Source organism: Nonomuraea sp. 3N208 (assembly GCF_052245935.1).
Classification (GTDB): Bacteria; Actinomycetota; Actinomycetes; order Streptosporangiales; family Streptosporangiaceae; genus Nonomuraea.
Genome location: NZ_JBQQBR010000018.1, coordinates 1 through 56,667, shown reverse-complemented (window position 1 = coordinate 56,667; position 56,667 = coordinate 1). Strand labels below are relative to the sequence as shown.

52 protein-coding genes and 2 pseudogenes are annotated in these 56,667 nt (G+C 70.4%); 31 read left to right on the top strand and 23 right to left on the bottom strand.

Translation table 11 applies throughout. The features are described 5' to 3' along the window. Nucleotides 1-393: 393 nt before the first annotated feature. Nucleotides 394-1,020, bottom strand: coding sequence for a TetR/AcrR family transcriptional regulator (locus tag ACTWPT_RS26860; RefSeq protein WP_443180226.1), 627 nt, complete (start codon nt 1,018-1,020; stop codon nt 394-396). A 113-nt stretch (nt 1,021-1,133) separates the two neighbouring features. Between ACTWPT_RS26860 and ACTWPT_RS26855 the strand changes: the two genes are divergently transcribed. Continuing rightward, nucleotides 1,134-2,132 (top strand): NADPH:quinone oxidoreductase family protein, encoded by a 999-nt coding sequence (locus tag ACTWPT_RS26855; RefSeq protein ID WP_443180225.1) that lies wholly within the window; start codon nt 1,134-1,136, stop codon nt 2,130-2,132. Between the two features lie 140 nt (nt 2,133-2,272). Here the strand turns inward: ACTWPT_RS26855 and ptsP are convergent, their stop codons facing one another. The 8 genes from ptsP to ACTWPT_RS26815 are packed head-to-tail and all read right to left on the bottom strand — an operon-like array spanning nt 2,273 to nt 8,827. Continuing rightward, nucleotides 2,273-3,943: a phosphoenolpyruvate--protein phosphotransferase gene (ptsP, locus tag ACTWPT_RS26850; RefSeq protein WP_443180224.1), complete on the bottom strand. Its 1,671-nt coding sequence runs from the start codon at nt 3,941-3,943 to the stop codon at nt 2,273-2,275. Beyond that, a complete protein-coding gene (locus tag ACTWPT_RS26845; RefSeq protein WP_443180223.1) occupies nt 3,936-4,217 on the bottom strand; it encodes an HPr family phosphocarrier protein in 282 nt (93 codons plus the stop codon). The genes ptsP and ACTWPT_RS26845 overlap by 8 nt, the downstream gene beginning before the upstream one ends. Before the next feature lie 12 nt (nt 4,218-4,229). Continuing rightward, a complete protein-coding gene (locus tag ACTWPT_RS26840; RefSeq protein ID WP_443180222.1) occupies nt 4,230-5,234 on the bottom strand; it encodes a zinc-dependent dehydrogenase in 1,005 nt (334 codons plus the stop codon). Further along, on the bottom strand, nt 5,231-5,656 hold the full coding sequence (locus tag ACTWPT_RS26835) for a PTS sugar transporter subunit IIA (protein ID WP_443180221.1): 426 nt from the start codon (nt 5,654-5,656) through the stop codon (nt 5,231-5,233). Before ACTWPT_RS26835 ends, ACTWPT_RS26840 begins: the two co-directional genes overlap by 4 nt. Next, the gene (locus ACTWPT_RS26830; protein WP_443180220.1) at nt 5,649-5,957 is read right to left on the bottom strand and encodes a PTS lactose transporter subunit IIB; all 309 of its coding nucleotides are present in this window, start codon (nt 5,955-5,957) and stop codon (nt 5,649-5,651) included. The genes ACTWPT_RS26835 and ACTWPT_RS26830 overlap by 8 nt, the downstream gene beginning before the upstream one ends. 3 nt (nt 5,958-5,960) lie before the next feature. Beyond that, a complete protein-coding gene (mtlA, locus tag ACTWPT_RS26825; protein WP_443180219.1) occupies nt 5,961-7,061 on the bottom strand; it encodes a mannitol-specific PTS transporter subunit IIC in 1,101 nt (366 codons plus the stop codon). 51 nt (nt 7,062-7,112) lie between these two features. Next, nucleotides 7,113-8,069 carry a 1-phosphofructokinase gene (pfkB, locus tag ACTWPT_RS26820; protein WP_443180218.1) on the bottom strand — a complete coding sequence of 319 codons (957 nt, stop codon included), beginning with the start codon at nt 8,067-8,069 and terminating at the stop codon, nt 7,113-7,115. Then, the gene (locus ACTWPT_RS26815) at nt 8,066-8,827 is read right to left on the bottom strand and encodes a DeoR/GlpR family DNA-binding transcription regulator (protein ID WP_443180217.1); all 762 of its coding nucleotides are present in this window, start codon (nt 8,825-8,827) and stop codon (nt 8,066-8,068) included. Before ACTWPT_RS26815 ends, pfkB begins: the two co-directional genes overlap by 4 nt. A gap of 108 nt (nt 8,828-8,935) precedes the next feature. On the opposite strand from ACTWPT_RS26815, the gene ACTWPT_RS26810 reads away from it, so the two are divergent. Further along, a complete protein-coding gene (locus ACTWPT_RS26810; RefSeq protein WP_443180216.1) occupies nt 8,936-9,784 on the top strand; it encodes a hypothetical protein in 849 nt (282 codons plus the stop codon). A gap of 77 nt (nt 9,785-9,861) precedes the next feature. On the opposite strand, the gene ACTWPT_RS26805 is transcribed toward ACTWPT_RS26810, so the two are convergent. Then, a complete protein-coding gene (locus tag ACTWPT_RS26805) occupies nt 9,862-10,998 on the bottom strand; it encodes a mandelate racemase/muconate lactonizing enzyme family protein (RefSeq protein WP_443180215.1) in 1,137 nt (378 codons plus the stop codon). A 170-nt stretch (nt 10,999-11,168) separates the two neighbouring features. On the opposite strand from ACTWPT_RS26805, the gene ACTWPT_RS26800 reads away from it, so the two are divergent. From ACTWPT_RS26800 to ACTWPT_RS26735, 14 genes are all read left to right on the top strand, one after another. After that, complete coding sequence (locus ACTWPT_RS26800) at nt 11,169-12,140, top strand: LacI family DNA-binding transcriptional regulator (RefSeq protein WP_443180214.1); 972 nt, start codon at nt 11,169-11,171, stop codon at nt 12,138-12,140. Between the two features lie 98 nt (nt 12,141-12,238). After that, nucleotides 12,239-13,603: an ABC transporter substrate-binding protein gene (locus tag ACTWPT_RS26795; RefSeq protein ID WP_443180213.1), complete on the top strand. Its 1,365-nt coding sequence runs from the start codon at nt 12,239-12,241 to the stop codon at nt 13,601-13,603. A gap of 77 nt (nt 13,604-13,680) precedes the next feature. Next, the gene (locus ACTWPT_RS26790) at nt 13,681-14,526 is read left to right on the top strand and encodes a carbohydrate ABC transporter permease (protein WP_443180212.1); all 846 of its coding nucleotides are present in this window, start codon (nt 13,681-13,683) and stop codon (nt 14,524-14,526) included. Continuing rightward, on the top strand, nt 14,523-15,374 hold the full coding sequence (locus ACTWPT_RS26785) for a carbohydrate ABC transporter permease (protein ID WP_443180211.1): 852 nt from the start codon (nt 14,523-14,525) through the stop codon (nt 15,372-15,374). The genes ACTWPT_RS26790 and ACTWPT_RS26785 overlap by 4 nt, the downstream gene beginning before the upstream one ends. A gap of 21 nt (nt 15,375-15,395) precedes the next feature. After that, the gene (locus tag ACTWPT_RS26780) at nt 15,396-17,636 is read left to right on the top strand and encodes a hypothetical protein (protein ID WP_443180210.1); all 2,241 of its coding nucleotides are present in this window, start codon (nt 15,396-15,398) and stop codon (nt 17,634-17,636) included. After that, nucleotides 17,633-19,825, top strand: coding sequence for an FAD-dependent oxidoreductase (locus tag ACTWPT_RS26775; RefSeq protein WP_443180209.1), 2,193 nt, complete (start codon nt 17,633-17,635; stop codon nt 19,823-19,825). The genes ACTWPT_RS26780 and ACTWPT_RS26775 overlap by 4 nt, the downstream gene beginning before the upstream one ends. A 4-nt stretch (nt 19,826-19,829) precedes the next feature. Next, nucleotides 19,830-20,660, top strand: coding sequence for an NAD-dependent epimerase/dehydratase family protein (locus tag ACTWPT_RS26770; protein WP_443180208.1), 831 nt, complete (start codon nt 19,830-19,832; stop codon nt 20,658-20,660). Nucleotides 20,661-20,740: 80 nt separating this feature from the next. Next, on the top strand, nt 20,741-21,298 hold the full coding sequence (locus tag ACTWPT_RS26765) for a PadR family transcriptional regulator (RefSeq protein WP_443180207.1): 558 nt from the start codon (nt 20,741-20,743) through the stop codon (nt 21,296-21,298). 192 nt (nt 21,299-21,490) lie between these two features. Continuing rightward, entirely contained in the window at nt 21,491-22,195 is a 705-nt protein-coding gene (locus tag ACTWPT_RS26760) for a CPBP family glutamic-type intramembrane protease (protein WP_443180206.1), read from the top strand. A 381-nt stretch (nt 22,196-22,576) separates the two neighbouring features. Beyond that, nucleotides 22,577-22,747 (top strand): hypothetical protein, encoded by a 171-nt coding sequence (locus ACTWPT_RS26755; RefSeq protein WP_443180205.1) that lies wholly within the window; start codon nt 22,577-22,579, stop codon nt 22,745-22,747. Nucleotides 22,748-22,984: 237 nt separating this feature from the next. Then, a complete protein-coding gene (locus ACTWPT_RS26750) occupies nt 22,985-23,680 on the top strand; it encodes a hypothetical protein (protein ID WP_443180204.1) in 696 nt (231 codons plus the stop codon). A 432-nt stretch (nt 23,681-24,112) separates the two neighbouring features. Further along, entirely contained in the window at nt 24,113-24,286 is a 174-nt protein-coding gene (locus tag ACTWPT_RS26745) for a hypothetical protein (protein ID WP_443180203.1), read from the top strand. An 83-nt stretch (nt 24,287-24,369) separates the two neighbouring features. Next, complete coding sequence (locus tag ACTWPT_RS26740) at nt 24,370-25,518, top strand: RICIN domain-containing protein (protein ID WP_443180202.1); 1,149 nt, start codon at nt 24,370-24,372, stop codon at nt 25,516-25,518. A 70-nt stretch (nt 25,519-25,588) separates the two neighbouring features. Then, entirely contained in the window at nt 25,589-26,458 is an 870-nt protein-coding gene (locus ACTWPT_RS26735) for a hypothetical protein (protein WP_443180201.1), read from the top strand. Nucleotides 26,459-26,479: 21 nt separating this feature from the next. Here the strand turns inward: ACTWPT_RS26735 and ACTWPT_RS26730 are convergent, their stop codons facing one another. The 5 genes from ACTWPT_RS26730 to def are packed head-to-tail and all read right to left on the bottom strand — an operon-like array spanning nt 26,480 to nt 30,013. Continuing rightward, nucleotides 26,480-26,839, bottom strand: coding sequence for an MmcQ/YjbR family DNA-binding protein (locus tag ACTWPT_RS26730; RefSeq protein WP_443180200.1), 360 nt, complete (start codon nt 26,837-26,839; stop codon nt 26,480-26,482). A gap of 9 nt (nt 26,840-26,848) precedes the next feature. Beyond that, nucleotides 26,849-27,265 (bottom strand): CBS domain-containing protein, encoded by a 417-nt coding sequence (locus ACTWPT_RS26725; protein ID WP_443180199.1) that lies wholly within the window; start codon nt 27,263-27,265, stop codon nt 26,849-26,851. Between the two features lie 55 nt (nt 27,266-27,320). Continuing rightward, the gene (locus ACTWPT_RS26720; RefSeq protein ID WP_443180198.1) at nt 27,321-28,832 is read right to left on the bottom strand and encodes a pyridoxal phosphate-dependent decarboxylase family protein; all 1,512 of its coding nucleotides are present in this window, start codon (nt 28,830-28,832) and stop codon (nt 27,321-27,323) included. Further along, nucleotides 28,825-29,445: a helix-turn-helix domain-containing protein gene (locus ACTWPT_RS26715; RefSeq protein WP_443180197.1), complete on the bottom strand. Its 621-nt coding sequence runs from the start codon at nt 29,443-29,445 to the stop codon at nt 28,825-28,827. Before ACTWPT_RS26715 ends, ACTWPT_RS26720 begins: the two co-directional genes overlap by 8 nt. A gap of 7 nt (nt 29,446-29,452) precedes the next feature. Beyond that, nucleotides 29,453-30,013 carry a peptide deformylase gene (gene def, locus ACTWPT_RS26710; RefSeq protein ID WP_443180196.1) on the bottom strand — a complete coding sequence of 187 codons (561 nt, stop codon included), beginning with the start codon at nt 30,011-30,013 and terminating at the stop codon, nt 29,453-29,455. A gap of 116 nt (nt 30,014-30,129) precedes the next feature. Between def and ACTWPT_RS26705 the strand changes: the two genes are divergently transcribed. Further along, a complete protein-coding gene (locus ACTWPT_RS26705; protein WP_443180195.1) occupies nt 30,130-30,924 on the top strand; it encodes a class I SAM-dependent methyltransferase in 795 nt (264 codons plus the stop codon). A 95-nt stretch (nt 30,925-31,019) separates the two neighbouring features. Here ACTWPT_RS26705 and ACTWPT_RS26700 read toward each other — a convergent pair whose 3' ends face one another. After that, nucleotides 31,020-31,535, bottom strand: coding sequence for a hypothetical protein (locus ACTWPT_RS26700; protein WP_443180194.1), 516 nt, complete (start codon nt 31,533-31,535; stop codon nt 31,020-31,022). 39 nt (nt 31,536-31,574) lie between these two features. After that, nucleotides 31,575-32,504, bottom strand: coding sequence for a hypothetical protein (locus ACTWPT_RS26695; protein ID WP_443180193.1), 930 nt, complete (start codon nt 32,502-32,504; stop codon nt 31,575-31,577). Nucleotides 32,505-32,634: 130 nt separating this feature from the next. Here ACTWPT_RS26695 and ACTWPT_RS26690 point away from each other — a divergent pair, with 130 nt between their 5' ends. Then, nucleotides 32,635-33,582 carry a GNAT family N-acetyltransferase gene (locus ACTWPT_RS26690; protein ID WP_443180192.1) on the top strand — a complete coding sequence of 316 codons (948 nt, stop codon included), beginning with the start codon at nt 32,635-32,637 and terminating at the stop codon, nt 33,580-33,582. Between the two features lie 52 nt (nt 33,583-33,634). After that, nucleotides 33,635-34,396 (top strand): arylamine N-acetyltransferase family protein, encoded by a 762-nt coding sequence (locus ACTWPT_RS26685; RefSeq protein ID WP_443180191.1) that lies wholly within the window; start codon nt 33,635-33,637, stop codon nt 34,394-34,396. 314 nt (nt 34,397-34,710) lie between these two features. Here ACTWPT_RS26685 and ACTWPT_RS26680 read toward each other — a convergent pair whose 3' ends face one another. Beyond that, a complete protein-coding gene (locus ACTWPT_RS26680; RefSeq protein ID WP_443180190.1) occupies nt 34,711-36,207 on the bottom strand; it encodes a cellulase family glycosylhydrolase in 1,497 nt (498 codons plus the stop codon). A 211-nt stretch (nt 36,208-36,418) separates the two neighbouring features. Here ACTWPT_RS26680 and ACTWPT_RS26675 point away from each other — a divergent pair, with 211 nt between their 5' ends. Then, complete coding sequence (locus ACTWPT_RS26675; RefSeq protein ID WP_443180189.1) at nt 36,419-37,687, top strand: ROK family transcriptional regulator; 1,269 nt, start codon at nt 36,419-36,421, stop codon at nt 37,685-37,687. Nucleotides 37,688-38,041: 354 nt separating this feature from the next. Here ACTWPT_RS26675 and ACTWPT_RS26670 read toward each other — a convergent pair whose 3' ends face one another. Next, complete coding sequence (locus ACTWPT_RS26670; protein ID WP_443180188.1) at nt 38,042-38,626, bottom strand: hypothetical protein; 585 nt, start codon at nt 38,624-38,626, stop codon at nt 38,042-38,044. Between the two features lie 404 nt (nt 38,627-39,030). On the opposite strand from ACTWPT_RS26670, the gene ACTWPT_RS26665 reads away from it, so the two are divergent. Both ACTWPT_RS26665 and ACTWPT_RS26660 read left to right on the top strand, forming a co-directional pair. After that, nucleotides 39,031-40,278 (top strand): esterase/lipase family protein, encoded by a 1,248-nt coding sequence (locus ACTWPT_RS26665; protein ID WP_443180187.1) that lies wholly within the window; start codon nt 39,031-39,033, stop codon nt 40,276-40,278. Between the two features lie 254 nt (nt 40,279-40,532). Next, nucleotides 40,533-40,819 (top strand): annotated as a pseudogene (locus ACTWPT_RS26660) (NADP-dependent oxidoreductase); the annotation flags it as partial. Between the two features lie 304 nt (nt 40,820-41,123). On the opposite strand, the gene ACTWPT_RS26655 reads toward ACTWPT_RS26660, so the two are convergent. The 3 genes from ACTWPT_RS26655 to ACTWPT_RS26645 all read right to left on the bottom strand — a co-directional run bounded on the left by ACTWPT_RS26655 (nt 41,124) and on the right by ACTWPT_RS26645 (nt 45,228). Continuing rightward, on the bottom strand, nt 41,124-43,781 hold the full coding sequence (locus tag ACTWPT_RS26655; RefSeq protein WP_443180186.1) for an ATP-binding protein: 2,658 nt from the start codon (nt 43,779-43,781) through the stop codon (nt 41,124-41,126). A 71-nt stretch (nt 43,782-43,852) separates the two neighbouring features. Then, nucleotides 43,853-44,593 (bottom strand): nucleotidyltransferase domain-containing protein, encoded by a 741-nt coding sequence (locus ACTWPT_RS26650; RefSeq protein WP_443180185.1) that lies wholly within the window; start codon nt 44,591-44,593, stop codon nt 43,853-43,855. Beyond that, nucleotides 44,590-45,228 (bottom strand): nucleotidyltransferase domain-containing protein, encoded by a 639-nt coding sequence (locus ACTWPT_RS26645; protein ID WP_443180184.1) that lies wholly within the window; start codon nt 45,226-45,228, stop codon nt 44,590-44,592. The genes ACTWPT_RS26650 and ACTWPT_RS26645 overlap by 4 nt, the downstream gene beginning before the upstream one ends. 45 nt (nt 45,229-45,273) lie before the next feature. Here ACTWPT_RS26645 and ACTWPT_RS26640 point away from each other — a divergent pair. The 9 genes and pseudogenes from ACTWPT_RS26640 to ACTWPT_RS26600 all read left to right on the top strand — a co-directional run. Continuing rightward, nucleotides 45,274-45,951 (top strand): annotated as a pseudogene (locus ACTWPT_RS26640) (AMP-binding protein); the annotation flags it as partial. 62 nt (nt 45,952-46,013) lie between these two features. Further along, nucleotides 46,014-47,147 carry an AMP-binding protein gene (locus tag ACTWPT_RS26635; RefSeq protein ID WP_443180183.1) on the top strand — a complete coding sequence of 378 codons (1,134 nt, stop codon included), beginning with the start codon at nt 46,014-46,016 and terminating at the stop codon, nt 47,145-47,147. Between the two features lie 64 nt (nt 47,148-47,211). After that, nucleotides 47,212-50,061 (top strand): NACHT domain-containing protein, encoded by a 2,850-nt coding sequence (locus ACTWPT_RS26630; RefSeq protein WP_443180182.1) that lies wholly within the window; start codon nt 47,212-47,214, stop codon nt 50,059-50,061. A gap of 133 nt (nt 50,062-50,194) precedes the next feature. Then, nucleotides 50,195-51,349, top strand: a complete 1,155-nt coding sequence (locus tag ACTWPT_RS26625) for a sensor histidine kinase (RefSeq protein ID WP_443180181.1) — start codon at nt 50,195-50,197, stop codon at nt 51,347-51,349. Continuing rightward, nucleotides 51,346-51,999, top strand: a complete 654-nt coding sequence (locus ACTWPT_RS26620) for a response regulator (RefSeq protein WP_443180180.1) — start codon at nt 51,346-51,348, stop codon at nt 51,997-51,999. The genes ACTWPT_RS26625 and ACTWPT_RS26620 overlap by 4 nt, the downstream gene beginning before the upstream one ends. A gap of 386 nt (nt 52,000-52,385) precedes the next feature. Next, nucleotides 52,386-53,273, top strand: a complete 888-nt coding sequence (locus ACTWPT_RS26615; RefSeq protein WP_443180179.1) for a hypothetical protein — start codon at nt 52,386-52,388, stop codon at nt 53,271-53,273. A gap of 33 nt (nt 53,274-53,306) precedes the next feature. After that, on the top strand, nt 53,307-54,215 hold the full coding sequence (locus tag ACTWPT_RS26610; protein ID WP_443180178.1) for a hypothetical protein: 909 nt from the start codon (nt 53,307-53,309) through the stop codon (nt 54,213-54,215). Between the two features lie 21 nt (nt 54,216-54,236). Beyond that, nucleotides 54,237-55,184 carry a hypothetical protein gene (locus ACTWPT_RS26605; RefSeq protein ID WP_443180177.1) on the top strand — a complete coding sequence of 316 codons (948 nt, stop codon included), beginning with the start codon at nt 54,237-54,239 and terminating at the stop codon, nt 55,182-55,184. Between the two features lie 310 nt (nt 55,185-55,494). Beyond that, complete coding sequence (locus ACTWPT_RS26600) at nt 55,495-56,346, top strand: alpha/beta fold hydrolase (RefSeq protein WP_443180176.1); 852 nt, start codon at nt 55,495-55,497, stop codon at nt 56,344-56,346. 22 nt (nt 56,347-56,368) lie between these two features. Here the strand turns inward: ACTWPT_RS26600 and ACTWPT_RS26595 are convergent, their stop codons facing one another. After that, on the bottom strand, nt 56,369-56,515 hold the full coding sequence (locus ACTWPT_RS26595; protein WP_443180175.1) for a hypothetical protein: 147 nt from the start codon (nt 56,513-56,515) through the stop codon (nt 56,369-56,371). Between the last annotated feature and the right edge of the window lie 152 nt (nt 56,516-56,667).

The window sequence follows — 56,667 nt, the reverse complement described above, 5'->3', positions numbered from 1 at the left end:
GGTGGGCGTGGGCCGCCTGGCGGGACCGGCCCACCGAGTCTGCGGACTTGATCGGCGGCTCTCCCGTCACACGCTTGGGCGAAGCCCCGGCGGTCGGGGTGGCCCGGGCGATTCACTTCCGGAATTGGTGAATTCAAGAACCAGCAGGTAAACGTAAAAACACCGCGGACCTTTTCGCATGTCGGCACCCAGGTCCGCTTCGCCCGCGGCGATAGAAGATAGACGGCCTTTCCGGCCGGACAAGCCAGGCTGCCATGGTGCCGACCCTCCTTTCTTCATTCCAACGCTGAGCCCTCACCCGCACCCGGCACAGCATCGAACACCACCTGCGCTGGCACCTATGGCGCCGACGCCACCAAGTCCACGCCCGCTGGTTCCACCACCGAACACGACTCAACCGCCGATGTGTGACGGCGCGGACGTGAGCGTGTCCCATGCGGCCATCGCGCAGGTGATGACCGCTTCCAGCTCGGCGCGGGTGGCGCCGTCGCGGGCTTGTATGGACAGGCCTTGCACCACGGTGGTGTAGTAGCGGGCGATGGCGTCGAGGCTGGCGGGCGGCGCGGTGAGGTCGCCGTCGGTGACGCCGCGGGCGAGTCGGTCTTTGACGGTGGTGAGCATGTCGTGCCGGAGGCCGGCCAGGAACTCCCGGACCGCGTGGTTTTCCACGGCGCCGGTCGGCGCGGCGAGGATGAGCATGCTGTAGTGCGGGGTGTCGGGGCGGGTGATCTCATCGGCGGTGGCGCGCAGCATGGCGTGGATCGCGGCGCGTGTGGTCGGTTGCTCGTGCAACGCGCGCCTGGGCGGCTCGCCTGAGGTCGTGCCGTAGAGCGCCATGACCTTGCGGAACAGGTCCTCCTTGCTGCCGAAGCAGGCGTAGATACTGGCCGAGGCGATTCCCATGGCCTGGGCCAGGTCGTTGAGCGAGGTGCCCTCATAGCCCCGTTCCCAGAACAGGTCCAGCGCCTGGCGCAGGGCGGTGTCCGGGTCGAAGGTGCGCGGCCTGCCGCGAGTAGCCATCGGGATGCGTCTCCGTACTTGTTTGTCGTTCGATCAAGTTTACCTTGACCTGCATCGCACGGCCGTGCCACGATTTGTTGGCCGTTCGACAAACAAACAGGAAGACGACTGCCATGAGCATTCCCTCCACCATGCGTGCCCTACAGCAGACGTCCCTGAACGGCCCGCAGGACTTGTGCCTGATCACCGACGCGCCGGTGCCGAGCCCAGGTCCGGGCGAGGTCCTGATCCGGGTCACCGCCGCCGGCGTCAACTTCGTCGACATCTCCCAGTCCCGCGGCACGTTCGCAGGTGGCCCGCAGCCGCCGTATCTGGCGGGCATCGAGGGCGCCGGTGAAGTCACCGCCGTCGGCGAGGGGGTGACCGCCCTGGAGCCCGGCGCCCACGTCATCGGCGTCGGCGTCAGAGGCGGCGCCTTCGCCGAGTACATGGTGCTGCCCGCAGCCGCCGCGCTGCCGGTGCCGGCGGGCTGGGCCGACGAGCAGGCGCTGGGCCTGGTCGTGAACTGGCCGACGGCGCTGGCGGCCCTCAAGCCGCTGGGCCGCATCGCCGCTGGGCAGACCGTGCTGATCCACGCCGCGGCCGGCGGGACCGGCCAGGCCGCAGTGAAGATGGCCAAGCACTACGGCGCGACGGTGATCGCCACGGCCTCGCCAGGCAAGCACGAGGTGGTACGGGCGCAAGGCGCCGACCACGTCATCGACTCCCGCGGCGCCGACCTCGCCGCCGAGGTCCTGCGACTGACCGGCGGCGCGGGCGTCGACCTGGTGCTGGAGTCGGTCGGCGGCGCCACCCTCGACGCCAGCCTGGCCGCGACCAAGCGGGTCACCGGCCGGGTCGTCGTCTATGGCGTGGCCGGCGGCGAAGCCGCGATCAGCAACTGGGAACTGGTCTACAAGCACCAGATCCACGTCATCGGCCTGAACATCGGCATCCTGATTCAGGCCGCACCGCAGATCTTCGGCGAGGTCATGGGTGAGATGTTCGGGCTACTCTCGGCCGGGGTACTCGGCCCCGGCCGGCCCACCATCTACGAGCTGGCCGAGGGGCCGAAAGCACTCGCGGAACTGGAAGCGCGAGCCACCGTGGGGAAGCTGGCACTGCTGCCCTGAGCAGGCTGTGACGCCAGGTAGCGGGTCCCCCGGCTTTTCTGAAGGGCCACGTAGAGGCTGCCTGCCCGTACAGCGGCATGGTGGGCTGCCCACCGCTACGGCAGGCACCCTCGCACAGATCACGATCTCGGACTGCCGTACTAGGCGAGGGCCGCGCGGGCGCGTTCCCGGCACTCGTGCAGGGTAAGCGCCGCCAGGGCTTCCCGGACTGCCGGAACGCACACCGGGGCCATGGACAGGCTTGTCACGCCGAGACCCACCAACAGGGGAGCCAGCAGGGGGTCGCCGGCAGCCTCCCCGCACACGCCGACCGGCTTGCCCGCCTCCCGGCCCGCCTCCGCGCACATCGCGATCAGCTCCAGCAGGGCGGGCTGGCGGGGGTCGAGGAGGTCGGCCAGGGCGGAGTGCTGGCGGTCGGCGGCGAAGGTGTACTGGGCCAGGTCGTTGGTGCCGATGCTGAGGAAGTCCACCTCCTGCAGCAGCCGCCTGGCCTTCAGCGCCGCCGCCGGCACCTCCACCATCACCCCGACCCTGGCGATGCCCTTGGCGCGGGCGCGCCGGGCGAAACCCGACGCCTCGCCCATCGTGGTGACCATGGGCGCCATCACCCACGCCTGCGTGCCGGTGGCCCTTGCTGCCTCGGCGATCGCGTCCAGCTGGGTGTCGAGCACGCCGGGCAGCAGACGGTCGACGCGAAGGCCACGGACGCCCAGGGCCGGGTTCGGCTCCTCCGGCAGGCCCAGGAAGGGCAGCGGCTTGTCGGTGCCGGCGTCCAGCGTGCGGACGACGACCGTCTCGGCCTGCGTGAACACCTCGGTGTACGCCGCGACCTGCTCCTCGAACGAGGGCGCCTGCTTGCGGTCCAGGAACAGGAACTCCGTGCGGAACAGTCCCACGCCCTCCGCACCCGGGCGCAGGTCCGCGGCCGAGCCGATGTTGAGTAACAGCTTCACGGGGTGGCCGTCGGCGGTCCTGCCGGGGCCCTGGCTCGCCGCCAGCCTGGCCTTCTCGGCGCGGTCGCGCTCCCTGACCTCGGCCATCTCCTCGGCGGAGAGGCCGACGGCGATCTCGCCGGTCGTGCCGTCGACGCCGACGACGGTGCCGTCGGGGACGCCGGCGATCTCCGGGCAGGCCACCACGGCGGGCAGGCCCCGGCCGCGGGCCAGGATCGCGGTGTGGCTCGTCGGCCCGCCCCGCTCGGTGACCAGCGCCAGCACGTCGTCGCCCAAACCGGCGGTGTCGGCGGGGGAGAGGTCCGCGGCCACCAGCACGTACGGGTGGCCGGGGGCGGGAAGCCCCGGCATGGGCAGGCCGAGCGCGAACGCCACCGCGCGATGCTTGAGGTCGTCCAGGTCGGCGGCCCGCTCGGCCAGATAGCCGCCCAGCGCGGCGAGCGCGTCCCGGTGATGGGTGAAGGCCGCGTCCAAGGCGTGGGACGCGTCGAGGCCGCCGCGTGCCTTTCCCTCGGCCTCCTCCCGCAGCATCGGGTCGTCGGCGATCATGGCGAGCGCCTCGAGGATCTCGGCGGCCTCGCCCTGCGCGCCGGTGGCCCGCTGGGCGAGGTCGGCGGCCACCGCCCCCAGGGCCTTGACGACGGCGGCCGCCTCGGCGCCGGTGTCGGCGACCGGCCGGGGGGCGGGCAGTTGCGGCGGACCGGCCATCCGGATCACCGGGCCGGCTGCCCTGCCCTGACTGACACCGAGCCCGGTGAGCCGCCCACCGGCCCCCGACCAAGGACCGCCGCCGCGGCCCCGTGGGTCGCCGCCGAGGTGCGCGCCACCGGACATCGTGTTGCCGCCGGTGTCAGGCATCGAGGGCCTCTTCCGCGTCCAGGTCGCGCGAGAGCAGCGACACCAGCGCGTCCAGCGCCTCTTCGGCCCCCGGCCCGTCCGCTTCCAGTGTCACCTCCGTCCCCTGGACGGCCCCCAGCGACAGTATCCCCAGCATGCTCTTGGCCGGCACGGCCTTCTCGCCGAGCCGCACCGTCACGGGCACCCCGAGCCGTATCGCCTCCTGGACGAACAGCTTGGCGGGCCGGGCGTGCAGGCCGCTGGCCGAGGCCACGGCGACCGTTCGATGTGCCATGAGAGCGCCTCCTTACGGTTCGATGGTGACCTTGATGGCCGCGCCCCGGCTGACGAGGTCGATCCCGTCGAGCACCCGGGGCAGCGGCAGCCGGTGAGTGATCAGGTCGGACACCACGACGGCCCCCTCGGCCACCAGCCGCAGCGCCGAGGCGTTGTGGGCGGGGCTGGAGCCGTTCGCGCCGACGATCGTCAGCTCCCGGTAATGCACCAGATTGGAGTCCAGCGCGATGATCGGGTCGTTCTTGGGCAGGCCGCCGAAGAAGCTGATCCGGCCCTGCCTGGCGGCCATCCGCACCGCCTGCTCCTGCGCCGCCCCCGACGCCGCCGCCGTGATCACCACGTCGGCGCCCCGCCCGCCGGTCAGCTTGAGCACCTGCTCGACGGGGTCGGCGTCGATCGCAGCGTCCGGGCGTACCAGCTCGGCGGCCATCGCCAGGCGCTGCGCGTTGACGTCCACGAGGAACACGCGGGCGGCGCCGCGCGCCCGCGCCAGGCGGACGTGCAGGCAGCCGATCGGGCCCGCGCCCATCACGACCACGTCGTCGCCCGCGCCGACTCCCGCCAGCTCCTGCCCGTTCAGTACGCAGGCCAGCGGCTCGGCGACGGACGCCTCCGCGTACCCGACGCCGGACGGGATGGCGTTCACGCCGTCAACGGCCAGCACCTTCGCCGGGACGATCATGTACTCGGCGAAGCCGCCGTCGTAGTGATAGCCCATCGACTCCTGGTTCGGGCAGACCGTCTGCCGGCCGCGCAGGCACTCGGCGCACGCGCCACACGGGATCGCGGCGATCACCTGGACCCGTGCGCCGGTGTCCACGACCTCGCCGGCGATCTCGTGGCCCATCACCCGCGGCGGCCTGATGTGATGGTGCCCGAACTTGTAGATCTTGGCGTCGGTGCCGCAGGTCGAGCAGTTGCGTACCCGGATCTTCAGCTCGCCGGGCCCGGCCGCGGGCTCGGGCGCGTCCTCGATCCTGATGTCGCCCGGGGCGTGGAATCTGGCGACCTTCATGTGAGCTCCTTCATCACCTGCGCGACGTCGGTGGCCTCGCGCAGTGCCTTGGCGCGGTCGGGGTCGAGGAGGATCTCGGCCAGCGCCGCCAGCAGCGGCACGTGCCCGCCCTCCCGGGCGGCGATGCCGACGCACAGCGTGACCTCCTCGCCGTCCCAGTCCACGCCGCCGGGGAAACGCACCACGCAGATAGCGTCGCGCGCGATGTCCTCCTTGGACGCGGCCGTCCCGTGCGGGATGGCCACGGCCTCGCCGACGTACGTGGAGATCGACCGCTCTCGTTCGAGCATCGCCTCGATGTACGGCTCCGCGACCGCCCCCACCTCGACCAGCACCTGACCGCAGAGGCGAATGGCCGCGTCGCGGTCGGGGGCGCTCTCGTGCAGCCGCACCGCGCGCGGGTCGAGCAGGTCGTCACGCATCGACGGTGCCGCCGTTCTTGATGGTGTTCACCAGCCTGGTCACCGCCGGGTCCCCGAGGAAGATCTGGAACGGCACCAGCACCTTCCCAGGAGCGGCGGCCCTGGCGCGGGCGGCGAGCCCCGCGTGGCACACCACCACGTCGGCGTCGTCCGGGATGGAATTGACCGGCGTGTGCTCCACGCTGACGCCGCTGTCCTTGAGCTGCTTGCGTAGCTGGGAGGCGAGCATCACGCTGCTGCCCATCCCCGCGTCGCAGGCAACGATGATCTTGTGGATGTCCTTGCTGTCGATGCCGGCCATGGCTCACGCCTCCTTGGTGACGGGTTCGGTGCTGGAAACTTCCTCTTCGGGGGCCTTCTCGCCCCTGCCGAAGCCGAGCAGGAGGGCGGCGACGGCGAACGACACGGCCGTGGCCACGAGGATCCCGAGGCTGGAGCCCAGCCAGCCGCCCCTCGGCGTGACGGCCAGGTAGGCGAAGATGCTGCCGGGCGACGGGGTGGCGACCAGGCCCGCCCCGGTGACCATGAACGTGAACACCCCGGCCGCGCCGCCCGCGATGACGGCCGCGATGAGGCGCGGCTTCATGAGCACGTACGGGAAGTAGATCTCGTGGATGCCGCCGAAGAAGTGGATGATCATTGCGGCGGGCGTGCTCGGGCGCAGTTCGCGCGGCCCGAACAGCAGGTACGCCAGCAGGAGCCCCAGCCCGGGGCCCGGGTTCGACTCCAGCATGAAGAGGATCGACTTGCCCGCCTGGGCCGCCTCGGCGACGCCGAGCGGGCTGAGCACGCCGTGGTTGATGGCGTTGTTCAGGAACAGCACCTTGGCCGGCTCGATGAGCAGCGACGCCACGGGCAGCAGGTTGTTGATGATCAGCCACTCGACGGCGTTGCCCGCGGCCGTGGTGACCGCCTGCACGATCGGCCCGATGCCGAGGAAACCGACGATCGCCATCGCGCCGCCCACGATGCCGGCGGAGAAGTTGTCCACCAGCATCTCGAACCCGGCCTTGGTCCGCGCCTCCGTGAACTTGTCCACATATTTCAGGATCAAGGCGGTCAGCGGACCGATGATCATGGCGCCGAGGAACATCGGGGCCTCGGTGCCTACCACGACGCCCATCACCGCCACGGCGCCGACGACCGCGCCGCGCTGCCCGTGCACCATCCTGCCGCCGGTGTAGGCGATGAGCACCGGCAGCAGGGTCGAGATGATCGGGCCGACCATCTTCGCGAGGGTCTCGTTCGGCAGCCAGCCGGTCGGGATGAACAGCGCCGTGATCAGGCCCCAGGCGATGAACGCGCCGATGTTCGGCATGATCATTCCGGCCAGGTGGCCGCCGATGCGCTGGATGGTGGCCTTGACGCCGGTTCCGGTGACCGGGGGCGTGTAAGTGTCGGCCATGGGACTTGCTCCTTTGGGGGGATGAGCAGTGGATCAGCCGCTGTCGCCGGGCTACGGGAGAGGAGCGGGCGTGGAAGAGGTCAGGGGGCGGGCTGGGTCGGGCAGGCGGACGGTGACGGCGTCGAGATCGATGTCGGCGGGTCCCGGCATGCGGCTTCCGGGCAGGCGCACCGCGGCGGCGCCCCAGGCCAGCGCGCGCGTCAGCGCGTCGGGCCCGTGCCCGCCACCCGCTAAGAACCCGGCCAGCATGGCGTCGCCCGCGCCGACGGAGCTGCGCGGCTCGGACACCGGCGCCTCGCCGTACCAGATGCCGGCCTCCTCGACCAGCACCGCGCCGTCGGCGCCCAGGCTGGCAAGGACCGTGCGCGCGCCCGCCGCCCGCAGCTTACCCGCGGCCTCCACCACGTCGCCCAGGCAGCGGATCGGCATGCCGGTGGCCGCGGCGAGCTCCTCCAGGTTGGGCTTGACCAGGGCGGGCGCCGCACCGAGCGTGCAGGCCAGCGCTGGACCGCTGGTGTCGACGGCCACGAGGATGCCGGCTTCGGCGAACCTGCGGCACAGCCGGGCGTAGACGTCGGCGGGCACCTCGGGTGGCAGGCTGCCGGAGGCGACCACCCAGTCGGCCTCGTGGGCGGCGGCCAGCACCGCCTCGGCGATCGTGTCGAGCTCCCCTGATGACAGGGCGGTGCCGGGCTCGTTGATCTTGGTGATGGTGCCGTCGGGCTCCGCCAGGGTGACGTTCGACCGGGTCGGGCCCGCCACCGGGACGGTGACCATGTCGAGCCCCTCGGCGGCGAGGAGGCGGACGAGCTGCCTGCCCTCGTCCCCGCCGAACGGCACCACCGCCCTGCTCGCCACGGCGTTGGCGAGCAGGGCACGTGAGACGTTCACGCCCTTGCCGCCCGGGTCGAGGTGGGCCGCCGCGGCGCGGATGACCGCGCCCCTGTCGAGCGCGCCGATCGCGATGGTGCGGTCCAGACTCGGGTTGAGAGTCAGGGTGAGGATCACGCCCTGATCACCTCCGGCCCCGCCGCCGCCACGTCGGCGGCGAGCGCGGCGTCGAGCCCGGTGTCGCTGATCACCACGTCGATCTCGCTCAGTTCGGCGAACGTAGCCAGGTATGTGTTGGAGAACTTCGTGTGGTCGGCCAGCAGCACGCTGCGCTGCGCGGCGTTGACCATGGCCCGCTTGATCGCCGCCTCCGCCGGGTCCGGCGTGGTCAGTCCCCTGGCGGGGGAGCAGCCGTTGGTGCCCATGAACGCCACGTCCACGTTGAGGTGGGCCAGCGGGCGCAGCGCCCAGTCGTCGACCGTGGCGAGCGTCTTGCCGCGCAGCCGGCCGCCCAGCATGATCACGTGCAGATTGGGCCGGGCGGCCAGGACCGTGGCCAGCGGAGGCGAGTTCACCACGACCGTCAGCTCGCAGTCGGCGGGCAGCACCTGGACCAGCCGGCCCGTGGTGGTGCCCGCGTCGATGATCACCGATCCGTCCTCTGGCAGCTCGGCCAGGGCCGCCTTGGCGATGCGCTCCTTCTCGGCCGTCATCACCTCGTCGCGGGCGGCGAGCGCGGGCTCGAAGCCCAGCCGCTCCACCGGGATCGCGCCGCCGTGCACCCGGCGCAGCACGCCCGCCCGCTCCAGCGAGGTCAAGTCACGGCGGATCGTCTCGGTGGTCACCTCGAGCTCGGCGGACAGCGTCACCACGTCGACGCGGCCCGTGGCACGCGCTCTCCGCAGGATCTCCTGCTGCCGCTCCTCGGCGTACATGATGTTGATTCACCGCCGTTTCAAGTTGGTTTCATCTGTGTTTATACCCGCTTCTGTTGGCAGGTCAAGAGATGGGCAGGAGAATCTGGTAGTTATAGGCGCGTGCGAATGAAGCCCTTGGCCGTAGTGCCCCTCGTCGTCGCCGCGCTCGCCGCACCCGCTCAAGCCACCGCGACCGCGCCGCCCCGCGTGCCGGCCGGCACCACGGCGGCGTGGGTGGTGTTCGACCGGCAGGCGGGCAAGGTCGTGGCCGTGCGCAACGCGCACCGCAGATACCGCTCGGCGTCCGTCGTCAAGATCCTCATCGCGATCGACTACCTGGAGCGGCGAAAGAGCGTGCCCACGGCCGACGCGAAGCTGCTGAAGATCATGCTGCGCTCCAGCGACGACGACGCGGCCTCGGCGTTCTGGGACCGGGGCGGCAAGGGACAGATCATCGTCCGCATGGCACGCAAGCTCGGCCTCGCCGACAGCGCGCCGCCGCCCGCGTCCAAGCCCGGCTTCTGGGGTTACAGCTCGCTGAGCGCGTACGACATCGTCCGGACCTACCGCTACCTCCTGGACACCGCCGACGCCCGGGTCAGGGACACGATCCTGGGCCACCTGCGCAGAGCCACGCCGTGCGGCACCGACGGCTTCGACCAGACCTTCGGCATCCCGGACGCGCTGCCCCGGCCGTGGGCGGTCAAGCAGGGCTGGTCGGGCTTCGGCACCACGCCGCCGATCCGGTGTGACGCCCGGGCGGTGAGCGCGCCCATCTCGTGGATCGCCCAGCGCGCCATCGGCTCGGGCGTGCCCGACTACGGCCGTCCCGTGCTGTATACGACCGGTCTGGTGGGCAAGGGGGAGCGGTACGTGATGGCGCTGCTGACGGCCCACCCGGCGGGCAGCACGTGGAGCGCCTCCGTCAAGCGCATCAGCACCCTGACCAGGGACCTCTATCGCAGCGTCTCCTAGCCCTGATCGGATTCACGCCGCCCCTGGTGGAGTCCCACGGACATGTGTCCGCGTATTCCGGGAGCCGTTCAGCCTGCTCACCAGTTGGTGAAGGCGCCGTCGCGGGTGCGCAGGTGGGGGCGTTCAGCGGCGATGGCCTGATACTTCCGTGCTTCGGCCCGGTCGATGTCGACGCCAAGGCCGGGAAGGTCGGGAACGTCGAAGCGACCTCCCCGGACCACAGGCCGGGCGGTGAACACGTCCGGCAGCTCGGGGAGGGACTGGTGTTCCTGCACTCCGATGTACGGCGAGGCCAGGTTCAGGTGCAGCGATGAGGCCGCCGTCACCGGGCCGAGCGGGTTGTGGGTGGCCAGTTTGACGTAGTGCGTCTCGCACATGGCGGCGATCTTCCTGGCCTCGGTGAGCCCGGCCGCCACGGCGATGTCCACCCTGGCGTAGTCGACGAGGTCCTGCTCGATGAGCCGCTGGAACTCCCATTTCGACCCGAACTGCTCGCCCGCCGCCAGCGGCACCGCCGTGCGGGATCTCAACGACCGATACACCTCCAGGCCCTCGCAGCGTAGCGGGTCCTCCACGAAGTACGGCTTGGCCGGCTCGATCTCGCGGCACAATGTCACGGCCTCGGGCAGGTCGAGCCGCGTGTGCACGTCGAGGATCAGCTCCACGTCATCGCCCACGGCCTGCCGTACGGCGTGGAACAGGTCGATCCCCCAGCGCATCGAAGCCCGCTGGTCCAGGGTGCCGTCCCTGTCATGGGGTACGGCGAAGCGCAGGTGCCGCCAGCCGTCCTCGGTGAGCGCCCGGGCCCGGTCCAGGAACGCATCGAGATCGTGGTAGTCGTCCCCCAGGTGCGCATAGGCGGGGACATGATCGCGCACCCGCCCCCCGAACAGGTCGTAGACCGGCACTCCGAGCGTCTTGCCGCGGATGTCCCACAGTGCCACGTCGATGGCGGCGATCGCGGACGACAGGATCCGATCGCCGGGGAAGAATCCCCGGCGGAACATCACCTGCCACAGATGCTCGATCCTGGCGGGATCCTCGCCCAGCAGCAGCTCGCCAAGGTGCTCGATCGCCCCCGAGACCGCCTTCTGCCGCGAGCGGATGCCCACTTCGCCGATGCCGTGCACGCCCTCGTCAGTGTCGACGACGACCAGCATCATGCTGTCGCCGTGCTCGGGCAGGGTGAGCACTTCCCAACCAGTGATCTTCACAGGCGATCTCCAATGAGAACGTTACCGGGATTCTCAGGAACTCAATCATGCATCATCTCCCCAATGGTGGCCAGAGGGGGATTTAACGCGCTGGTGACCGCTACGAAACCCTCTTGACGCTTCCGGGAACGTTTGCAACGATCCTCCCTATCGATGACCTGGAGGGCAGCGTGGCAGTGACGATCCGGCAGGTGGCGCAGGCGTCCGGGGTGTCGGTCTCGACCGTCTCCCGCGCGTTCACGGCCCCCGATCAGGTGCAGCCGCAGACTCTGCAGCGCATCCGGGACGCGGCCGCGAAGCTGGGCTACGCGCCCAACCCGGCGGCCCGCTCGCTGCGCGGCGGGAAGACCGAGTCTCTCGGGCTGATCATCCCGGACATCGCCAACCCGTTCTTCCCGCCGATCTTCAAGGCGATGCAGGCCCGTGCCCGCCGGCTCGGCTATACCGTGCTGGCCGCCGACACCGACGAGCGGGAGTCCGACGAGCTGGAGACCATCACCGCGGTCTCCAAGCGGGTCGACGGCATGATCTTGTGGGCCTCCACCCTTTCGGAGGACAGGCTCGCGGAGCTGGCGGAGACCATGCCGGTGGTCCTAGTGAACCGGCATGTGCCCGGCATTCCGGAGATCCACATCTCCCTGACCGCCGGCATCTCCCAGGCGGCCGAGCACCTGAAGGCCTACGGCCACACGGGGTGCGTCTTCATCAACGGTTCGCGGCCCGAGCTCAGCCGCGGCAAGTCGATAAGGGAGGCGTTCGAGGCGCACGATCTGTCCCTCGTCGAGCTCGGCCCCTACGAGCCGCGCTTCGAAACCGGCGTGCACGCCGCCACCTTGGTCGCCGCCTCCGGCGCCACCGCGGTGCTCGCCCACAACGACCTGGTCGCGCTCGGCGTGCTGCACCAGCTCGCCAAGCTCGGCATCGCCGTCCCGCGCGACGTCAGCGTGATCGGCATAGACGACACGCTGCTCGCCGAGACCTCGACCCCGTCGCTGACCACCATCCGCATCTCGGCAGAAGATCTCGCCACCCAGGCCGCCGACCTGCTGCTCGACACCATCGCGGGGCGGGGCGGGGGGCGCGTCGTGGAGATCGGCTCCCGGCTCATCCCCAGATCCTCGACCGGGCCTGTCCACCGCTGACCGAAAGGTCCGACCCCCGGTACGGCACGCCGTACCGTCATCCGTCATGCCGTCTTTAACACCACTTTTTCTGCCATGACCTGAACGCGGGAGTTCAGATGAAGAAGATCACCGCCTGCCTCGGCATCGCCGCGCTGGCCACCGCCGTCGCCGCGTGCGGATCGTCCGGTTCCGAGCAGGAGCCCGGCACCGTCACCCTCCGGGTCCAGGGCATGCCCCCAGCGACCGACAAGCCGGGGCTGGCCGCGTTCGAGAAGATGGTCGCCGACTTCGAGAAGCAGAACCCCGGCATCGCCGTCGAAGGCTCTGCGGCCGCTTACGACCCGCTGACGTTCTCCGCCAAGCTCGCCGGCGGCAAGGTCGAAGACGTGATCAAGGTGCCGCTCACCGAGCCACAGGGACTGATCGCCCGCAAGCAGGTCAAGCCGCTGACCGCGGAGCTGGCCAAGTGGCCGCACTACAAGGAGTTCAACCCGCAGGTGCTGCGGCCGCTGAGCGACTCGGCCGGCGAGGTGTACGGCGTGCCCCAGTCTCCCTTCGCGATGGGGCTCGTCTACAACCGTGAGCTGTTCGAGAAGGCGGGCCTCGATCCCGACAAGCCGCCGGTGACCTGGGAGGAGGTGCGGGCCCACGCCCAGCGGATCGCGGAGAAGACCGGCAAGGCCGGGTTCGTGCACGAGTCCAAGAACAACCAGGGCGGCTGGCAGCTCACGAAGCTGACCTACGCCTTCGGCGGGGACATGGAGAAGCAGAACGGCGGCAGGTGGGTGGCGGCCTTCAACGCCGATCCGGCCAAGCAGGCGCTGACCCTGCTCAAGGAGATGCGCTGGACCGATGACTCCATGGGAGACAACCAGCTCAGCGACCAGAACGACGTGATCAAGCGGTTCGCCGCCGGCGAGATCGGGATGTACATGGGCACACCTGGTACCTACCGGCTGGCCAAGATGACCTACGGCATGCGCAACACCGACGCGTTCGGCATCGGGCCGCTACCCCAGGCGGGCGGGAACGCCACGCTGACCGGCGGCGACGTCTACATGGTGCCCAAGTCGGCCTCCGCCGAGAAGACGGCCGCGGCCGTGAAGTGGCTGCTGTTCGCCTACGCCCAGCCGCAGTACGACACCGGCGCCGCCGCCGAGCGGGCCAAGGCGCTGGCGGCCGACCCGAACGCGGCCGTGGGCGTGCCGACGCTGCCGATGTTCAACGAGGCCCGGCAGGCCGAGATCGACGAGGCCGTCAAGCCGTACGTGAACGTCAAGCTCGAGCACTTCCGGCCGTGGATCGAGGGCACCCCCAAGCTGCAGCTCCGCGCCGAACCCGCGGTGCAGGCCCAGGCCGTCTACGCCGTACTCGACAGCGTGGTGCAGGCCGTACTGACCGACCGGGACGCCGACGTCAGCGCCTTGCTCACCAAGGCCGAAGCCGACGTGAACACTAAGCTCGCCGCGAGCCGGCAGTGACCGTCGCCCCTCACCTCGTTCGCCGCGAGCCGGCGGTGACCGTCGGGACACGCGCCAGAAGGCGGGGGAATTCCGCCATGGCGTTCCTCTTCCTCGTCCCGGCCTTCGTCGCCTTCGGCGTGTTCTCCTACTGGCCGATGATCCGGGGGTTGCTGATCTCCTTCCAGGAGACGAACCTGGTCGACCCGGCCACGTGGGTGGGGCTGGACAACTTCACCGCGCTCGTCCGTGATCCGCTGCTCTCCACGGCGATCGCGAACACCCTGCTGTTCGTCGGGCTCGGCCTGCTCATCGGGTTCCCGGCGCCGCTGATCCTGGCCACCGTCATGTCGACAGTGCGCAGGGGCGCAGGGGTCTACCGGTTCCTCGTCTACCTGCCGGTGGTGATCCCGCCGGTGGTGGCGATCCTGCTGTGGAAGTGGTTCTACGACCCGGGACACGGCCTGTTCAACGAACTGCTGGGCCTGGTGGGCGTGGGCCCGTTCCCGTGGCTGGAGTCGCCCAGGACCGCGATGCTCAGCCTGGTCATCCAGTCCACCTGGGCCTGGATGGGCAGCACGGTCCTCATCTACCTCGCCGCCCTGGTCACCATCCCCGCCGAACTCTACGAGGCGGCGCAGATGGACGGCGCGTCGATCGGGCGCAGGCTGTGGCACATCACCCTGCCCCAGCTCCGCCCCACCATCGGCCTGCTGCTGCTCCTCCAGCTGGTCAGCACCACCCAGGTGTTCACCGAGCCCTACGTGTTCACCGGCGGCGGCCCGGAGAACAGCACCCTCACGATCCTCCTGCTGATCTTCAGGTACGCCTTCCGGGACGGCGCCTACGGCCAGGCCGCCGCACTCGCCTTCCTCCTGGCGATCTTCCTCGGCCTGATGTCCGCGATCTACCTGCGAGCCACCCGCGGCTGGAGCTCCTCATGAGCCTGATCTCCCACGTTGAGGAGCGCCGCCCGGCGGTCAGAGCGGCCGTGCGCACCATCCAGTGGCTCACCCTGGCCGTGCTCCTGGTGATCGGCATCGGCCCGCTCTACATGACCGTCAAGGGCGCGGTCTCCCCGGCCACCGACCTGATCGCCAAGCCCCTCGAGCTCTGGCCCGGCGACCCCCGGCCGGAGAACTTCGGCACGGCCTGGAACGACCTGGGAATCGGCCACTACCTGCTCAACACGGTCCAGGTCGTCGGCGGCTCGTGGGCCGTCCAGCTCATCGTCGCGATCACCGCCGGCTACTCCCTGTCGGTCCTCAAACCCGCGCTCGGCAAGCTCATCTACGGCGCGATCCTGGCCACGATGTTCGTCCCCTACACCGTCTCGATGACCAGTCTCTTCCTGACCATCATCGACCTGGGCCTCGTCGACTCCTACTGGTCGATCTGGCTGCCCGCGGGAGCCAGCGCCTTCAACGTGCTGCTGGCCAAACGCTTCTTCGACGCGCTGCCGCCGGAGCTCTTCGCCGCCGCCAAGGTCGACGGCGCCAACTCCTGGCAGCTCCTGACCAGGATCGTGCTGCCGATGAGCCGCCCGATCCTGGCCGTCATCAGCCTGATCGCCATCATGCACAGCTGGAAGGACTTCATCTGGCCGCTCGTGGCCATCACCGACCCGGACAAGCAGCCCATCAGCGTGGCCCTGGCCACGCTGGCCGACCAGGCGCCGCAGGACGTCCTGATCGCCAGCATGGCGATGGCGCTGGCCCCACCGGTCCTGCTGTTCCTGGTCTTCCAGAAGTACGTCGTCGCCGGACTCGGCTTCACCGGAGTCAAAGGCTAATCACGAAAGGCGGAACCCCCCATGCCTGAAGTCTCCCGCCGTACCCTCATCCAGGCCGCCGCGCTGACGGGCGCGGCCTCCGCGCTCACCGCCACCCCCGCCCAGGCGGACGGCCTGTCGATCTCGGCCGACGGCATCACGCTCGTCGCCCAGGCCGACGGCTCGATCCTGGTCCGCGACGCCTCGGGAGCCGATCGCCTCAAGATCGGCCACTTCATGATCAAGGACAGCGTGCTCGGGCAGCAGCGCACGTTCGGCGGCACGCCGAGCCTGACGACCGTGGACGGGCGGCCCGCTCTCCAGGTGATCTACAAGATGTCGGCGGGCGCCTCGGCGGTGACCGTGCGCGGCACGTTCACCGTGGCCGCCCGCCGGGCGAGCCTGCGATGGGAGGTGAGCGGCAGCACCACGCTGACTCCCACCGGCTACATGTTCTCCCGCACGCTGATCGGCAACACCGCGCCGGAGAAATACGTGCCCGCCACCGCCTGGACCAAGGACGCACGTGGCGGCGTGCCGTACGAGGTCAACGCCGGCTCGCTCTATCAGGAGACCTGGGCGGACACCCGCGCCTACTTCCGGCTGTGGAGCTCCAGGCCGGCCTTCACCAACGCCACCTGGATCCACGCGCCCGCGGGCGAGGACGGGGCGACCCACGTCGAGCTGGTCCTCGGCGACATGCGGCCGGGCGCGGCCAACGCCGTGGCGACCGCCGCGCCGCTCGGCGTGGACGTGTGGAGCGACCAGCCCTTCGGCCTCTACGAGCCGGGCGCGGCCCTGGCCGTCAACGCCCAGGTGGTCAACGGCGGCGCCGCGCCCAAGCCGGTGACGCTCACCTGGTGGGCGCGCGACTTCAACGGCGCCCTGCTCGGCGGCGGCCGCCTCGACAGGACCGTGGAGCCCAGCGGCGCCTGGACCGAGGCGCTCACCGTGCCAGGGCCCGCGCAGGGCATCGTGTTCGTCGAGGTCAAGGCCACCTCGGGCGGTGAGGAGGTGTTCGCGCGTACCAACCTGGCCACGCTGAAGCCGCACACCTACCGGAGCGAGGGCATCTTCGGCATCTCCAACTACACCTGGCTGCTCGTCCCGGACAAGGAGCAGGTCGGCCGGCTGATGCAGAAGATCGGCGTCAAGTGGGTGCGCATCGCCTACGACGGCGCGCCGGGCATCCCGCCCGCCGAACTCGACGCGCTGGGCATCGGGCACAACGTCCAGCTCGGCGGAGTGATCTATAACGGTACGGCGGAGCAGATCGCCGCCTGGGCGGACGACCGCGCCAGGATCGCCCGCGAGTCCGGCGCGACCTACTTCGAGGTGGCCAACGAGCTGAACCAGCCCTGGATGTCGGGCCAGAAGGCCGCCGAATACGTGCGCGACGGCCTGAAGCCGATCCACGACCGGCTCAAGGACTCCGGCATCAAGCTGATGAACTGCGGCCTCGGCGGCATGGACTACCGCTGGACCGCGAACTTCCACGCGGCAGGCGGCTGGGACCTGATCGACGTCTTCGCCTTCCACCCGGGACGCGGCAACTTCACCGCCGACTACGCGCCGCCACCGGCGGAGTGGGAGCAGGGCTCCAACGGCACGTACTGGAACTTCCTCGGCTCTTTGCGCAAGGCCAGGCAGACGCTCGACGAGTACGGCGGGGACAAGGAACTGTGGGTGACCGAGGCCTACGCCTGCACCCGGCCCAACGCCTGGTGGAACGACACGATCCGCCAGGCGGCGGAGAACACGCTCCTGCAGCTCGCCCTCTGCCTGTCGGAAGGGGTGGACGGGGTCAACTGGTACCAGCCGCACGACAGCACCATCCATCACCCGCAGGAGGCGGACCCGAACAACGTCGAATACCACCACGGGCTGCTGAACCGCGACACCAGCGCCAAGCCCACCCTGCTCGCCTTCGCCACGGCCACCCGCCACCTGGAGGGCGCCACCTTCAAACGCTGGGTCTCCTTCCCCGACCCCGACGTGAAGGGCCTGCTGTTCGACACGCCGCGCGGCAAGCTGGCCGTCCTGTGGAGCCGCAAGGACGGCTACATACTCAACGCCGATCACGGCGAGGGGCAGTGGTACCCGCATCCCGAAGCCTGGGAGGACCACTGGCCCACCAAGACCTCCGTGACGCTGAAGACCTGCGGGCCGACCGTCCGGGAGATCGACTGCATCGGCCAGGAACGCACGATCACCGCCGCCGGGCGCCGCGCCAAGATCACCCTGGACGGAGCCCCGCGCCTCTACTACGGGTTGGAGATATGAGATCGGAAACAGTTTCCCGTGAGGTGACCGTGGTCGGCGGCGGTCTGGCCGGCGTCAACGCCGCCGTCGCCGCGGCCCGGCTGGGCCGTACGGTCGCCCTGATCACCAACAGGCCCGTGCTCGGCGGTAACTCCAGCAGCGAGGTACGGGTCTGGGTAGTCGGCGCGACCGGGCACGGCAAGAACCACAACGCCCGCGAGGGCGGCATCATGGGCGAGCTCTTCCTGGAGAACCAGTACCGCAACCCGCAGGGGAACCCCTACTTCTGGGACACGACCGTCCTCGACCTCGTGCGGCAGGAGCCGAACATCGCGCTCTACCTCAACACCGACGTGCGGGAGGTGTCGTGCTCAGACGGGCGGATCAGCTCCGTGACCGGCTGGATGATGGGCTCCGAACGACTGATCACCTTCGAGTCGCCGATCTTCCTCGACTGCACCGGCGACGGGCTGGTCGGCCACCTGGCCGGTGCGCACTACCGGATAGGCCGTGAGGGGCGCGCGGAATACGGCGAGCCGTGGGCGCCCGAGACGCCCGACGACATCACGCTCGGCAGCACGCTGCTCTTCTACACCAAGGATGCCGGCGAGCCGGTCCGTTACGTCCCGCCGAGCTTCGCCAAGGACATCACCGGGACGTCGATCCCCGAGCGGCGCATCATCAGGGCCGGCGACAACGGCTGCGCGTACTGGTGGATCGAGTTCGGCGGCGAGCTGGACACCGTGCACGACAACGACCGCATCCGCGACGAGCTGTGGTCGGTCATCTACGGCATCTGGGACTACATCAAGAACTCCGGGAAGTTCGACGCCGACACGATGACCCTGGAGTGGGTGGGGTCGCTGCCCGGCAAGCGGGAGTACCGCCGCATCCTCGGCGACTACATGCTCACCCAGCATGACGTGCTGGGCCAGACACCCTTCGAGGACCGGATCGCCTTCGGCGGGTGGTCGATCGACCTCCACCCGCCACAGGGCATGTACGCCAAGGAAGACGGCGCCAAGCAGCGTTACGCCGACGGGATCTATCACATCCCCTACCGGTCCATCTACTCGCAGAACGTGCCCAACCTGCTCATGGCCGGGCGGAACATCTCGGCGTCGCACGTGGCGTTGGGCTCGACCAGGGTGATGGCCACCTGCGCCACGATCGGCCAGGCGGCCGGCACGGCCGCCGCGCTCTGTGTGGCCGGCGGTGTCTCGCCCCGGGAGCTTGACGTGCGCGACCTGCAGACGACCCTCCTGCGGGAGGACGGCTCGATCATCGGCCTGCCGTACGAGGATCCCTCGGATCTCGCCCGTACGGCCACCGCCTCCGCGTCGAGCACGTTGTCCCGCTTCGAGGTGGAGACCTCCGCCGAGCCCTGGCCGCTGAAGGCGGACGCCGGGTTGATCCTGCCCGTCGATCCGGCCCTGGACGCGGTGGAGCTCATGCTTGATGCGGCCGCCGGGACCGAACTGGTCGTGGATCTCTACGATCCGGTGCTGGGCCAGAACTACGTGCCGCGGGAACTGATCTCCTCGTACGCCGTTCCGGTGGAGCCGGGGAAGAATCAGTGGGTACGCGTGGATCTGTCCTTTCAGCCGGGCCGCGCCCAGAACGCGTTCCTGCTGATCCGCGCGAACCCCGACGTCGCCCTCCATGTCGCCGACCGGCCCACTCCCGGCGTGCTCAGCCTGACCCGGGTACCGCTGCGCCCCCGGGACGAGGCGCCCCAACTGCTGCGGGAGTGGTCCGACGCGGGTCTGCTGCGCCGGACGTTCTGCTTCCGAAGCGGCCCGACAGAGGCCTTCGCGCCGTCCAGGGCGCTTGATGGCGTCCAGCGTCCGCACGCGGGACCCCACATGTGGGTGTCGGACACTCTCCCCGCCGCCATCGAGCTGTCCTGGCCGTCGCCGGTGACGATCGGCCGCGTCGACGTGCTGGCCGACGACGACGTGAACGAGGACCTGATCAACCTGCACCACCACCGCACGCCGTTCGAGGTCATGCCGACGCTGGTCCGCGACTACCGGCTGGAGGTGCGGCAGGAGGGCGGCTGGCGGACGGTGTCCGAGGTGCGCGACAACCGGCGGCGCCGCAACGTCCACGACCTCGAGCCGGTCACCACCGACGCGCTGAGGATCGTGGTGGACAACAGCAACGGCACGCCGTTCGCCCATGTCGTGGCGGTGCGCGTATATGAGTAGACGCATGAAACGTGTCCTGGTCACCGGGGCCGCCGGCCGTATCGGCCGGGCCGTCCTCGACCTGCTGGATCAACGGGGGATCGCGGCCAACGTCCTCGTGCTGGAGGACCCCGTGGACCTGAAGGCCGAGCTGGTCGTCGAGGGCACCGCGACGGACTCGCATGCCGTACGGGCAGCCCTTGAACAAGCTGACGCGGTCATCCATCTCGCGGCGATCCCCACGCCCGAACGCCATCCGCCCGAGGAGGTCTTCGCCACCAACACGCAGGCCACCTACACCGTGCTGGAACAGGCCGGCCAGGCAGGGATCAAGCGGGTGTGCACGGCCAGCAGCACGGCGATCTCGGGTCTGCCGTTCGCCGCGCGCACCCTCCACCCGCCGTACGTTCCGGTCGACGAGGAGCAGCCGTCCCGGCCAGAGGATCCTTACGCGCTGTCCAAGCAGGTCGACGAGCTGACCGCCCAGATGATGGCGCGGCGCTACGGCATGTCGGTGGTCGCCCTTCGCCTGCCGTACGTCGGCGGCTTCGACGAGCGCCTGCGCGACTTCGCGGGCAGGTGCGAGCTGGATCCCGGCCTGCACGCGGCCGGTCTGTGGGCATACCTCGAAACCCGGGATGCCGCCCGGGCCTGCCTGCACGCCCTCGAGCCGGACGGCTTCCACGTCGTCACCGTGGCCGCCCCGGAAACCCTGGTCTCCCACCCCACCGAGGATCTGCTCCGCCGGTTCCACCCCACGACCGAGATCCGCTGCCCCCTGCCCGGCCGCACGGTCCCCCTGAACCTGGCCAAAGCCACCATCCTTCTCGGCTTCAGCGCCGAATTTCGCGTGTGACGCAGGCGAGGCTCTCCTCGTGCTTGCCCCATCACCGCTCTCTCTGTTAGATATATCTATCAGATAGAAGGGGGCGGTCGATGGCGCGACGAGATCAGACGGAAATGGCGGTCCTAGGTGCGCTGAGCATGCAGCCGATGACGGCGTACGCCCTGCGCGAGGCCATCAGGGAAGTGCTCGGCCATTTCTGGAGCGAGAGCTTCGGCCAGATCTACCCCACGCTCAACGCCCTGGAGCAGGACGGGCACGTCCGGCGCCAGGAGGGCCCGCGCGCCGGATCGTCGATCTTCCAGATCACCGATTCCGGCCTGACTCGCCTGCGTGACCTGCTGAACGAGCCCATCAAGGCGGCGCCGCCGCGCAACGGGCTCCTGCTGCGCCTGTTCTTCGGCCGGCACCTCGGCGTGCGCCGCTGCCGCGAGCTGCTCCAGGAGGCCAAGGCCGACGCCGAGCGGCGGCTGGCCGAATACGACGCCCTGACGCGCACGGTCGCCGATGAGGACCGCGACTCCCCGCACCTGCCCTACACGCTCATGACGATCTCGGCCGGCCGGCACGGCGCCGAGGCGGCCGTCGCCTGGGCCGAGGAGGCCCTGGCGGTGCTCGACACTCTTCCCGAGAACGGAGACCCCCAGTGACCGCCGTCATCCAGGCCCGATCGGTTACAGGCCCCTCGCGCCTGCGCGCTCGCGTCAACTTCGCGATCTTCGCCATCGTCGTCGTGGGCGGCGGCTGGCTGTTCGCCGCCTGGGACCGGGCCACCGGCCAGTTGTCCGGCACCGCCGACACGACCTCCACGAGCGGCAGCACGGCAGGGACAGGGCCTGTGGTTGCTGGCCCCCGCGCTGACCGCCCTCGCGCTCCACTTCCTCAGCAAGGACGGGGCCGGGCAGCTGGGCCTGACGTTACGGTTCGCCGGGCACGTGCGCTGGTTCGCCTTCGCGCTCGCGCTGTTCCCCGTGGCGGCCGCCCTCTGCGTGGCGATCGCGACCGCGACCGGGGCCGCGACGTTCTCCCTCGCCCCCTCGCCCGGCAAGCCGGCTCTGGCCGAGGCGATCGTCGCCGCGCTCGGCTTCCTCCTGATCAAGAACATGCTGGAGGAATTCATCTTCCGCGGGTACGCCACCAGCACCGCCATGGCCCTCGGCCTGCCCGGACTCGCACCGCACGCGCTCGTCGGCCTGTTGTGGGGGCTATGGCACCTGCCGCTCTACCTGGTGTGGATGCGGCCCGCGGACTTCGACGCGACCACGAGTCTGCCCTGGCCATGGTTCCTGCCGGCGTTCCTCGTCGGCATCGTGGCGCTGGCCGTCCTGTACGGCGAGCTGCGGCTGCGTACCGGCTCCATCTGGCCAGGCGTGGCCCTGCACACGGTGAGCAACGCGCTCTCGACGCCCCTCCTGCTCCACGGCCACCTGCGCCTCGAGGGCCACGCCGACGCCTGGTTCGGGATCGCGCCCCACGCGATCACCTCGATGGTGATCTTCGGCGGTCTCGGCCTCCATCTCTACCGCCGTCGCATCGCCGAGCGATAGTGCTAAGAAACTTCACTAATTCGTGTGCCAGAACATCGTGGCCGTCCGCCACGTGCACCGGAAGTATCGCTCGGCGATCGACTACCTGGAGCGGCGCAGGAGCGTGCCCGCGGGCCGCAAGCTGAGGCTGGCCTGCACGGCGTCGCTGCCCGGGGCAGGGACACGATCCTCGGTCACCTGCGCAGGGCCACGCCGTGCGGCACCGACGGCTAGACCTTCGGCATCCCGGACGCGCTGCCCCGGCCGCGGGCGGTCAAGCAGGGCTGGTCGGGGCCCGGCACCACGCCGCCGATCAGGTGTGACGCCAAGGCGGTCAGCGCGCCCGTCTCGTGGATCGCCCAGCGGGCCGTCGGCTCGAGCGTGCCCGACTACGGCCGTCCCGTGCTGTACACGACCGGGCTGGTCGGCAAGGGGGAGCGGTACGTCATGGCGGTGCTCACGACGCACCCGGCGGGCAGCACGTGGAGCGCCTCGGTCAAGCGCATCACCACCCGGACCAGTCCTAGCCGGCTCTGTTCCGTGGGAGTTCGGGCTGGTGCTCACGCCCAGTAGCTGGGTTGAACACGTCATTCTCACCAGGGTCAAGCATCCGTAGAGTTAACTAAACACACGAGGTAGACTGACCAAGTTGGCCATCACGTAAGGGGACCGTGTGACACCGCCGCGCCATCCCAACAAGGAGATCCGAGCTGTCCTGGAAGACATGGACACGGCTGGCTGGCGGATCGAGAAGGCTGGCACCAGCGGTCACGCGTGGGGACGGGCCTACTGTCCTGGGGGAGTCAATGGATGCAGGCCACCTACCTCCATCTGGTCAACACCCGAGGTGCCCGAGAATCACGCGCGCAGACTACGCCGGGCACTCGAAAAATGCCCGCACAAGGCCGAATCGCAGACCACGACCTCACAGGGAGGATGATCACGATGGCAATGTACGAGTTCGTGGTCCACTTCATCGGACCGACAGGTGGTGATGCCCTGATCAACCGGCTCTATGAGGCCGGGTGGGACGACGCAACGATCGCATTCGACGCCTGGGAGGCCGGTGGCGAGGGGTTCGCCGAGTTCGATCGCGAATCCAGCAGCGCCATCCAGGCAATGGTGCACGCGGTCATACAGGGCGAGAAGTGCGGGCTGAAGGCGACCCGGATCTCCGACGACAGGGTGACGCTCGGGCAGATCGCTGAGCGGATCGGGCAGACGCTCGCCTCCGTGGACCATTACCGCAAGGGCGTACGCGGACCCGGCGGTTTCCCGGAACCTGTCGTCCCACGAGAGCGCGCTGCTTTGTGGTCATGGGCGGAGGTGGCGGAGTGGCTGCACGAGGCGGGGATTGCTGAGATCAGTGCTGAGGACGCTGAAGCAGCGCGAGCCGCACAGATCGTCACGCTCCAGTTGCGGCTGCGCGAAGAGGTGGCTGCGCTGAAGAGTCTGGAAGACCGGCAAGCGCTGTGTAACCTGACATCTTTTCCCATCGCGTCATAGCTCAAGATGCCCGTCGCGGTGACACGCCTGGAGGATTGTGACGAGCAGCGCCGCCGGGCCGAGTCCAGCCTGTCACCAGGAGCAACGCGGCCTTCAATAGGGCCCAGGCCGCCGCCGAGCCCGAGGAGGATACTGACCTGCGCGCTCGCCCTGGAGGCGGCCGCGCGCCGCCGGGCCGCCGAACCCTGTGCCAGGAGATGTTGATTCAGCGATCGACTCGATCCCTGACGGGCTCAAGCGGTGCCATGAGTTGAGCGGGCGAAGGTCGGCGGCGAGCGGTCCGGCACGAGAACACCAGCCTGCTCACCCGGTTGATCGCCGACCTGGAAGCCCGGCTCACCGAACCGGCAGCAAGGCTGACCGGGACCGCCTTCGCGCCATGGCAGCCGTCCCCGGATGCACCAAGCCCAACGACCGGCCAGGAGCCTCATCATGACCACGCTCGAATGCCCCCTCGCCCAGGCTCTCACGGAGATCGTCATCCGAGAGCTTGACGTCCGCGAAGACGATGCCATCGCGCCGGAGACCGCGATGGGGGTGCTCCAGCCAGTGCCACTGGATCTCGGCGTCGGCGGCGTTCAATGCAACCGTGCCTTACGTGCCTGAAAGGAGAATCCTAAAGAAACTTTACTAAGAGTTGAAGGGCTGTGATACTCGCCGACCAAGAACCCTCCGAGAAAGAGGATCACATGACCCGACGAGTCATCATCGTCGTCTTAGGACTGCTTGCCGCACTGGCGCCCGCAGTCCCCGCCGCCGCGGCCGATCCGCCCGTGACACTGGTCGGCCAGGCGTCCCTGCGCTGCCTCACCGTCCAGAGCATCAGCACCGAACCCGGCGCCAAGGTGATCGTGTGGGACTGCAACCGCAAGATCAACCAGGAGTGGACCTACACCGACGCTCAGGAGCTGCGCGTCTACAGCGGCAGTGACGTCAAGTGCCTCGACGTCCAGGGCCGCAGCACCGCGCCCGGGGCCACCGTGCAGACCTGGAACTGCACAGGAGCCACCAACCAGAAATGGACCCTCAACGCCAACGGGACCATCATCGGCCACCAATCGGGCCTGTGCCTGGACGTCACCGGCGGCGGCGTCAGCCCCAACGGCACCGAGGTGAAGATCCAGACCTGCACGACCGGGGCGAACCAGAAGTGGGCCCGGCCCCTGGCCGATCTCCCCGCCGGCGTGTACTTCCAGGACCCCGGGACCCTGACCGGCTGGAACAGCTTCCCGCAGAAGCCGCAGAAACAGGGCGTGCTGCGCACGGTCACCAGCCCCGTCTACAAGGGGACCACCGCCATCGAGGCCAGGCAGACTTACATCAACGAGGGCGGCGGATACCACTCCGAAACCGTCCAGCACCGGACCCAGGCCGTGGGCCAGGACCGTTACTACGGCCAGGCCATCTACCTGCCGCCGACCTGGCAGTTCCACAACCAGAACGTCACTTTCCAGCAGTGGTCGCCCGAGGACCCCGAGGGCCCGTGGGAGCTGATGTTCGTCCAGAACGACGAGATCAGAATCGGCGGCTCCGGCGGCTTCTCCGCCACCCTCGGCAAGATCACGAATCTGCGGGGGACGTGGATCAGGATCGTTACCCGCCTCAAGTTCCACGCCACCGACGGCGCCTTCGAGGTCTGGATCAACGGGCAGAAGACGTGGAGCCGTACCGGGGTCACGGTGTTGCCCAAGACGTCGCAGACCATCCGATGGTCGTCGGGCATCTACTGCACCGGCTGGCGTGAGGGCACGCCGAGCGGGCAGAGCGTCCTGTCGATCTACCACGATCACGCCAGGGTCGCCTCCTCCTACGCGCTCGCGGAGCCGGCCAACTGGTGACGCCGCCCATGATTCGGGCGGCCGGAAAAATGCCGGGCGTCGGCGGGAATCGCCGTGATAGGGGTGGGGGATGACGGAGCGAGCGAGCGCACTTGACCGGGTGCTCAGGCAGGCGGGCGGACCCGAGATCCTGGACGTCCTGTCCGAACGCCTGTCCGGCGCCGACCTGACCACGCTGCTGCTGGAGGTGATGCGCCGCCGCGCCCGGGTGCTCGCTCCGGCCGACGTGCTGCGCCGCTACGGCCAGGACCGCTTCGTCGCCCCCGCCCCGATTCCGTTCGACAGGCTGCGGCGCGCGGAGGACGCCGTGTTGTCGGCGCTGCCCGCCGACGTCGAGGTGGTCACGCTCGCCCCGGTGGCGCCGCTCGGCGCCTGCTCGGCGGTCGGCCCGGTGGACCAGAACAAGGTCGTCTCCACCATCAGGAACAGCGAGGTCGCCGCCGACCCCACCAACGCGCTCGCCCTGGAGGCGGCCGTGCGCCGCCGGGCCTCCCCGGGGCCTGAGCCGGTACGGCTGGCCGCGCTGCAACGCGTCACCCGCGCCCAGCGCTTCGAAGGCGCCGCCTCCTTCGCGCACTTCACCCTGTTCGCGCTGGTGACGGCGGGTCGGGATACCGGCGACCTGGCGTTCGAGCGGCGCCACGCGGCCGAGCACCTGGCCATCCTGTCCGAGGCCGTACGCGCCTGCGGGATCCCGGATCCCGAGGCGCGGGTCACGGTCCTGGACGAACGCTTCGAGCGCGTGGCCGCTCCGCTCGAGGCGAAACCCGACCCGGACAGGGAGACAGGCCGGGGCTACTACACCGGCCTCTGTTACAAGATCTACGGCGACGGGCTGGAGGTCGGCGACGGCGGATTCGTCGACTGGACGGCCCGCCTGCTCGGCAACCGCAAGGAACGCCTGCTGATCAGCGCGCTCGGCGTCGACCGGCTCGCCTGAGCCCAGTGCCCGGGCCTGAGCTCAGGGGCGGGCGCGCTCGGCGGCAAGCAGCTGCTCCAGGCGCACCTTCTTCGGTACGCACATCCGCCATGCCTCCAGCACCAGCTCGCGCATCTCCGCGTCGTCGAGCGCGGCCATGCGCGCCACCACCCAGTTGAAGCGCAGATCCGACTCTCCCGGCATGAGGAACTTGTCCGGCTCGGCCGCCACCAGCGCCTCGCGTTCCTCCTTGGGGAACCCGAAGCCCATGAGCGTCTCGTCCCGCGAGAACGCCACGTAGACGATCTTGCCTACGCGGAACTTCACCCGGTCCCTGATGAGGTGCTCCGACGAGCGTGGAAGCGTGCGCGCGAACTGCCGTACATCGTCGACTGTGACCACGCGGCCACGTTACCGGTTGCCCTCGGCGGCCGAAATGCCGGCGAGGGCCGAGTTCGGGTCGCGCTCGAGCGCGAGGTCGCCGAGACTGACGATGCCGACGGCGCGGCCGTCCTCGACCACCGGCAGGCGGCGCACGGCGTGCGAGCGCATCAGCTGCACGGCCTGGTCGATACTGGTGTCGGGGCCGACGGCCTCGACGGCCGGGCTGCAGGCCTCGCGGACCGGCGTCTGCGGGCCCTTCTCGTCGGCCACCACGCGCACCGCGATGTCGCGGTCGGTGATGATGCCCGCCATGCGGCCGTTGTCGTTGACGATCACGGCGCCGGCGTCGTTCTCGCGCATCAGCGCCGCGGCGACGGACACCGGCTGGTCGCCCTCGACCGTCGCCGGGTGGGTGGTCATCACGTCAGCCACGGTCTTCGCCATGGAATCCTCCTGTAGGTCGGGTCCGGCCGACCCCCTACCCGGGCGACTGACCGACTCACGTCTGGAGAGTCTTGGCCGCCAGACGGATCTCGTCGAGCAGCACCGCCAGGTCCCGCTCGGTGGTGTCCGGGTGCAGGAAGCAGGCCCGCAGCGCCTCGCGACCGCCCAGCCGGGTGCCGGTCAGGAACGCATTCCCACGTGCCTGCACCTCGCCGGGGATCGCCCGGTTGAGCGCGTCCAGCCCGTCACCGGAGCGCGGACGGTAGCGGAAGGCGGTGATCGACGTGGTGACCGGGACGAGCAGTTCGAAGTCGGCGGCCTCCTCGACCATGGCGGCGAGCCTGCGGGCCAGGCCCGCCGTGTGATTCACCAGGCCGGCGATGCCCGAGCGGCCGAGGAAGGACATGGTGGCCCAGGTCTTCAGCGCGCGGAACGGGCGGGTCTGCTCGGGCCCGTACTCGGCGAACCAGCCCAGCTCGCCGGCGTTGTCGTCGATCAGGTACGACGGCACCAGGCTGAACGCGGCCCGCGCCGCCCCCGGGTCGCGCAGCAACGCGCAACCGCAGCCCACCGGCACGCCCAGCCACTTGTGCGGGTCAAGCGCGAGGGAGTCGGCCCGCTCCAGGCCCGCATAGTGCGGTGCGGCGCCGTCGGCCAGGATGCCGAGCGCGCCGTACGCGCCGTCCACGTGGAACCAGAGCCCGTACTCGGCGGCCACGTCGGCGATCTCGCCGAGCGGGTCGACGGCCCCGGAGTTGACGGTGCCCGCGCTGCCCGCCACGCAGAACGGCCGCAGCCCCGCCTCGAGGTCCTCGGCCACCATGGCGCGCAGGGCGGACACGTCCATCCGGTACGAGCCGTCCACCGGCACCGTGCGCACGTGCCGCGCCCCGAGGCCGAGCAGCTGGGCGGCCTTGTGCAGGCAGCTGTGGCCTTCCTCGGTGACGTACATGACCATGGGCGGCCGCCCGGACAGCCCCTCCTCGCGGGCGTCCCAGCCATCGGCGAGCGCGGCCCGCTGGCGGGCGGCGGCCAGGCAGATCACCGTGGCCATCGACGCCCCGCTGGTCAGCAGGCCGCCGCCGGGCGGATGCGGGAACCCGACCAGCTCGGCCAGCCACCGCACCACCGCTCGCTCCAGGTGTGGCCCGGCGTGATCGCCGCCTGCGCAGCTGGGGTTGAACGCGGCGGCCAGCGGCTCGACGAGCACGCCCGCCGGGTTGGGCGGGGAGTTCACCCAGCCGAAGAAGCGGGGGTGTCCGTTGCCCATCGGGTGCGGCAGCACGTGCGTGCGGGCGTCCTCGAGCAGCTCCTCCAGCGCGCGCCCGGTTTCGGGCAACTCCTGATCGCTCAGCCAGGCACGGTCCGCGGCCGGCACCGGCTGCCAGACCGGCCGGTCGGCGACGCCCGCGAGGTGCCCGGCCACGATCGCGGCCGCCTTGGCTCCGGCCACACGTAGGTCCTCGCCGCCGGCGCCGGGTGTCATGTGCAGGTTCTCGCCGCTGGCGCCGGATGCCACACGCAAGTCCTGGCCGTCGGTGCCGTTCGCCGGGCGCAGGTCATTCATCGAGCGATTCCTTCCGTGGTTCGTGGTGCCCGGCGCCGCCCAGCTCCATGGCCAGGTAGTAGACGCAGTCGACGGCGCCGTCGTTGGCGAAGGCGTGGCGGCAGTCGCCCGGGTAGTAGACGGCGTCGCCGGACTCGAGCACGTACGCCCTGTCGTTGATGGTCAGCCGCAGGCTGCCGTGCTCCACCGCGAGGTATTCCCGCGACCCCGGCGCGTGCGGCTCGAACTCGCCCGCGTCCACGCCAGGACCGATGGTCGTGCGCATGAACTCGAACTCCACGTCGGCGAGCACGGGCGACAACACCCGCCGCTCCCAGCCCGACGGGTCGCGCAGCACCCGCTGCTCGCCGTGGCGCAGCACCCGCATCGCGCCGTGCGCCGGCTCGTCCAGCAGCCGCGCGATCGATGTGCCGAGCGCCGTGGCCAGCCGGTCGAGCACCAGCACGGTCGGCGTCTTGGCGCCGCGTTCGACGTCCGACACCATGCTCCTGCTGATGCGGCTCAGCTCCGCCAGCCGCTCGATCGACAAGCCGCGCGCCCGCCGCTCGCCGCGAATCCGCTGTCCCAGCTCGGCCATCGACAGGCCGGTGGACAGAACCCCTTCGCCGTCCATTCCTCCACTATAGCGGTGTCTTGTCCACTACAGCGGAGGGGTGCTCCTCGCGGTAGGCGGCCAGCACCTGCTTGCGGCGCTTGGCGGGCAGGCGGTCGATGTAGAGGTGGCCGTCGAGGTGGTCGGTCTCGTGCTGCAGGCAGCGGGCCAGCAGCCCGGTGCCCTCGACCGTGACCGGCTGTCCGGCGGCGTCGAAGCCGTGCACGGTGGCGTGGTCGGGGCGGGGGAGCGGCGCGTACTGGCCGGGAACCGACAGGCAGCCCTCGTCCCCGGCGTCGAGGTGGCGCTCACCGACCTCCGGCAGCTCCAGCGTGGGATTGACGACGACGCCCTTGTGGTGCTCGCCGTCGGCGTCCGGGCAGTCGTAGACGAACACGCGCACCGGCACGCCGATCTGGTTGGCGGCCAAGCCCACGCCCTCCGCCGCGTACATGCTCGCGAACATGTCCTCCACCAGAGCCGCCAGCTCGTCGTCGAACCGGCTCACCGGCTCGCACGGGTGATGCAGCACCGGGTCGCCCACATGCACGATCGGCCGGAACTCTCCCACGACCAACGCCTTTCTCAACGTTGCGAACCTTTTCGCAGCAAGTCTACTGTCTCATATAACAAGACATTCTCTCTTGAATGGTGAGACCAGCGCTAGGGTGATCGGCATCGGAGCCAAACGAAGGAGTTCGAGCGATGGACGCCGTTTACACGCATGGTCACCACGAGTCCGTGTTGCGCTCGCACCGCTGGCGCACGGCGGACAACTCGGCCGCGTATTTGCTGCCGCACCTGAAGCCGCACATGACGCTCCTGGACGTGGGCAGCGGGCCGGGCACGATCACCGCCGACCTGGCGGGCCTGGTCGGGCACGTGACGGCCTCCGAGGTCACCGCCGAGGCGCTGGAACTGGCGAAGGCCGAGGTGGCCGCCAGGGGGCTGGGCAACGTGGACTTCGCCGTCGCCGACGTGCACGACCTGGCGTACGCCGACGACACCTTCTGCGTCGTGCACGCCCACCAGGTGCTGCAGCATGTGGGCGACCCGGTGGGGGCGCTGCGCGAGATGCGCCGGGTGACCAAGCCGACTGGGTACGTGGCGGCGCGCGACAGCGACTACGCCGCGTTCACCTGGTATCCGCGGGTGCCGGCGCTGGATGAGTGGCTGGCGCTGTACCAGAAGGTCGCGCGGGCCAACGGGGGCGAGCCGGACGCCGGGCGGCGGCTGCTGTCGTGGGCCAGGGCCGCGGGCTTCGAGGACGTCACCGCCACCTCGTCCACCTGGTGCTTCGCCACATCGGAAGACCGCGCCTGGTGGGGCGGCATGTGGGCCGAGCGGATCCTGCGCTCTTCCATGGCCGAGCAGGCCTTGGCCACCGGCGCCGCGACGGAAGCCGATCTGCGGCGGATCTCGGACGGGTGGCTGGCGTGGGCGGCCGCCGGGGACGGCTGGATGTCCATCCTGCACGGCGAGATCCTCTGCCGCGCGTAGGCGGCCGGCGTCCCGAGGCCTGGTCGCGCTGGGACGGGCACCATGGCCTGGTCGCGCTGGGGCGAGTGCCTTGGCCGGTCGCGTCCGGGCGGGTGCTAGAGACCCAGGCTGCGGGCCCGCTGCCACTGCGGGTCGCGGTAGAGGACCATGTCGTCGCCGACCATCTCGTCGGGCGCCGACAGCATGGCGATCTCGCCCGCGGCCTGCAACTGCAGCAGCAGATCGCGGACCCGCGGCCCGACCGGCAACCGTCCCGCGGGCAGCCCGAGCCCGGACCGCACCGTGTCGGCGATCTCCGACAACCGGAAAGGCCCGTCGAAGCCGTCCACGATCCCGCGCACCACGCTCAGCGTGATCAGATTCTCGGCCTCGGCGTACGCCAGCTGCCAGGTGACCTGCCTCTTGCGCCGCCCGGTTCCCGCGCAGGACGAGCAACCGCGCACCAGATCCGGCGCCATCTGCTCCTCGGCGGAGCCGAGGCAGGCCGAGCAGAGGCCGTTCTCGGCGGCGTGCAACTCGGCGGCCATGCGGCCGCCGAGCACCACACCGCAGTCACAGGCGAACGCCTCACCCAGGATGCCGGCCTGCGGGGAGATCGTATGCTTCGTCACCGAGCCGACTCTACCGGGACACAGCCAGGACACGACCGGTCACGTGCGGAGGTCGGCCAGGCCGCGCAGCCGCCGCAGGGCCTTGCGGGCCGCCGCCGCGACGCGGTCGTCCGGATGGTGGTCGATGAACACCTGCAGCACCCGCCCCGTCCACGGATGGTCCCCGAACGCCAGGATCGAGATCGTTCCTGTCTGCTCCTCCGAGTTCATCCCCATGGCGATGGAGTTGATCACCTCGGCCGGCTCGTCGCCGAACTCCAGCAGCGCCGCCGCCATGTCCACCAGCACCCACGCGATCTCCTCGGGCACCGGCTGCCGGTCCTCGCGCCCGGTCCTGGCCGCGATCACCGCACCCAGCTTCGGCTCCTCCAGCAGCCTGGAGAGCGCCAGCCGGCCTTCCTCGCCGAAGTCCGACCACAGCAGTTCCACGCCGACGGCCCGGCTCAGCGGGCTCACCGTGGCCAGCGCCGAGGCGATCTCCGCCGCCGCCGCGTCCGTGTCCCTGCCTTTGAGCCACCCCGCCAGCTCCTCGCCGCGCTCGGCCTCCGGGTAGGACCGCAGGCCGTGCAGCAGCGCCGCCGCGTCGCCGTCCGCGAGCGACCCCATGACGGGGATCTCCTGCCCGGTGGTGTCCGAGATGATCAGCCGCGCCGCCCACAGGCCGAGCCAGCTCAGCGTGTACGGCTCCGCCTGGCGCACCAGCCCGAGCCCGGACAGCGTCTCGGGAATGTCGCCCTTGGCAGACTCACGCGACAGGAACAACCGGATGAGCTCAAGCAGCAGGCCCTCGTCGGCGGCCAGCCGCTCCCGGCAGTGGTCCGCCCAGGCGGCCAGCACCTCCGCGTCGTCACCCTCGGGTTTCAGCTCGCCGGCCAGCGGCGCGGCGCGTACGGCCGCGGCCAGCGTGGCCTCGTCGGGCAGCCGGATCGGAGGCTGCAGGGGCAGCGTGTCGTCGTCGTAGGACCTCACGAGCCCATCCTGTCGTGATATCTCCGCTATAGTGCCCGCTGACGCCGAAAAGTCGGAAGAAAGGAGGCGCTGAGATGTTCGGCACTACCCCGGGCGCTCATGGCGCCCGCTTTCACTTCTCGGAGGAATCATGCATTTCCGTACCGCGGTCGAGGCTGATCTAGACCGCCTGCTCGGCTGCGTCGTCGACGAGTCCATCAGCTGGGCCCATCCCGAGCGCCTGCTGTCGTTCCTGGAGAGCGGCAACTACCGTTACGACCGCATCTGGATCGCCGAGGACGACGAAGACCGGATCCTGGGCCGCGCCGTCTGGTGGGGCTTTCCCGGCGCCGACAAGCCGCTCGCGATGGACTGCCTGTACGTCCACCCCTCCGTGGGCGACCGCGTGGAGCTGGCCGCCGAGCTGCTCCGGCACGCGCACGCCGGCTCGGGAGAGCGGCCTGCGTACCACGTGTTCGTCTCCAAGGGCTGGCGCGACGACCCGAAGGCCGCGGCGGCCATCGCCTGGCGGTGGGAGGCCGCCGGCCACGCCGGGCTGACGGAGGAACTGGAGCGCCTGCGTTACGAGTGGACGGCCGACGAGCCCGTGCCCGAGCCGTCGGAGCGGGTGGTGTTCCGAGGGGATGACGACGACGAGGCGTTCGTCGCGGCGTTCCGGCGAGTGGCCGAGGGCTCGCTCGACTACGACACGCGGCAGGGGCTGCTCACCATGGACCCGGAGACGCAGGCGCGCGAGGACGTCGACGCCAACAAGTCGATGCCGGGGGACCGGTCGTGGTGGCGGCTGGCGTACACGAAGGACGGGGACCTGGTGGGGGTCGCGCTGCCGTCGGCCAACAACGGCGGGCCCGTCGTGGGCTACATCGGCGTGGTGCCCGAGCACCGCGGCCACGGGTACGTCGACGACCTGCTCGCCGAGATCACCCGCTTCCATGCCGAGCGGGGCGTGCAGCGGATCGTGGCCGACACGGACATGGGGAACGTGCCGATGGCCAGAGCGTTCGAACGGGCCGGTTACCGCAATTTCGCCATCAGGCTGGTCCTGTCCGCCAAGCCGGACATCGCGGACGCCGGATAATCCCGTGAACACGTGATGCGCGCGGGCCGTCGTACCCGTCATTGTTGATCGCATGACGTGGGACATCGAGAAACTCGACCTGGACGCGTATCTGACCAGGATCGGCTACGACGGCCCGCTCGCCCCCACGGCGGCGACGTTACGCGACGTGCACCTGGCGCACGTCCAGGCCATCCCGTTCGAGAACCTGGACGTGCTCCTCGGCCGGGGCGTCCGCCTCGACCTCGACAGCCTGCAGGCCAAGATGGTGACGGGCGGGCGCGGCGGCTACTGCCACGAGCAGAATCTGCTGTTCGCCGCCGCGCTCGAACGCCTTGGCTTCACCATGAAACGCCACCTGGCGCGGATCCGGCTCGGCCGGTACCACCTGCCGCGCTCGCACGCCACGCTCACCGTGACGGCGGACGGCCGCACGTGGCTGGCCGACGTCGGGTTCGGGGGTGACGGGCTGGTGGAGCCGATGCCGTTCGAGGACGGCGCCACCCTGGAGTCGGGCGAGTGGCGGTGGCGGCTGGGGCGCGACGGCGACTTCTGGGTGCTGCATTCAGGCGAGACGGAGCTGTACGCGTTCCGCCCCGACGAGCCGCACTATCAGAGCGATTTCGAGGTGGCCAACTTCTATGTCTCGGAGTACCCGCAGTCGCCGTTCCGGCACCACGTGCTCGTCCAGAGGACCACGGCGGACACGCGGATCAGGCTGGAGGACCTTCTGGTGACGACGGCGGAAGAGTTGATGGCGACCCTTCGCGACCGCATCGGCATCGAGGTCGCGTATGAGGACGCGGAGGCTGTGCTGCGCAAGCTCGCGACCTGACCGTCCATGCCTATGAGCACGGGAACCATGCCTCCGCAACCGGCCGCCGGAGCCGGGTGCGTAGGTTCGAATCCTACAGAGGCACCCAGGCTGGCGACGCCTCGTCCGCTGAACTTTTTGTTGGGACCTCTAAGCCGGCGGGGCGGGCGCGGATGTGATCAGCGCCCGCCCCGCCGGAGGCTGCCGTGCAGGCAGAGCGGTGGGGCGACGCTCCGGCCGAGCGTTCTGCTCACGGCATTTCGACAGCCCTGGCATTGGACATTCGGCCGGAGTGGCGTCGTACGCGGCTTTGGGCAGCCGCATGAGGTGGTTGCTTACGGGGTTGTGTAGGGGTTTTGAGTGAGCAAGTGGGCCTTGTAGCCTTCGCCGACGCCGGGTTCGGGGGTACCGTTCCAGTCCTTGATAAGGACGCCGCCGGTGCTGCAGCCCCACGGGTTCCAGGTCCATGCCAGGTGGGACAGGTCGTGTGCGGTGGCCCAGTCCATCAGCGTGTCCATGTAGTCGTAGCCGCAGTTGTCCTGGCCGAACTCGCCGAGCACTACGGGTACCTGCTGGGCGAGGGGGGCGATTTGGGTGTCCCAGCAGGACGTGGTGGCGCAGGCGTTGAAGCTGTACGCGTGCCAGGACGCGGCGATGTTGTTCAGCGGGTCGTTCGGCTTGTATGCCAGCCACTCCCGCATGTCGTTGGCCCACTCCAGGCCGCCCACCATGAGGACGTTGGTCGCGCCGGTTGCCCGGACCGCGTCGACCAGGTCCTGCATGCCGGCCACCTCATAGGGAATGCCGGCGCAGGTGCCGCCGTCTCGCAGGCACTGCCAGCCCAAGGTCTTGTTCCAGTCGCTGCCGATCTCCGGGTACGGCTCGTTGAACAGATCGAAGACGACAGAGTCGTTGCCCTTGAAGGTGTTCGCGACGCCGGTCCAGAACTGGGGGGCGTACTGCGCGTCCGGCATCGGCTTCTGGCACGTCGCAGTGGCGTCCTTGCAGTGCCAGTCCGGCCCGTTGCTATAGGCGCCCCAGGTCCAGTGCAGGTCGAGGATCGGGGTGATGCCATTGGCGACCAGCAAGTCGACGTAGGCCTTCACGCCCTGCTGGTAGGTGGCGCCGCTGGGCGAGCCGTTGACGCCGAGCCAGCATTCTTCGTTCAACGGCAGCCGCACCGCGTGGATGTTCCAGCTCTTCATGGCATCGACTGAGGCTTGGTCGACCGGGCCGCCGTCCCATTGGCCCTTGCCCTGCACGCAGGCGTATTCGCCGCTTGAGCGGTCCACGCCGAGCAGACGGTAAGGCTTGCCGTCCGACGTGACGATCTTGTTGCCGGACACTCGCAGGCGTGGTGCTGGACCACCGGGGTTGGGGGAGGGACTGGTGGTTGTGGTGGGGGTCGGCGTGGTCACCGAGCCGGTGCAGGTTGTGCCGTTGAGCGCGAACGAGGTCGGTACCGGGTTGGCGCCCTTCCATGCTCCCGCAAAGCCGATGGAAGTGGACGCGCCGGTGTCCATCGACCCGTTCCAATTCAGGCTGGCGGCGGATACGCGAGCCCCGGACTGCGTCCAGGTGGCGCTCCAGCCTTGGGTGACCTTCTGATCGGCGTCGGGGAAGTCGAACGTTAAGGTCCACCCCCTGACGGCGGAGCCGAGGTTGGTGATGGCCACGCTGGCGGTGAAGCCGCTGGGCCACTGGCTCTGGACGGTGTACGTGACGGAGCAGCCAGTGGCGGCAGCCGACGAGGGGAGCGTGGTCGCTGCCATGCTGCCCAGTGCCAGGACTCCGACGGCGCCGAACGTGAGCAGCGCATGACGATGTTTCATCTGATCCCTCTGTTCGAGATAGATGCGGACAGCTGCTCCAGCATGCTTAGTTAGCAAAGTTATTAAAGTCAATCACGAAGGGATATCCAGGGACAACGGCACCTAGAGGTGCCGATAGGACCCCAGCTCAAGGGCTTGGCGGTGGAGCTGCTCGCCGGCGGATCGCTGAAATTAAGGTAGCTTTTGTACATCAGGTGTGGGAGGTGGCACGGTGACGAGCCCCATCTGGGCAACTCGGACGAAGACCCGCGGAATGGTGCTCGACTTGATCCGGGCGGCGCGGGCGATCAGCCGGGTGGAGCTCGTAGCGGCGACCGGTTTGACCGCGCCGACGATCTCCGAGGTCGTACGAGAACTCATGGCCGACGGTCTCGTCGTCGAGGCGGGGCTGGGCGCCTCGACGGGTGGCAAGCGACCGATGCTCGTCCAGCTCAATCCCTCGGCCCGCTACAGCGTCGGGGTGCAGCTGGAACGCAATACGTGCGTGATCGTTGTGGTCGATCTGGCCGGCCGGCAGATCGCGAGGATGTCGTTCAGCGGAGTGTCGTCGATGCCGCCGGAACGTGGGCTGTCGTCGGTGGCCTCGCAGGTGAACGCGTTGCTCGACACGGCGGCCGTCGATCGTGACAAGGTGCTGGGGGTCGGCTTGGTCAGCTATGGGCCGCAGGATCGGCGGACTGGTGTGCTGTTGACCCCGCAGCCCACCGAGGAGTGGTTCGGCTACCCCATCGCGGACCGTCTCGCCGAGAGCCTCGGTCTGCCGGTCCTGTTGGACAACGACGCGGCGGCGGCCGCGATCGGTGAGTACTGGATGGGGGCGGTAGAGCCACGCAGCACCTACGGCTGCATCTACATGGCCACGGGGATCGGCGGTGGCGTGGTGGTCGCAGGCGAGGTTTATCGCGGCAGCTCTTCGAACAGCGTGGAGATCGGCCACATCTCCATCGACGTCAACGGGGACGAATGTCCTTGTGGCAACCGCGGTTGTCTGGAGAACTACGCCGGCCCGGCCGCGTTGGTCAGGGAGGCGCTGACGACGCCCGGGCTTGGCCAGCGGCTGGCACTCGACCCGACCGGAGACGACTTCCTCACCGAGTTCACGCGGCTCGCAGCCGCGGCGAACGCCGGCGACCCGGCCGCCCGAGGCCTGGTCGAACGGTCTGCCCGCTATCTGGGTTATGCCGCGGTCACCATGACCACCCTGTTCGACCTCGACACAGTCGTCCTCGCCGGGCCGAGTTTTGCGGTTGCCGGCTCGATCTACCAGTCGGTGATCCAGGAGGAGGTGGACCGCCGTACCTTCGCGCGGCGGGCTCACCGCGTGCGGGTCGTGCCATCGGTCAGCGGGTCGGACGCCGCGGCGATCGGTGGGGCGGTCCTCGTCCTGCAGAGCGAATTGATCCTCGGCCACGGCCGTCCGACGGACAGCGCCCAACCACCGTCTCCCGAGGGCGAGGCGGAGGCTGCAACCGCCGTGTGACGCCCAACTTGCTCAGACCTGGCTTGTCGCGGCCTTCGACAGAGCAGGACTGCCCAGTCGCGGGGCACGAGGCCCGCGTCGCGCACTCCGAGTCCCGGTACGTCTTCTTCGCCATCACGACGGCCTTCCGAACGCGTCTGCTCCGATGAAGTGCCGCGGCCCGCAACGCTCGGGCGGAACCGCCTTGTTCGGACATCTACAAAAGTGGAGCCGCCGCTGGCTACAACCTTGCACTGGGGACTTAGGCCCAGCTCAGAGGCCTGATCGGCCCAAGGCTTGGCCGGGTCGAAACACGTCGACGAACGGTGCTTCTCCGAGGAGCCGATCGACTGCAGCACCGCAGTATTGACTTAATTAGGTTGGCTTGCCGGGCGGCAGGCGGTGCCTCTTTTCGCGCCCGGCGAGCCGCGGACCGGCCTGTACGTGCACCTGCAGAGGTTGCCGCTGACCTTCTTCACCGGAACGCGGACGGGAGAGATCCAGTCCCGGGTGATCGGTGACGTGGCGAAGGTGGCCGTGCACCAGCGCCGCGTCATTGCCGCCGTTCAGCACTCGCGGGCCGAGATGAGCGTCATCGCCGAGGAGACACTGTCGGTCTCCGGAATCCTGCTCGCCCGGGTCTTCGGCCGTCAGGACCATGGCGTACGGCGGTTCCAGACCGAGAGCCGACGCCTGTCCAGGCTGCAGCTCAGGGCGGCCGTGTCGGCGCAGGCGCTGGGCGCGGCACTCCAGGCCCTCTTCATGCCTGCGGTCGTGTACGTCGCCGCGGGGTTTGGGGAGACGTCCACGCCGGGAACCCTGCTGGCCTTCACCTCGCTCCAGGCCCGGCTCGCCGAGTGTGGCCAGGACATTGTCGTAGATGCCGTTGGCCGGGGCGTGGCGCAGCACCTTCTCGACCAGGAACTCTTTGGCGTCGGGCTGCGTGCGCAGGAGGCTCATGACTTCGGAGAGGAAGTCCGCCTCGAAGTCGCACAAGGCTTCAGGCGCAGGACACTGGCGGGCGGAAAGCGGCAGCCGGACGACCGGCGGAAGCGGTGCCAGGACAGGGTTGGCTTGGAACGATTGGATCACCCGCCGGGACGAGTTCGAGCAGCGGACGGAGCGTGCGGTCACGGTCCGCGGTCAAGTAGTCGACCACCGGGGAAGCCGCGAGGTGAAGGCGCGGGAGAAGCCCCGGTCGAGGGCTCCCTCAGTGGCCCCGAGGCCCGGGACGGAAGGCTGTGCCCCCTTCTACCGCTCTGGTTTAGAGATGTCGACCGACACAGGGTTATGGGGGCGGCTCACATTGACCCGCACCTCCGGATCCGGGGAACTTGACTCATCAGCGCTTCGGAGGAGGTCCGATGGGACGACGTTCGTGGAGACGAGTGGCCGCGGCTCTCGCGTTAGCGGCTGGAGCGCTATTCACGACACCCGCCGCCGCGACAGCGACGGCGTCGGTGACGCTGGAGGCCGCCTATAGCTCGGGCCTGGAGAACGGCTGGATGCTCGTCGAGCGCTACAAGGACAACTCAACTGGGTTCCAGGCCGAGACCTACCCGCCCGACGGGCGTGGTGATCAGACGGGGCAGACCAGGCGCCTGTTCGGTGACATCGCCCGGCCGCACTCCTCGCGGTTTCTGCTGTACCACGCGCCGGGCTGGCAGACAGGCGCCAAGAGCACCCCCGTGCTGCTCGTGCACGGCGCCAATCAGAACGCCGATCTGGCCTGGGCCAACCCCAATGCCAAGGGCTCGTACGGCTGCGGCCAGGCCAGCTGTCCCACCACGGGCCTCATGCAGCACCTCACCGGGCAGGGCTACAAGGTGTTCGCGATCGGCTTCCCACACGTCACAGGGGACGGCCACTACTGGGCGGAGCAGATCCACGACGCCGTCGCCAGGATCCGGGCGAAGACCGGTGCGGCGCAGGTGGACGTGATCGGCTGGTCGAAGGGCGCGTTCAACGCGCGCATGTACGTCTCGTCGCTGCGCAAGCCTTGGGGCACGGCCTACGCGGGCGGTGTCAGGAAGCTCATCCTCGTCGGCGGGCCGAACAAGGGCTTCGACTGGGGTTACCGGCACGGCTGGACCCACGATTTCGCGATATTTCCGGAATGTGGGGGCTCATTGAACGCGCCCGCACCCCACACCCAGATGGTCTGTTACGGCCTATGGCGCAACCATCCTGAGCTGAGCTACGAGGGCGATGCCTACCCGGGCTCCGACGACATGCTCTATCGCTGGGACGACGTCTACCCGCTGTCCACCACCGAGCAGGACTGGTACACCACCTACTACGGCGGCACCGGCTTCTACACCGTCGGCCGCGGGATCCAGTGGGCCATCGACAGGGGCTCGCTGGTACGGCCCCTCATCGACGCGGGCACCCCCTCCAGCGTGCCGGTCTACCAACTGTGCGGCAACATGCCCGACATGGCGCTACTGCACAACGAACACACAGGACCGTCCGACGGCGCCGTCTTCGTGGCGAGTTGCACTGCGGCCGACGGTATAGCGAACCGAGCCGCGACCGCGACGCACCCACTCAACCACCTCAAGCTCGGCTGGTCCGCGACTGCCATGGCCCAGATCACCGCCTGGCTCGGCTGAGCGTCGCGTATGTGCACGACGACCTCGAAGCCGGCCAGCGTCCGTTCGACGGTGGCCTGGTCGCGGATCGCCGCGGATCATCGCGAAGCAGCCACTGAGTGTAGGTACCGAGCAGGGCGCCGCTGCCGAATCGCAGGTTATCCAGAGCCCGCAGGGTGTGGCCGGCAGACAAGCAGGCCAGATACAGGAGGCGACGAGACACAAGAACCGATCTTTCCTGCACCACCGTCTCAGGTCGACCCGCAGGTCAAGCTGCGGAACCGACGACGTACGAGACGGGGCTGGTCGAACGGGTCCGCGCGCTGGCGCCTGACGGGGTGGACCCGGTGTTCGACTGTGCCGGAGGGGCGCTGCCGACCTGATCGCCATCGCCGGGGACCCGGCGCGCGTGATGACGATCGCCGACTTCACCGCGGCGGCTCATGGCGTACACATGTCGCAAACAGTGTTGGCCGACGACACGGGCGCGGCTGTCGGGGCCGCTGCCGATCCGCTGGCGCTGCATGCCCTCGACATCGCGGTCGCGCTTGCTGAGCAGGGCTGGCGGCCAGCGCGCCATCGATGTGTCCGGCAGAGCTGGTGGCGGTCTCGGTCGACGCCCAGTGGAGCGTGCCGTCCAGTGCGGGCTTGCTGGTAGCGGGGGTGTCCGAAGAGGCTGGAACGCAATATAGGGCCAGAGGGAAACGGATCCGGAGTGCCACGGTCAGGACGAGCCACGGTCAGGACGAGCCACGCCGTCACGCATCGACACGGGTACCGCTTCACCTAACGAGCGCTACCGCCACACGGTGCCGCCAGCTCGCCGATCTGGAACTGCGCCACCGCCGCCGGGCCTGCGTCCGGTCTCAGGAGCCGGCGTCGCCGGGCTCATGGGCCAGGACTTGCCTTGTCAGCTCGACGCGGCTCCTCACGTGCAGCTTGGCGAAGGCGTGGCGCAGGTGGCTGTCGACCGTGTGCGGTGACAGGAACAGCTCGGCGGCCACCTCCCTGTTCGTCATGCCCTGCGCGACCAACCGCGCCACCCGCAGCTCGGATGCCGTCAACGCACCCCACCCTCTGCCGGGCCGCCGCCGCGCGGTGCCTCTCACCGCGCCGCACGCCCGATAGATCTCGAGCGCCTCCTCCCGCCGTCCCGTCTCCTCCAGCGCCGCCGCCAGCCCGAGCGGCCGCGGCCCTGCTCGATACAGCTCGATGGCGTCATCCAGCCTGCCGTCGGCGTGCGCGGCCCCCGCCGCCAGCGACACCACGCCGGGATTGCGCCGCGCCAGGTCGCGTACGCGGGCGATCACCCGCGGGTCCGCCCGCCACCGAGCGGCCATCCACGGCTCCTGCACCAGCAGGTACGCCAGCACCGCACCGGCCGGCACGACCCCGCTCCGAGACACGCCCCCAGCCACCGGCCCGGTCACCGGTTCCTCGAGGAGCCCCCGCCTCCAGCGCAGTTCCTCAGCCACCAGCCCCGGCCCGTCGCCGGCCAGCTCGCGTCCGCGATCCAGGTGGCGCCGCGCGGTGTCCGGCTCGTCGCGCAGCAACGCCACGTGGCCGAGTACGCCGTGCAGGGCCGGGACCAGTGCCATCGCCGAGAGCTGCGCGGCCACCCGCAGCCCCGCCTCGGCCTCCGCCGCGGCGTCGTCCAGCCGTCCCCAGGCCAGGAACAGCTCGGCCCTGAGCCGGTGCAGCAACGGCAGCGACCACGCGGTGCCCAACCGGCCGGACTCCCGCTCGACCACCGCGTAAACGCGCTCCGCCTCCTCGAACCTGTCCAGCGCCATCAGCGCCGCCCCCAGCCACAGTCGCGGATGCCGGTGCGCCGCCTCGCCGCCCGCCGCGTCGGCCAGCCGCACGGACCGCTCGGCGAAGCCCAGCGCATCGCCCAGGTCGCCGCGGAAGATCGCCACGGTCGAGCGCGCTTGCAGCCCCACCACCTGGGCGAACGCCTCGCCCTCCACGACCGCCCGCGCCGCCGCCGCGTCCGCCTCGTCGATCTCGCCCGTCATCATCAACGCGTGCGCCCGCACGGCCAGCAGCCGCGCCCGTTCCCGCACCGGCACGCCCGGACTGCTCAGTACGTGGCCGGTTCGCCCGATGACACCGTGATCGTCCCCGGCGTGCTTGAGCGCCTCGGCGAGCCCGAGCGCGATCCCCGCCTCCTCCGCCGGGGAGAGCGGAGTCCAGGGCGTGTCGGCCAGTTCCCTGGCTTCCGCCAGCCGCCCTGCCGAGGCGAGCAGCCGCACCGCGGCGGCGACGAGATCGGCGTCCGGCCCGCCGGACGCCGGGTCCCCTTCCGCGCCCGCCGCCCAGTCCCTTTCCGAGTTCGTGTTCCGCGCCTCCGCCGACCGGGCCTTTCGTAGGTCCGGCAGCGCGGTGGCCGCAGGCGTGGCGGACAACTCCAGGGCGCGCAGCATCAGGTCGGCGGCGGCCGACGGGGCGGTGTCCGTCATCTCCTCGGCGGCCGCCCGAAGTTCGCGGATCGCCGCCACGTCGCCGGCGCGGGCGCCGTGCCGCAGGTGCTCGGCCAGCTCCGCGGGTGGCCGGCCCTCGTTCCTGAGCACGGCCGCAGCCTCCCGGTGCAGCGCCGTCCTGATGGGGGACGGGAGCCCGGCGTACACGGCCTCGCGGATGAGGTCGTGCCGGAACGCCAGCTGCTCCGCCACCTCGACCAGCGCGCCCGCCGCCACCGTTTGGCGGACGTGCGCGAGCACCGAACCGGGCGCCGACCCGAGCATTCCCGCCGCTTCGTGCACCGTGAACGGCCGCCGCAGCACCGAGGCCACCTCCAGCAGCCGCCGCGCCTCGGAGGACAGGTCACGTAACCGCCTCTCGACCGCCGCACCGAACCCGGACGGCAGCTCCACCCCGTCACCCACGCCCCACGCGCCGCTCTTGATCGTGGCCGCGCCGCTCACCACCTCGATCCGGCCCTGATCGCGCAGCCCCGTCAGGACCTCCTCCAGGAGGAACGGGTTGCCACCCGCCGCTCGCGCCCATTCCAGCACCGGCGGTCCGGGCTCGGCACCGAGTATCCGCCCGCACAGGTCCGCCGCCTCCGCCGCAGTCAGCGGCGGCAGCGGCAACCGCTCGGCGTCGCCCTCGGCGATGAGCCGCTCCACGGCCTCCTGCTCGGGAAACGACCGCCGGCCCAGCAGCCACACCACGGGCGAGGCGGCCGGCCCGGGCACGAGCTGCCGCAGGGCCAGGCAGCTCAGCTCGTCCGCCCACTGAACGTCGTCCAGGACGATCATCAGCCGCCGCTCCCGGCTGAAGCGCTCGATCGCCTCACCGAGCCGCTCGACCAACCGGAACCCGCCCCCGGTCGCCCACCCACCGCTCGGCAGGTCGGGTGGGGTGAGGACGGGGGTCAAGGGGCGGAGGAGGGTGGACAAGGGGGCGACCCGGTCCAGCTCGGTGGCCCGGCCGAACGCGACCGTCGCGCCCCTCGACCGCCCCCGCCCGACCGCCTCTTCCAGCAACCGACTCTTGCCGATGCCGGCCGGCCCTTCCACCACCAGTCACCCGGACGCCGCCCGCAGCACGTCATCGACGGTGCGGAGCGCGTCCTGCCTGCCCACGAGCGTCACGGCGTCGCCAGCCGGGCCCGTACCACCAGATCGTGCAGCGCCTCCTCCGCCGTCGCGCGCTCCGGCAGCGCCGAGGCGTCCCGCGCCTCCTCCAACGCTGCGGTCATCCGCTCCACGTCCGCCTCCACCCCCAGGACGGACGGTGACCGCCCGTGCTCGGCCTCCCGCTTCAAGTCGACCAGCTCGGGCAGGTACGCGGGCCCGTACGCGTACAGCCGCGTCAGGTCGGCCTCCAGTTCCCCGGTACGCATGAGGTGCATCCCCGTGGCCAGCACGCGGAAGGTGTAGAGCAGCGGCTTCAGCTCCATGGTCTTCAGGAAGAGCCCCCACTGCGTGCGCGCGAACCCCAGGTAGTGGTGGGCGTGGTGCCGCGTCACGCACCCCGGCGCCAGAGCCACCAGCTCCTCGTGGACCGGCGACGATGCCACCACCAGCGGCGACAGCAACTGCTCCAGCACATAGCCGTTGCGCCCGAGCAGCAGCCGGCAGAACTTCGCGAGGTCGTGTGTGACCAGGTCCATCTCCACGCCGTCGCGCGTCCACGTCCGCTCCAGCGTCTCCGGCCCGTGCCGCAGCCCCGCCACCTCCTCGACCGGCAGCACGTGCACACCTCGCAGGTCCCCGTCGGAGTCCACCGACGGGAAACCGTACAGGTGGGCGCCGCTCACCGTCGCGAACACCAGCGGGTACGGCTGCTCGCCCGGGATCTCGGACAGCCAGCCCGGTAACACGTTCACAGATTCTCCTTCCGTACGCCGATCAGGAACTCCTCCACCCGCTCCCGGTCCGGCACAGCGGGCAGCACGCTGGGCGTGGCGGCCAGCTCGGCGGACAGGGCCGCCCGCCAGGCGTCCACCTCCGCCCACGGCACCTCGCCCCGCTTGATCGCCAGCAGCCGCTCCCGATGCGGCCCGACGTAGACCAGCGGCTCACCGTAACGCATCAGGTGCAGGCCGCTGAGCAGCAGTCGCACCATGTGCATGGCCTGCTTCCACTTAGGCGCGGCCGGGTCGAGCCGGCGGAACTGCGCGTCGGCGTACCCGGCGAAGGACTGCTGCGCCTTCGCCGACACGAACGCCCCGCGCAGGTCCCGCAGCCGCCGCCCGGCCGGCGTGATCAGCTCCACGACCGGGGACCACAGACACTCCAGGACGGTGGGATTGGCGTCGAGCGCGAGCACGCAGAAGCGTTCGACCTCCCACGAGAACTGCTCGGGCAGCGGCCCGTCCCGGTGCGTGGCGGGCTTGTCCAGCCGCCAGAACGCGGCCGTCGGCGCCACGAACACGCCCCGCCGGTCGGTGTCCGAGGCCTCGGTCTGCAGACCGTACGCCCGCGAACCCATGACGACGGAAAGGATCAAGTCATCACTCACCCGAACATCTTGCGCCATGGGGCCGGCGGCTGTTCTGATCGACAAGTGGGCGCTTTTGACGAGGCTTACCGGCAGAGCATCGAACACCCCGACGAGTTCTGGGCCGAGGCGGCCCGCGGCATCGACTGGGACGTGGCGCCCGCCACCGTCTTCGGCGACGGCCGGTGGTTTCCCGACGGTCGGCTCAACACCTGCTACAACGCGGTGGACCGGCACGTGGCGGCCGGGCGCGGTGAGCAGGCCGCGCTGATCTACGACAGCCCCGTCACGGGCGTCGTGCGCACCTTCACGTACACAGAGCTGCTCGACCAGGTCGCGCGGACCGCCGGCATGCTGCGGGACCTCGGCGTGCGCGCCGGTGACACCGTCGTGATCTACATGCCGATGGTGCCGGAAGCGGTGGTCGCCATGCTGGCGTGCGCGCGGCTGGGCGCCGTGCATTCGGTGGTGTTCGGCGGGTTCGCGGCCAGGGAGCTGGCCGTGCGGATCGACCACGCCCGGCCCAAGGTCGTGATGTCGGCGTCGTGCGGGATCGAACCGGCCCGGGTGGTGGAGTACAAGCCGCTGCTGGACGCCGCACTGGAGCAGGCCGCGCATCGGCCCGACCGGTGCGTGATACTCCAGCGGCCACAGTGCCTCGCCCGGCTCGCCGAGGGGCGCGACCTCGACTGGGCCGAGGCCGTACGCGGCGCCGAGCCGGCCGACTGCGTCAGCGTGGCCGCCACCGACCCGCTCTACATCCTCTACACCTCCGGCACCACAGGCTCGCCCAAGGGCGTCGTCCAATGCAGCGCGACAACGGCGGGCACGCCGTCGCGCTGCATTGGAGCATGTCCCACGTGTACGGCGCCGCGCCCGGCGAGGTCTACTGGGCGGCCTCCGACGTGGGCTGGGTGGTCGGCCACTCCTACATCGTGTACGCGCCGCTGCTGGCCGGCTGCACGACCGTGCTGTACGAGGGCAAGCCCGTCGGCACCCCCGACCCCGGGGCGTTCTGGCGGGTGGTGTCCACGCACGGCGTGCGGACGTTGTTCACCGCGCCGACCGCGATCAGGGCCATCAAGAAAGAGGACCCATCCGGAAATTTCGCGAAAAAGTGGGACCTGTCCGGACTTCGCTACCTCTTCCTGGCCGGCGAACGCCTCGACCCCGACACTTACCACTGGGCCTCCGACCTGCTCGGCATCCCGGTCATCGACCACTGGTGGCAGACCGAGACCGGCTGGCCGATCGCCGCCAACTGCGTCGGCCTCGAGCCCCTGCCGATCAAGCCCGGCTCCCCGACCAGGCCCGTGCCCGGCTGGGACGTGCACATCCTCGACGCCGACGGCAACGACCTGCCGCCGGGCGTCGATGGGGCGGTCACCGTCAAGCTGCCGCTGCCGCCCGGCTCGCTGCCCACCCTCTACCGCGACGACGACCGTTTCCGGCGTTCCTACCTGGAGCGCTATCCCGGCCACTACCTGACGGGCGACGGCGGCCACCTGGACGCCGACGGCTACCTGTACGTCATGGGCCGCATCGACGATGTGATCAACGTGGCCGGGCACCGGCTCTCGACCGGCGCGATGGAAGAGGTCATCGCCTCGCACCCGGACGTCGCCGAGTGCGCCGTGATCGGCGTGGCCGACCAGCTGAAGGGCCAGCTCCCGGTCGGCTTCGTGGTGCTGAAGGCGGGCGCGGAACGCGACCCGGGGGAGCTCGAACGCGAGCTGACCGCGCTGGTGCGCGAGCGCATCGGCCCCGTCGCCGCCTTCCGCCGCGCCGTGGTGGTCGCCCGCCTGCCGAAGACGCGCTCGGGCAAGATCCTGCGCGCCACGATGCGGGACATCGCCGACGGCAACCCGTACACCACGCCGTCCACGATCGAGGATCCCGCCGCGCTGCCCGAGATCGCCGAGGCCATAGGAGGAAAGTGACAGGAAGGCTGCGAGACGGCGGCATGCGGCGCATGATGGGACATCTCAGTCCCGGGAGAAGGTCATGATCGAGACTCCGAGCTACGCAGACGCCCTGAGGATGCTCGGATGCAAGGACAGCAGGCTCGCCAAGGTGATCGGCTTCGCCGCGGCCGCCGAGCGTACCGGCTGGCCGCTGGCCGGCGGCCAGCAGCTGGTGACCGGGCTGGCCGACATGCGCAACTCCATCGTCCGCTACGGCGAGGACGTCGTGGCCCGCATGTCGGAGCTGCGCGGCGGTGTGGACCGGCACACCCGCACCCAGCGCCTGGCCGCCGCGCACGCCGTGATCGTGGTCTCGGCGTACTTCGAGGCGCTCGGCGAGGCCAAGCTGCCGTTCACGCTGGAGCAGCTCGACCGGACCGACCGGATCTCCCACGGGGTGCCGACGCCCGAGCGGTTCGCCAGGCTGATGGCGGAGCTGCTGCTCGAGCGGCTTCCCACGCCCGAGCCGCACCTGCCGTACGGTGAGACCCGTCAGGCCGTGGAACGTGCCTACCTGCGGATGTCCGAGGCCATGGCCGGATATGTCGGCGGCCTGTCCATCTGGGACGAGCTGACCGTCGACGACCAGCTCCTGCTGCCCAGGATGCTCGCCGAGGGGCCGCCCGCGCACGCGCTGCGCATCTACGACGAGGACTACCGGTCGCTGGCGCTGGACAGCCACGAGTTCGGGGTGCGCAGCCTCGTCACCGAACGCCCGCAACCGGCGACGGCGCTGTCGCGGGTGGCGTGGCTGCTGGCCGAGCTGGCCCCGCCCCGGGTGGGCGACCGCCCCGTGATCCACCTGGCCAGGATGGCCGCGAACGCCCTCGACCAGCCGCTCCTGCTGGCCGGCAAGCTGCCCGAGGACGTCTACCTGCCGCTGCTCGGCGAGGGCTACCTCACCCCGCGCTGCCGGGTCGCCGAGCTCACCCGCGAGGCCACCCCCGCGTTACGCACCTGGTGGGAGAGCAGGCGGTTGCTGCCCGACACCGAGGCGTTCCTGGTCGGGCACCTCACCTCGCTGCGCGCCACCCAGGCGCCGCTGCTCGTGCTCGGCGAGCCGGGCTCGGGCAAGACCAAGCTGACCGAGGTCCTGGCCGCCCGGCTGGCCCGCTCGGAGTTCCTGCCGATCAGGGTGGACCTGCAGAGCGTGGCCGCGCGGGCGAGCGTCACCGAGCAGATCGAGCAGGCCATCGGCGCGCTCCTGGGGGACGAGGTCGAGTACGTCGAGCTGCTGTCGGCCGCCGACGGGGCGTTGCCGGTGATCCTGCTCGACGGGTTCGACGAGCTGGTGCAGGGCGGCGTCGACCGCTACGACTACCTGGCGCAGGTCCAGGAGTTCCAGCACCGGGAGGCCGGTCTGGGCCGGCCGGCCGCGGCGATCGTGACCAGCCGCACCGTGCTGGCCGACCGGATCAGGTTCCCCGACGGGCTGCTGGCGCTGGAGCTGCAGCCGTTCGAGGACGACCAGGTGCGGCAGTGGCTGACCATCTGGGACCAGGCCAACCGCGCCCTGCTGGCCAGGCGCGACCTGAAGCCGCTGCCCGCCGAGGCGGCGCTCGCCCACGGCGAGATGGCCAGGCAGCCGCTCCTGCTGCTCATGCTCGCGCTCTACGACGCCGGCGGCAACGCGTTGCAGCGTGGCACGCCGGCGCCGCTCAAGCGCTCCCGCCTGTACGAGGTCCTGCTGCGGGACTTCACCGAGCGGGAGACCGGCGGGGCGCGGCGGGTGCTGATCGACCAGGAGCTGGTCATGCTGGGCACGGTGGCACTGTCCATGCTGGCCCGCGGCCGCCAGGTCATCACCGACGAGTCCCTCGACCGGGACCTGCCCGCCCTGTGCCACGGAGGCGAGGACGATCATTCCGACGAGGAGGATCGCGTCGACTGGGCGCGCAAGGCCACCGAGCGCTTCTTCTTCGTACGCAGGAACGGCCACGCGTTCCTGCACTCCACATTCGGCGAGTTCCTGGTGGCCTGGCTGGCCATGTACGCGCTGCGCGACCTGGACCGGCGCCGCCGCCACGCAGGGGACGAGCCGCTCGCGCTGGTGCAGAGCGTGGACGACGACCTGCTGTACGCCGTCACCTCCCACTCGTGCCTGGCCGAGCGCGGGCCGACGGTCGGATTCGTCCTGGAGTTGCTCGACGAGCTGCCGAGCGCGGTGCGGGCCCGCTGCGCCGAGCTGCTGACCGGGCTGCTGCGGCGCTCCCTGTACGAGCGGAGCCGCCGCCATTTCACCGGCTTCCGCCCGGTGCGTCACACGCTGGCCCGGCGCCTGGCCGCGTACTCGGCCAACCTCACCCTGCTCATCGTCTGCGCCTCGGAGGAGCCGGTCACCGTCTCGTCGCTGCTGCCGGGACCGGACTACCTAGAGCACTGGGCGTCGTTCACCCACCTGTGGAAGGGCCAGCTGGGGGAGGAGGGCTGGCAGGGCCTGATCACCGCCCTGTCGGCGCAGCGGGTGATCGAGGGCGGCAAGGAGGACGTCGTGCTCGGCGGTACGGAGTCCTCCGGCATGGGCGACGTCGTCGTGGCCGTCGCCACCGGCCACTCGCCGCGCCACCGCCGGCTGCTGGACCTGCTGCTGCGGGCATTGGGGGAGGGGGGCGCGCTGCCGTACCGCGACCGCGTCGGCATCCTGGAGGAGCTGCTGCGGACGGCGGCGGTCCGCTCGCCCGCCATGCATCAGGCGCTGGGGAGGCTGTGGGCGGAGCCCGGCGCCGAGCACGCCGAGCTGCGGCCGCTGCTGCAGGCCATGCTCGCCGACCCGGCCGGCCGGATGGCGACCTGGGAGCAGCTCGTCAGGGCCGGCATACCGGAGACCGAGCTGTGGGACCTCCACGAGGACGTCAGGGAGCCGACGGATCCGCCGGCAGCTCCACGATGATCGTCAGCCGTCCTCATCCCCACGGCCGGGCCGTGACCGTGCCGGGCGCCTGCGTGGCTACCGCGCATGCCGTACCCCAGGTGCTGCGGCGGGAGTATCGCGCGGTGGGGGAGTGGCGCACTACCGTGCGGGTGTGAAGACGATTGCCCTGGTGTGTGCGATGGCGGTGGCGGTCTTCTCCTCGACGGTCATGGCCTACGGCAACCAGCCGGACGCCAGGCCGCTCGACCTGCTCGGCTACGCGCTGCTCAGCGCGACGGCGCTCGGGCTGGCCTGGCTGCAGGACCGGCCCGTGGCGGCGCTGGTGGTGTGCGCCGGCGCGGCGGTGGCCGTCTTCACCCTGGGGTACCCGCTGTCGTTGTGGGCGGTGCCCCCGTTGATCGCCGTGTTCGCGGCCATTGCTGCCGGCAAGCGGCTGGCCGGATGGGCCGGAGCGACGGTGCTCGTGGCGGTGCCCGGTGCGGTGCTGGTCGTGCGGTGGGAAGTGGAGGTCGCGGTCGCGGTCCTCGTCTGGGCGCTGCTCGTGCTGGCCGCGGCCCAGCCGGCGGAGGTGTCGCGGGCCCGGCGCGCCTACACCGAGGAGGTGGAGCGCCGGGCCGCCTACGCCGAGCGCACCCGCGAGGAGGAGGCGCTGCGGCGCGCCCAGGAGGAGCGGCTGCGGGTCGCCAGGGAGCTGCACGACGTCACCTCGCACACGGTGTCGGTGATCGCGTTGCACGCCGCCGTGGCCGCCGAGGCCGTGGACCGCGCCGGAGGGCCGCCCGAGGCCGCCGCCGCGCTCCAGGTCATCCGCACCTCCAGCCGGCAGGCCCTGGCGGAGATGAAGACCGTGCTCGGCGTGCTGCGCCCCGGGACCGGCACACCCGCCGCCGGTCCGCCGGGTCCGGGACGCCTGTCGCCGGCCGATCTCCACGACGGGCGGCACCCCATGCCCGGCTCCGCGCAGCTGCCCGCGCTCCTGCGGACCGCCGGCCTCCCCGTACGCCTGGACGTCGAGGGCGAGCAGCGGCCGCTCCCGCCTGCCGCCGACCTGACCGTCTACCGTGTCGTCCAGGAAGCCCTGACCAACACCATCAGGCACGCGGGCGCCACCACGGCGGCGGTCACGCTGACCTACGAGACCGGAGCGGTGGCCGTGCGGGTGGACGACGACGGCAAGGGGAGCAAGGCGCCTCGCGGGCACGGCCTGACCGGCATGGCCGAGCGGGTCGCCGCCGTGGGCGGCCTGCTCACCACCGGGAACGCCCCCACCGGCGGCTTCCGCGTCACCGCCCGGCTACCCGCATGATCACGGTCCTGCTGGCCGACGACCAGCCCCTCGTACGGGCAGGACTGCGGGCCCTGCTGGACACCGAAGAGGACCTGACCGTGGTCGGCGAGGCCGCCGACGGCGCGGAGGCGGTGCGGATGGCCCGCCGGCTCCAGCCTGACGTCGTGCTGATGGACATCCGCATGCCCGAGGTCGACGGCCTCCAGGCCACCAGGACGCTGGCTGGGGACGGCGTGCGGGTCGTCGTGGTCACGACCTTCGACCTGGACGAGTACGTGTACGAGGCGCTCCGCTCCGGAGCCAGCGGCTTCCTGGTGAAGGACGCGGAACCGGCCGAGATCCGGCACGCCGTGCGGGTGGCGGCCCGGGGCGACGCCCTGCTCTCACCCGGCGTCACGCGGCGGCTGATCGAGGAGTTCACCGCGCGGCCCGCCGGCCTGGACGCCGATCGGCTGGCCGCGCTGACCGGCCGCGAACGCGAGGTCCTCGCCGGGGTCGCCCGCGGCCTGACCAATACCCAGATCGCCGAGCGGCTCTTCATGAGCCCCCTCACGGTCAAGACCCACGTCAACCGGATGATGGCCAAGCTCGGCGTACACGACAGGGCCCAGCTGGTCGTCATCGGCTATGAGACCGGCCTCGTGCGCCCCGGCGACCATCCCGGCTGACGCCGGCGCGGCGATGCCCGTCACCGGTTCGGCCGGTGCCGCGATGCCCGTCGCCGGCGTGGCCGCTGTGGCGATCGACACCCGCGCCACTCCGCCGACCGGCGGCGATGGACCGTCGGCGCCCTACTTGCCGGGTTTTCCAGTGGCACGCCAGAGGCCGGGCTCCGCGGACGCGTCGATGCGAATCACGGGGGTCGGGCCGGGCGTCGGTGCTGGTCGACGGCCCGAGTGGCGGCGCCATCGCGGTGCCCGCGGCCGTGGAAAGCGCTTGGTGCGTGCACGTGGGGTTCCCGGCCCTGACCTTTCCGAGGCTGACACTCAGCCGGAATGTTACGTAATATCCGAACATCACGAGCGTTGGGGGCGCCAGGGTGCCAGGACAGAGCGTGGGTGTGGTCGTCGATCCGGGAGTTCCCCCGGAGGTAGCCGGTTTGTTGCGTGCCAATGCCCCGCTGCTGTCGAGGGTGCGGGCAGGCTGGGTGCCCCCCGCCGAGGTACACCACGCACGCCGCAAAGGCCCCTCCAGCGCGATGCTCCTGGCCATCACGCCCGCCGTGATCGCGCTCATGGCCGTCCTCCTGGCCTCGCGCTTGGCGCCGGCCGGGTTCGTGCTGCTCGGCACGTACGTCTTCATCGTCCTCGTCAAGATCGCCTCCATGAGCGAGGTTCCCGAGGACGATCGCCCGCACGAGCGCCACGTGTACGAGCAGGCCCGCTGGTACGACGGCCGTTACCTCCTGCCCGACGACTTCGATCAGGAGGCCAGGCTCGTGCTGGGCAGGGCGCAGCGGGCCATCGGCTCGGTGCTGCGCTCCCACGTCAACGCCGAAGGGCTGCTGGACGACGCCCGTAACGCGGTGATGCTGCCCGACCAGGAATGGGAGATCGCCCGCCTGCTGGCCAAGCTGTCGGCGCTGCGCGGCGAGCACAAGGAACTCCTGGCCAGGGGCATCGCCCCGGAGGTCGCCTCGGTGATCGCACCGCTCGAACGCGCGCTGGCCGGCAGCGAGGCCGCCGTGATCGCCCGCGTGGAGGCGCTGGAACGTTACGCCGGCCACGTCGCAGAGGCCGAGCGTGCCTACCACGCCCGCGGCCAGATCGAGGAATTGCGGTCGAGGCTGCCGCGATACGAGGAACTGCTGGCCGAGTCGGGGGCCGACGCGCTGGCGGTGACCGAGATCGAGCGGCTGGCCGAGGACGCCGACGTGCTGGAGCGGACCTTACGGCGCAGCGTCGCCTCTGCGCACGAGGCGTTCAAGTATCTGGAAGGCTGACAGTCGGACAGATCGGCACATAGGATCAGTTAGGTGCCCGGACGTCAAGCGAAGGTGATAGTCGATCCGGCGGTGCCTCGCGACGTCGCGGACCTTTTACGTGACAACCCCAAGATCCTCGCCCGCATCCACGACGGCTGGGCGCCGGCGCACAAGCGGCTGCGCCTCGGGGCCGGATTCGCCGTCCAGCTGGCCGTCACCGGAACGGCCGCGCTGGCCGTGCTGTACGGTCTCATCCTCTTCGTCGCCCGTCTCTACATCCCCTTCGTGGTAATCATGACCGGGGCCGCGCTCATGATCGTCGCCGTCCTGCTCCGGCCCAGACCCGACGTCGAGGTCGAGCGCCGCCACGCGCTCGAACGCCTCGTCCACGACAAAAGCCGCGAGTACCACGGCCGCTACGTCCTGCCTGAGCACCTCGACGAGCCCGCCCGCGCGCTCATGGCCCGCGCCCAGGCGGCCGTCGAGCAGGTCATGGGGTCCAGGGTCAACGCCGAGGGACTGCTCGACGACGCGCGCAACGTCGTGATGCTGCCCGTACAGGAGTGGGAGATCGCCCGGCTCCTGGCGAAGTTGTCCGAGCTGCGTGCCGAGCATCAGGAGGTGGTCTCCGAAGGGATCACGCCCGAGGTGGCCGCCGTGGCCGAGGCCCTCGGCGAGGCGCTCGACAGCAGCCAGCGAGCCGTGCTCGCCCGCGTCGAGGCACTGGAACGTTACGCCGGCCACGTCGCCGATGCCGAGCGCGCCTACCGCGCCAGGCACCAGATCGAACGCCTCAGCGCCCGGCTGCCCCGCTACGAGGAGCTCCTCGCCGAGTCGGGCGCCGGCGGATCCGCCGTACCGGAGCTTGGAAGGTTATCGGACGACGCCGACCGCCTTGAGCAGGCACTACGCGACAGCGTCAGTTCGGCGCATGAGGCTTTTCGCCACCTTAAAGGTTGACTTCGCTTAGGATCCGATTTTGTGGCAGATGTCGTGGTAGACCCCGGAGTGCCGCCGGACGACGCGCAACTGCTGAAACAGAGCCGGCGGGTCCTCATCAAGATGCGACAAGGCTGGGCTCCGCAACCACGCAGAGTCCTGTCCGGCGCGCACTGGCGCATGGTGGCGGCCTTCGCCACGGTGGCCTTCTTCGGGCTGATGCTCGGCTTAGGTGCCGCGGGCAGGGGACTCGGCCTGCTCATGCTCGTGCTCTTCGGCATTCCCCTCATGATCGTGCTGTTCGTCCGCAACGATCTGCCGGGCGAGGAGGAAGACGACTTCGAGCGCGAGATCTACGAGCAACTGCGCTGGTACGAGGGCCGCTACGTGCTGACCGAGGACCTCGACGAGGCCTCCAAGAAGCTGCTCACCCGCGCCCAGCGGGCCATCGCCACCGTGACCGGCTCCCGGGTCAACACCGAAGGGCTGCTCGACGACGCGCGCAACGCGGTGATGCTGCCGGCCCAGGAGTGGGAGATCGCCCGGCTCCTGGCCAAGTTGTCGGCGCTGCGCACCAAGCACAGGGAGACCGTCTCGCGTGGCGTCACACCCGAGGTCGAGGCGGTGGCCGCGCCCCTGGCCCGGGCGCTCGACAGCAGCGAGGCCGCCGTGATCGCCCGCGTCGAGGCGCTGGAACGTTACGCGGCCAACGTCACCGAGGCCGAGCGAGCGTACCGCGCCCATCACCAGATCGAGGAGCTGCGCGGCCGGCTGCACCAGTACGAGGAGCTGGTGGCCGAGACCGGCGCGGACGGCTTCGCCACGGTGGAGCTGGAGCGGTTGGCCGCCGACGCCGACCGGCTGGAGCAGGCGTTGAGGCGGAGCGTGAGCTCCGCCCACGAGGCCTTCCGCTACCTCGACCCGAGCCCACCCGGCGACGACGACCCCCCGCGCCTTCCTGGCCGCCCCGACGACGGCGGCCAGCACTAGACGGGTGCTTTCACGGCGTCCACGACATCGCCGTCGCTCCACCAGGGCCTGCTCTTCTGCTATCCCAGGGCCTCGCGCAGTTCGTCGAGAGAGGCGTGGGAAGCGAACCGGGCGGAGTTTGGATCATGCATCGGTCCATTGCGCGCGCCGCGGCCGGCTTGGAAGACGAGGTAGGCCCTGATAGGCCTGGTAGGAACGCCGGCCGCGCGGGCGGTACGGCCGGCGGCGGCGCCTGCACCTCAAGCCCCGTGCCGTGAAGGATTCTCGCTGGGACTGTCACAGGCCGGAGGGCTGCCCGGTCTTAGGGGACATGATTGCTAATTCCACATCGGAGACCCGCTCCGCCTCGATCCGCACCAGCCTCCTCCGTGCCGGCCTGGCTGCCGTCGCCGTGGCCACCGTGACCTTGACCGGGACCTCGGCGGCGAGCGCGGCCGCATCGACACCCGCCAAGCCCACCATCATCCTGGAACACGGTGCTTTCGCGGACGCCTCGAGCTGGACGGGTGTTGTCGAGCGGCTGCGGCGTGACGGGTATCCGGTGATCGCTGCGGCCAACCCGCTGCGTGGCCCCGTCAGTGACGCCGCCTACCTGCGCAGCCTGGTGGATCACGTCCAGGGCCCGGTGGTGCTCGTCGGCCACTCCTACGGCGGATCGGTCATCAGCACCGCGGCCGATGGGGACGCGCAGGTCAAGGCCCTCGTCTACATCGCGGCCTTCGCGCCGGACACCGGCGAGAGCGCCGTGGGCCTCAGCGGCAAGTACCCCGGCAGCACACTGGGCGAGACACTCCAGTCCGTGCCCTTCACTCTCCCGGACGGCACTGCCGCCACCGATCTCTACATCGATCAGAGCAAGTTCCACCAGCAGTTCGCGGCCGACGTTCCCGCGGCGACCGCGAAGACCATGGCCGCCACCCAGCGCCCCATCACCTCCGCCGCACTGGAGGAAAAGGCCACCAAGGCGGCCTGGAAGACGATCCCCTCCTGGATGCTGATCGCGACGCAGGACAAGAACATCCCTGTGGCCGCGCAGCGCTTCATGGCCAAGCGCGCCCACTCGCACGCCGTCGAGATCAACGCCTCACACGCTGTGTCCGTCTCGCGGCCTGACGCGGTCACGCGCCTGATCGAGCAGGCCGCCAAGGCCACCGTCCGCTAGGACGTCTCTTCCCACCGACTCCCTACCAGCAGACGCTGACCAGAATGCGGCGGTGCCGGGCGCCATCGAAGACGACGAGCGTGCGGATGTCGCCCACGGTCAGCGCGGGCAGCGAGCCGCTGCGGGGACCGAGCCCGGCCTGCATGGCCACCGCGGCGGCCGCGTTCATGCGGCTCTTGGGCCACCGCCCCGCCGGACGCTAATGGGAACCACCGAGTCCGCTGATCGGGCAGACTCGGTGCCTGGTGGCCGCTGGTGAGTGAGCACTCCCGGACGCTGGACCGATCTTCGAGTCCTGTGGACAGACCGTTGCCCTCACCG

Excerpts from the sequence above, each read along its gene's own strand:
- ACTWPT_RS26680 (WP_443180190.1), bottom strand. The coding sequence starts at position 36,207 with ATGAAACATCGTCATGCGCTGCTCACGTTCGGCGCCGTCGGAGTCCTG.
- ACTWPT_RS26770 (WP_443180208.1), top strand. The coding sequence starts at position 19,830 with ATGAAACGTGTCCTGGTCACCGGGGCCGCCGGCCGTATCGGCCGGGCC.
- ACTWPT_RS26795 (WP_443180213.1), top strand. The coding sequence starts at position 12,239 with ATGAAGAAGATCACCGCCTGCCTCGGCATCGCCGCGCTGGCCACCGCC.
- ACTWPT_RS26600 (WP_443180176.1), top strand. The coding sequence starts at position 55,495 with ATGATTGCTAATTCCACATCGGAGACCCGCTCCGCCTCGATCCGCACC.
- ACTWPT_RS26740 (WP_443180202.1), top strand. The coding sequence starts at position 24,370 with ATGACCCGACGAGTCATCATCGTCGTCTTAGGACTGCTTGCCGCACTG.
- ACTWPT_RS26595 (WP_443180175.1), bottom strand. The coding sequence starts at position 56,515 with ATGAACGCGGCCGCCGCGGTGGCCATGCAGGCCGGGCTCGGTCCCCGC.
- ACTWPT_RS26735 (WP_443180201.1), top strand. The coding sequence starts at position 25,589 with ATGACGGAGCGAGCGAGCGCACTTGACCGGGTGCTCAGGCAGGCGGGC.
- ACTWPT_RS26665 (WP_443180187.1), top strand. The coding sequence starts at position 39,031 with ATGGGACGACGTTCGTGGAGACGAGTGGCCGCGGCTCTCGCGTTAGCG.
- ACTWPT_RS26620 (WP_443180180.1), top strand. The coding sequence starts at position 51,346 with ATGATCACGGTCCTGCTGGCCGACGACCAGCCCCTCGTACGGGCAGGA.
- ACTWPT_RS26685 (WP_443180191.1), top strand. The coding sequence starts at position 33,635 with ATGACGTGGGACATCGAGAAACTCGACCTGGACGCGTATCTGACCAGG.
- ACTWPT_RS26810 (WP_443180216.1), top strand. The coding sequence starts at position 8,936 with ATGAAGCCCTTGGCCGTAGTGCCCCTCGTCGTCGCCGCGCTCGCCGCA.
- ACTWPT_RS26780 (WP_443180210.1), top strand. The coding sequence starts at position 15,396 with ATGCCTGAAGTCTCCCGCCGTACCCTCATCCAGGCCGCCGCGCTGACG.
- ACTWPT_RS26855 (WP_443180225.1), top strand. The coding sequence starts at position 1,134 with ATGAGCATTCCCTCCACCATGCGTGCCCTACAGCAGACGTCCCTGAAC.
- ACTWPT_RS26670 (WP_443180188.1), bottom strand. The coding sequence starts at position 38,626 with ATGAGCCTCCTGCGCACGCAGCCCGACGCCAAAGAGTTCCTGGTCGAG.
- ACTWPT_RS26835 (WP_443180221.1), bottom strand. The coding sequence starts at position 5,656 with ATGCGTGACGACCTGCTCGACCCGCGCGCGGTGCGGCTGCACGAGAGC.
- ACTWPT_RS26840 (WP_443180222.1), bottom strand. The coding sequence starts at position 5,234 with ATGAAGGTCGCCAGATTCCACGCCCCGGGCGACATCAGGATCGAGGAC.
- ACTWPT_RS26775 (WP_443180209.1), top strand. The coding sequence starts at position 17,633 with ATGAGATCGGAAACAGTTTCCCGTGAGGTGACCGTGGTCGGCGGCGGT.
- ACTWPT_RS26720 (WP_443180198.1), bottom strand. The coding sequence starts at position 28,832 with ATGAATGACCTGCGCCCGGCGAACGGCACCGACGGCCAGGACTTGCGT.
- ACTWPT_RS26630 (WP_443180182.1), top strand. The coding sequence starts at position 47,212 with ATGATCGAGACTCCGAGCTACGCAGACGCCCTGAGGATGCTCGGATGC.
- ACTWPT_RS26750 (WP_443180204.1), top strand. The coding sequence starts at position 22,985 with ATGCAGGCCACCTACCTCCATCTGGTCAACACCCGAGGTGCCCGAGAA.
- ACTWPT_RS26765 (WP_443180207.1), top strand. The coding sequence starts at position 20,741 with ATGGCGCGACGAGATCAGACGGAAATGGCGGTCCTAGGTGCGCTGAGC.
- ACTWPT_RS26715 (WP_443180197.1), bottom strand. The coding sequence starts at position 29,445 with ATGGACGGCGAAGGGGTTCTGTCCACCGGCCTGTCGATGGCCGAGCTG.
- ACTWPT_RS26725 (WP_443180199.1), bottom strand. The coding sequence starts at position 27,265 with ATGGCGAAGACCGTGGCTGACGTGATGACCACCCACCCGGCGACGGTC.
- mtlA (WP_443180219.1), bottom strand. The coding sequence starts at position 7,061 with ATGGCCGACACTTACACGCCCCCGGTCACCGGAACCGGCGTCAAGGCC.
- ptsP (WP_443180224.1), bottom strand. The coding sequence starts at position 3,943 with ATGCCTGACACCGGCGGCAACACGATGTCCGGTGGCGCGCACCTCGGC.
- ACTWPT_RS26785 (WP_443180211.1), top strand. The coding sequence starts at position 14,523 with ATGAGCCTGATCTCCCACGTTGAGGAGCGCCGCCCGGCGGTCAGAGCG.
- ACTWPT_RS26745 (WP_443180203.1), top strand. The coding sequence starts at position 24,113 with ATGACCACGCTCGAATGCCCCCTCGCCCAGGCTCTCACGGAGATCGTC.
- ACTWPT_RS26830 (WP_443180220.1), bottom strand. The coding sequence starts at position 5,957 with ATGGCCGGCATCGACAGCAAGGACATCCACAAGATCATCGTTGCCTGC.
- ACTWPT_RS26705 (WP_443180195.1), top strand. The coding sequence starts at position 30,130 with ATGGACGCCGTTTACACGCATGGTCACCACGAGTCCGTGTTGCGCTCG.
- ACTWPT_RS26690 (WP_443180192.1), top strand. The coding sequence starts at position 32,635 with ATGCATTTCCGTACCGCGGTCGAGGCTGATCTAGACCGCCTGCTCGGC.
- ACTWPT_RS26860 (WP_443180226.1), bottom strand. The coding sequence starts at position 1,020 with ATGGCTACTCGCGGCAGGCCGCGCACCTTCGACCCGGACACCGCCCTG.
- ACTWPT_RS26845 (WP_443180223.1), bottom strand. The coding sequence starts at position 4,217 with ATGGCACATCGAACGGTCGCCGTGGCCTCGGCCAGCGGCCTGCACGCC.
- ACTWPT_RS26635 (WP_443180183.1), top strand. The coding sequence starts at position 46,014 with ATGCAGCGCGACAACGGCGGGCACGCCGTCGCGCTGCATTGGAGCATG.
- ACTWPT_RS26790 (WP_443180212.1), top strand. The coding sequence starts at position 13,681 with ATGGCGTTCCTCTTCCTCGTCCCGGCCTTCGTCGCCTTCGGCGTGTTC.
- ACTWPT_RS26815 (WP_443180217.1), bottom strand. The coding sequence starts at position 8,827 with ATGTACGCCGAGGAGCGGCAGCAGGAGATCCTGCGGAGAGCGCGTGCC.